General features: G+C 63.1%; 42 protein-coding genes and 4 pseudogenes (1 of these 46 running past the window's edge). 31 read left to right on the top strand and 15 right to left on the bottom strand.

Annotated features, from left to right (window positions below; translation table 11 throughout):
- The 13 genes and pseudogenes from AC3ERS_RS34780 to AC3ERS_RS34720 form a co-directional block, all read left to right on the top strand.
- On the top strand, window positions 1–1,741 hold the 3' portion of the coding sequence (locus AC3ERS_RS34780) for an FAD-dependent monooxygenase (RefSeq protein WP_431972408.1). Its footprint begins 2 nt before the window's first position; the window shows 1,741 of its 1,743 coding nt (coding positions 3–1,743); the start codon is cut by the window's left edge — 1 of its three bases falls inside, at window position 1; its stop codon occupies window positions 1,739–1,741.
- A gap of 207 nt (window positions 1,742–1,948) precedes the next feature.
- A complete protein-coding gene (locus AC3ERS_RS34775; RefSeq protein WP_431972407.1) occupies window positions 1,949–2,392 on the top strand; it encodes a cupin domain-containing protein in 444 nt (147 codons plus the stop codon).
- A gap of 87 nt (window positions 2,393–2,479) precedes the next feature.
- Entirely contained in the window at window positions 2,480–3,625 is a 1,146-nt protein-coding gene (locus AC3ERS_RS34770; protein ID WP_431972406.1) for a cupin domain-containing protein, read from the top strand.
- A gap of 67 nt (window positions 3,626–3,692) precedes the next feature.
- Window positions 3,693–4,655: a fumarylacetoacetate hydrolase family protein gene (locus AC3ERS_RS34765; RefSeq protein WP_431972405.1), complete on the top strand. Its 963-nt coding sequence runs from the start codon at window positions 3,693–3,695 to the stop codon at window positions 4,653–4,655.
- A gap of 43 nt (window positions 4,656–4,698) precedes the next feature.
- The gene (gene hglS, locus AC3ERS_RS34760; RefSeq protein WP_431972404.1) at window positions 4,699–6,084 is read left to right on the top strand and encodes a 2-oxoadipate dioxygenase/decarboxylase HglS; all 1,386 of its coding nucleotides are present in this window, start codon (window positions 4,699–4,701) and stop codon (window positions 6,082–6,084) included.
- 184 nt (window positions 6,085–6,268) lie between these two features.
- Window positions 6,269–7,351 (top strand): alcohol dehydrogenase catalytic domain-containing protein, encoded by a 1,083-nt coding sequence (locus tag AC3ERS_RS34755; RefSeq protein ID WP_431972403.1) that lies wholly within the window; start codon window positions 6,269–6,271, stop codon window positions 7,349–7,351.
- Window positions 7,352–7,489: 138 nt separating this feature from the next.
- Window positions 7,490–9,238 (top strand): FAD-dependent oxidoreductase, encoded by a 1,749-nt coding sequence (locus AC3ERS_RS34750; protein WP_431972402.1) that lies wholly within the window; start codon window positions 7,490–7,492, stop codon window positions 9,236–9,238.
- A 251-nt stretch (window positions 9,239–9,489) separates the two neighbouring features.
- A complete protein-coding gene (locus tag AC3ERS_RS34745) occupies window positions 9,490–9,771 on the top strand; it encodes an antibiotic biosynthesis monooxygenase family protein (RefSeq protein ID WP_431972401.1) in 282 nt (93 codons plus the stop codon).
- Window positions 9,772–10,366: 595 nt separating this feature from the next.
- Window positions 10,367–11,044 carry an enoyl-CoA hydratase/isomerase family protein gene (locus AC3ERS_RS34740; protein ID WP_431972400.1) on the top strand — a complete coding sequence of 226 codons (678 nt, stop codon included), beginning with the start codon at window positions 10,367–10,369 and terminating at the stop codon, window positions 11,042–11,044.
- 233 nt (window positions 11,045–11,277) lie between these two features.
- Window positions 11,278–12,519, top strand: a complete 1,242-nt coding sequence (locus AC3ERS_RS34735) for a CaiB/BaiF CoA transferase family protein (protein ID WP_431972399.1) — start codon at window positions 11,278–11,280, stop codon at window positions 12,517–12,519.
- A gap of 302 nt (window positions 12,520–12,821) precedes the next feature.
- Window positions 12,822–14,060 carry an NAD(P)-dependent malic enzyme gene (locus tag AC3ERS_RS34730; protein WP_431972398.1) on the top strand — a complete coding sequence of 413 codons (1,239 nt, stop codon included), beginning with the start codon at window positions 12,822–12,824 and terminating at the stop codon, window positions 14,058–14,060.
- A gap of 270 nt (window positions 14,061–14,330) precedes the next feature.
- Window positions 14,331–15,646: pseudogene (locus AC3ERS_RS34725) on the top strand (IS701 family transposase).
- Entirely contained in the window at window positions 15,643–16,560 is a 918-nt protein-coding gene (locus tag AC3ERS_RS34720) for an SEC-C metal-binding domain-containing protein (protein ID WP_431972397.1), read from the top strand. Before AC3ERS_RS34725 ends, AC3ERS_RS34720 begins: the two are co-directional and overlap by 4 nt.
- A 140-nt stretch (window positions 16,561–16,700) precedes the next feature.
- On the opposite strand, the gene AC3ERS_RS34715 is transcribed toward AC3ERS_RS34720, so the two are convergent.
- The 4 genes from AC3ERS_RS34715 to AC3ERS_RS34700 all read right to left on the bottom strand — a co-directional run bounded on the left by AC3ERS_RS34715 (window position 16,701) and on the right by AC3ERS_RS34700 (window position 21,152).
- Entirely contained in the window at window positions 16,701–17,438 is a 738-nt protein-coding gene (locus AC3ERS_RS34715; protein ID WP_431972396.1) for an IclR family transcriptional regulator, read from the bottom strand.
- A gap of 1,566 nt (window positions 17,439–19,004) precedes the next feature.
- Window positions 19,005–19,196, bottom strand: a complete 192-nt coding sequence (locus AC3ERS_RS34710; RefSeq protein WP_431972395.1) for a hypothetical protein — start codon at window positions 19,194–19,196, stop codon at window positions 19,005–19,007.
- Between the two features lie 455 nt (window positions 19,197–19,651).
- Window positions 19,652–20,401 carry a DUF8020 domain-containing protein gene (locus tag AC3ERS_RS34705; protein WP_488186879.1) on the bottom strand — a complete coding sequence of 250 codons (750 nt, stop codon included), beginning with the start codon at window positions 20,399–20,401 and terminating at the stop codon, window positions 19,652–19,654.
- Between the two features lie 31 nt (window positions 20,402–20,432).
- Window positions 20,433–21,152, bottom strand: coding sequence for a DUF8020 domain-containing protein (locus tag AC3ERS_RS34700; protein ID WP_431972393.1), 720 nt, complete (start codon window positions 21,150–21,152; stop codon window positions 20,433–20,435).
- A 300-nt stretch (window positions 21,153–21,452) separates the two neighbouring features.
- On the opposite strand from AC3ERS_RS34700, the gene AC3ERS_RS34695 reads away from it, so the two are divergent.
- On the top strand, window positions 21,453–21,998 hold the full coding sequence (locus tag AC3ERS_RS34695; protein ID WP_431972392.1) for a TetR/AcrR family transcriptional regulator: 546 nt from the start codon (window positions 21,453–21,455) through the stop codon (window positions 21,996–21,998).
- 1 nt (window position 21,999) lies between these two features.
- On the opposite strand, the gene AC3ERS_RS34690 is transcribed toward AC3ERS_RS34695, so the two are convergent.
- Window positions 22,000–22,596 carry a TetR/AcrR family transcriptional regulator gene (locus AC3ERS_RS34690; RefSeq protein ID WP_431972391.1) on the bottom strand — a complete coding sequence of 199 codons (597 nt, stop codon included), beginning with the start codon at window positions 22,594–22,596 and terminating at the stop codon, window positions 22,000–22,002.
- Window positions 22,597–22,709: 113 nt separating this feature from the next.
- Between AC3ERS_RS34690 and AC3ERS_RS34685 the strand changes: the two genes are divergently transcribed.
- The 5 genes and pseudogenes from AC3ERS_RS34685 (at window position 22,710) to AC3ERS_RS34665 (ending at window position 31,826) form a co-directional block, all read left to right on the top strand.
- A complete protein-coding gene (locus tag AC3ERS_RS34685; protein ID WP_431972390.1) occupies window positions 22,710–23,906 on the top strand; it encodes an alpha/beta hydrolase family protein in 1,197 nt (398 codons plus the stop codon).
- Window positions 23,903–25,180, top strand: coding sequence for an MFS transporter (locus AC3ERS_RS34680; protein ID WP_431972389.1), 1,278 nt, complete (start codon window positions 23,903–23,905; stop codon window positions 25,178–25,180). The genes AC3ERS_RS34685 and AC3ERS_RS34680 overlap by 4 nt, the downstream gene beginning before the upstream one ends.
- A 325-nt stretch (window positions 25,181–25,505) precedes the next feature.
- A complete protein-coding gene (locus tag AC3ERS_RS34675; RefSeq protein ID WP_431972388.1) occupies window positions 25,506–27,677 on the top strand; it encodes a hypothetical protein in 2,172 nt (723 codons plus the stop codon).
- Window positions 27,676–27,984, top strand: a pseudogene (locus tag AC3ERS_RS34670) (IS110 family transposase); the annotation flags it as partial. The gene AC3ERS_RS34675 and the pseudogene AC3ERS_RS34670, both read left to right, overlap by 2 nt.
- Before the next feature lie 323 nt (window positions 27,985–28,307).
- Window positions 28,308–31,826: an NACHT domain-containing protein gene (locus AC3ERS_RS34665; RefSeq protein WP_488186878.1), complete on the top strand. Its 3,519-nt coding sequence runs from the start codon at window positions 28,308–28,310 to the stop codon at window positions 31,824–31,826.
- 89 nt (window positions 31,827–31,915) lie between these two features.
- On the opposite strand, the pseudogene AC3ERS_RS34660 reads toward AC3ERS_RS34665, so the two are convergent.
- Window positions 31,916–32,026: pseudogene (locus AC3ERS_RS34660) on the bottom strand (transposase); the annotation flags it as partial.
- 70 nt (window positions 32,027–32,096) lie between these two features.
- Entirely contained in the window at window positions 32,097–33,533 is a 1,437-nt protein-coding gene (locus AC3ERS_RS34655; RefSeq protein WP_431972386.1) for a hypothetical protein, read from the bottom strand.
- Window positions 33,534–33,980: 447 nt separating this feature from the next.
- Between AC3ERS_RS34655 and AC3ERS_RS34650 the strand changes: the two are divergent.
- Window positions 33,981–34,800: pseudogene (locus AC3ERS_RS34650) on the top strand (IS110 family transposase); the annotation flags it as partial.
- 169 nt (window positions 34,801–34,969) lie between these two features.
- Here AC3ERS_RS34650 and AC3ERS_RS34645 read toward each other — a convergent pair.
- Window positions 34,970–36,205, bottom strand: a complete 1,236-nt coding sequence (locus AC3ERS_RS34645; protein ID WP_431972385.1) for an IS110 family RNA-guided transposase — start codon at window positions 36,203–36,205, stop codon at window positions 34,970–34,972.
- A gap of 973 nt (window positions 36,206–37,178) precedes the next feature.
- Between AC3ERS_RS34645 and AC3ERS_RS34640 the strand changes: the two genes are divergently transcribed.
- The gene (locus AC3ERS_RS34640; RefSeq protein ID WP_431972384.1) at window positions 37,179–37,733 is read left to right on the top strand and encodes a TetR family transcriptional regulator; all 555 of its coding nucleotides are present in this window, start codon (window positions 37,179–37,181) and stop codon (window positions 37,731–37,733) included.
- A gap of 393 nt (window positions 37,734–38,126) precedes the next feature.
- Here the strand turns inward: AC3ERS_RS34640 and AC3ERS_RS34635 are convergent, their stop codons facing one another.
- The 6 genes from AC3ERS_RS34635 to AC3ERS_RS34610 form a co-directional block, all read right to left on the bottom strand.
- The gene (locus tag AC3ERS_RS34635; protein WP_431972383.1) at window positions 38,127–38,852 is read right to left on the bottom strand and encodes a DUF8020 domain-containing protein; all 726 of its coding nucleotides are present in this window, start codon (window positions 38,850–38,852) and stop codon (window positions 38,127–38,129) included.
- 229 nt (window positions 38,853–39,081) lie between these two features.
- Window positions 39,082–40,239, bottom strand: coding sequence for a thiolase C-terminal domain-containing protein (locus AC3ERS_RS34630; RefSeq protein WP_431972382.1), 1,158 nt, complete (start codon window positions 40,237–40,239; stop codon window positions 39,082–39,084).
- Window positions 40,236–40,646 (bottom strand): Zn-ribbon domain-containing OB-fold protein, encoded by a 411-nt coding sequence (locus tag AC3ERS_RS34625; RefSeq protein WP_431972381.1) that lies wholly within the window; start codon window positions 40,644–40,646, stop codon window positions 40,236–40,238. The genes AC3ERS_RS34630 and AC3ERS_RS34625 overlap by 4 nt, the downstream gene beginning before the upstream one ends.
- Entirely contained in the window at window positions 40,643–41,485 is an 843-nt protein-coding gene (locus AC3ERS_RS34620) for a MaoC family dehydratase (RefSeq protein WP_431972380.1), read from the bottom strand. The genes AC3ERS_RS34625 and AC3ERS_RS34620 overlap by 4 nt, the downstream gene beginning before the upstream one ends.
- A gap of 15 nt (window positions 41,486–41,500) precedes the next feature.
- Window positions 41,501–42,409: an SDR family NAD(P)-dependent oxidoreductase gene (locus tag AC3ERS_RS34615; RefSeq protein ID WP_431972379.1), complete on the bottom strand. Its 909-nt coding sequence runs from the start codon at window positions 42,407–42,409 to the stop codon at window positions 41,501–41,503.
- 2 nt (window positions 42,410–42,411) lie between these two features.
- On the bottom strand, window positions 42,412–44,109 hold the full coding sequence (locus AC3ERS_RS34610; protein ID WP_431972378.1) for an AMP-binding protein: 1,698 nt from the start codon (window positions 44,107–44,109) through the stop codon (window positions 42,412–42,414).
- A gap of 306 nt (window positions 44,110–44,415) precedes the next feature.
- Here AC3ERS_RS34610 and AC3ERS_RS34605 point away from each other — a divergent pair, with 306 nt between their 5' ends.
- The 9 genes from AC3ERS_RS34605 to AC3ERS_RS34565 all read left to right on the top strand — a co-directional run bounded on the left by AC3ERS_RS34605 (window position 44,416) and on the right by AC3ERS_RS34565 (window position 56,211).
- Window positions 44,416–45,687: a cytochrome P450 gene (locus tag AC3ERS_RS34605; protein WP_431972377.1), complete on the top strand. Its 1,272-nt coding sequence runs from the start codon at window positions 44,416–44,418 to the stop codon at window positions 45,685–45,687.
- A 34-nt stretch (window positions 45,688–45,721) separates the two neighbouring features.
- Window positions 45,722–45,907, top strand: coding sequence for a ferredoxin (locus AC3ERS_RS34600; RefSeq protein ID WP_431972376.1), 186 nt, complete (start codon window positions 45,722–45,724; stop codon window positions 45,905–45,907).
- A 4-nt stretch (window positions 45,908–45,911) separates the two neighbouring features.
- Complete coding sequence (locus tag AC3ERS_RS34595) at window positions 45,912–47,159, top strand: NAD(P)/FAD-dependent oxidoreductase (RefSeq protein WP_431972375.1); 1,248 nt, start codon at window positions 45,912–45,914, stop codon at window positions 47,157–47,159.
- A 34-nt stretch (window positions 47,160–47,193) separates the two neighbouring features.
- Complete coding sequence (locus AC3ERS_RS34590) at window positions 47,194–48,285, top strand: NAD(P)-dependent alcohol dehydrogenase (RefSeq protein ID WP_431972374.1); 1,092 nt, start codon at window positions 47,194–47,196, stop codon at window positions 48,283–48,285.
- A 13-nt stretch (window positions 48,286–48,298) separates the two neighbouring features.
- Window positions 48,299–49,735, top strand: a complete 1,437-nt coding sequence (locus tag AC3ERS_RS34585; protein WP_431972373.1) for an aldehyde dehydrogenase family protein — start codon at window positions 48,299–48,301, stop codon at window positions 49,733–49,735.
- 10 nt (window positions 49,736–49,745) lie between these two features.
- Window positions 49,746–50,213: an HtaA domain-containing protein gene (locus AC3ERS_RS34580; protein ID WP_431972372.1), complete on the top strand. Its 468-nt coding sequence runs from the start codon at window positions 49,746–49,748 to the stop codon at window positions 50,211–50,213.
- Window positions 50,214–50,332: 119 nt separating this feature from the next.
- Window positions 50,333–51,787: an MFS transporter gene (locus AC3ERS_RS34575; RefSeq protein WP_431972371.1), complete on the top strand. Its 1,455-nt coding sequence runs from the start codon at window positions 50,333–50,335 to the stop codon at window positions 51,785–51,787.
- A 400-nt stretch (window positions 51,788–52,187) separates the two neighbouring features.
- Window positions 52,188–52,514 carry a Zn-ribbon domain-containing OB-fold protein gene (locus AC3ERS_RS34570; RefSeq protein ID WP_431972370.1) on the top strand — a complete coding sequence of 109 codons (327 nt, stop codon included), beginning with the start codon at window positions 52,188–52,190 and terminating at the stop codon, window positions 52,512–52,514.
- A gap of 415 nt (window positions 52,515–52,929) precedes the next feature.
- Complete coding sequence (locus AC3ERS_RS34565; protein WP_431972369.1) at window positions 52,930–56,211, top strand: protein kinase domain-containing protein; 3,282 nt, start codon at window positions 52,930–52,932, stop codon at window positions 56,209–56,211.
- Window positions 56,212–56,626: 415 nt separating this feature from the next.
- On the opposite strand, the gene AC3ERS_RS34560 is transcribed toward AC3ERS_RS34565, so the two are convergent.
- Window positions 56,627–57,490 carry an IS3 family transposase gene (locus tag AC3ERS_RS34560; RefSeq protein WP_431972368.1) on the bottom strand — a complete coding sequence of 288 codons (864 nt, stop codon included), beginning with the start codon at window positions 57,488–57,490 and terminating at the stop codon, window positions 56,627–56,629.
- Here AC3ERS_RS34560 and AC3ERS_RS34555 point away from each other — a divergent pair.
- On the top strand, window positions 57,459–57,671 hold a 213-nt coding region (locus tag AC3ERS_RS34555; protein ID WP_431972367.1), incomplete at its 3' end, for a transposase. The genes AC3ERS_RS34560 and AC3ERS_RS34555 overlap by 32 nt on opposite strands.

The following is a 57,671-nucleotide window of genomic DNA, read 5'->3' as shown; positions in this document are numbered from 1 at the left end:
GATTGTCATCCGCACCATCAACACCGACGTTCTAGTGGTTGGGTGTGGGCCCACCGGGCTCACTGCAGCGGTGAGCCTCGCTTCCCAGGGGATCTCCACCCTCGCGATCTCCCGGTACCCCGGGACCGCGCACACTCCGCGTGCGCACATTACGAACCTGCGCACTATGGAGGTCTTCCGGGATTTGGGCATCGAATCGCAGATCAAGGAGGTCGGCTACTCCTTGTCGTGGCTGAACAACAACGTGTTGGCCACATCCCTGGCGGGAATGGAGATTGCTCGGTACAAGAGTTACGGAACGTCTTGGGACCGCCTCTCCGACTATGCGGCAGCGAGTCCATGTGACGCCGTCAACTGCCCGCAGCACGTGATGGAACCGGTGCTTCTCGCCGCCGCTCAGGACCGTGGTGCGGATGTGCGTTTCTCCACCGAGCTCGTGGACATCGAGCAGACTCCCGACGAGGTGCGCGCGCGGGTGCGCCGGCGCGACACCGGAACGGAGTACATGGTGCGCGCGCGCTACGTCATCGCTGCGGATGGTGCGCGGTCGACAATTGCCGAAAAGCTCGGCTTCGATTTCGAAGGGCAAGCCGGCTTGCGGGGGATGGCGAACTCCTGGATCGAGGTCGATCTCACCAAGTACGTCGATTACCGCCCCGGAGTTCTGTTCTGGATTGCGCAGCCTGGTCATGAGCAGTGGTTTGGAACCGCCACCTTGACCAACGTGCGGCCCTGGAACGAGTGGATGTTGGTGCACCCTTGGAACTCTGACGGGCTCCCCTCAGAGGCCGAAGTGATCGAGAAGGCTCGGTTGGTGATCGGCGATCCGAAACTCGACATCAAGGTCAAGGCCATTACGCAGTGGCAGGTGAACAACGTCGTGGCCACCGAGTACCGAAAGGGGCGGATCTTCCTGGCTGGTGATGCCGCACACCGGCACCCACCCACCGGCGGCCTCGGCACCAACACCTCTGTGCAGGATGCCTGGAATCTTGCGTGGAAATTGGCCTGGGTGATCACCGGGAAGGCCGGTGAGGGACTGCTCAACAGTTACGAGCCCGAGCGCCAACCGGTCGGCTCGCAGGTCGTGGCTCGGGCGATCAAGAGCTGGCACAACATGGCCGATCTCGTTGCCGCGCTCGGTTTCGCGGAGGGCCAGTCCATGGAAGAAGGCTGGAACGTTCTGTACGAGCTCTACGAGGACTCGGCGAAGGCAACCGAACGCCGCAAGACCTTGGCGAAGGCTCTCGAGCTGCAGAATTATCGGTCGAACGCCCTCGGTGTGGAGCTCGGTTACCGGTACGAATCTTCTTCGGTGGTCGACGACGGCATTCCCTTCCCGGAGCCGCAACGCGATCCCGAATTGCATTATGAGCGAACGACACATCCGGGTGCCTACCTTCCCCATGCATGGGTGGAGCACGAGCAGAAGCAGGTGTCCACGCTCGACCTCGTCGGGCACGGTCGATTCAGCCTCATCGTCGGCATCGGTGGCGAGCCGTGGATACGTGCCGCAGCCGAGGTCGGTGCCGCGCTCGGCATCGAACTGCCCGTGTACTCCATTGGGCTGCGCTGTGAATACGACGACATCGTCGGCGATTGGGTGGCGATCCGAGAGGTGGGCGACCAGGGCGCGATCCTGGTGCGTCCTGACCGCCATATCGCCTGGCGATCGATGGGTTTGCGCGACAAGCCTGCCGAGGAACTCCGTACTGCGCTCGACCATGTTCTGGCGCGCTGAGAGCGATCGGTACAGGGACTCGGGAGAGAGGCTTGTTGGACTTCGTCATATCGCCCGAGTCGCGGAGCGCGACAACCGCTCTGCTCGAACATGTGAACGGAGGAACTCATGATCCGTCGAGTGGTCACCGGCCACCGCGAGGGCAAAGCTGTCGTTGTCAGTGACGGGAAGCCGCCCCGTTCCCACGCATACACGAACATACCTGGCATGCAGTGGTCGTTCGCGTGGGCAACCCTGGCCCAGCCGCACATCACCGCGGAGGCCGAAGCCGAAGCCGTGTCGAGCGAGACCACCCTCATTCCACCGCTCGGTCAGACGCGACTGCTGTTCCTTCAGGTTCCCCCTGATGCCTGGGCCATGAGGAAAGACTTCGATCCGGCTGCTGCAGTAGCCGAAATGATGGAGCAGCAGCCGGACATGGCGGCGACATTCGAAGGCGGTGCCCCGGGATTTCATCGCACGGATTCGATCGACTACGTCATCGTTCTCGACGGCGAGATCGTTCTGGAGTTGGATGATCAGCAGGAAGTGCTCTTGAAAGAGCACGACGTGCTTGTCCAGGCCGGGACACGGCATGCATGGCGAAACAGGAGCGACCGAACAGCAACGATCGCGGTCGTCCTCGTGGGAGCTGAGCGGGACACGAACTAGCTGTCCCCGTGCGGGCATTGCGCTGCCACGCACTCACTGTCGCCCCAGCGGGTCAGCTGAATTGTGAAATTTGAAGGAGTCAATGATATGTCCGAGTTCAAAGATGACGAGAATCGCCGTGTCGATGCGTCTATCGGTGAACTGCGTCCGTCGATCTATGCGGTCATCGAAAGTCCAGCGGATTTCGCGGCGCTGCGGCAGCAGTGGGCGCGCCATGCGGCCGTGCCCGTTATCGCTGAAAATCGGGATGAGGGAATCGATCATTCCTGGGCGGATCTCGATGTCCGAACCATGCTGCGCGGAGAGCAAAGCGAGGGTCGGTTTGCGGCCTACAGCGTCGTCCTCGCACCCGGTGTGGGACTTCCTGCCCACTACTACGAGGACACGCACACGTATCTCGTGGTCGCCGACGGCGAGGTGGAACTCGGTGTCGGCAATGTGGTCGACAGCGTAGGCAAGCACAGCTTGGGGTTCGTGCCGCCACGCACGCGTCAAAGCTTCCGCAACACTTCGGAGCGGCCGGTCGAACTGGTGATCGTCCATTCACCCGCCGGTGCCGAGCGTGCCTTCGAGGCCGCTCACGACCATTGGACCGAGACCGGGGAACAGGACGAATCCAGCTACCACGCGATCCTGTCGCGATTCGGTGTCCGATTCGACGACACGCTTCTGGAGAACGACGGCAAGACGAATTACGAGCTGCCTCCGGTCGAGTTCGAGTTCACGGGACACGGTGATCTGGAGCGGCTCAGGGAAAAATTTCTCGAGCTTCCGGTGCTACCGCGATTAGTGCGCACGACACCCGACGAGTACGACTCCTCGCTGACGGGAGCCACGCGTCGGAAGCAGCTGCTGAACGGTGACACGAGTGGCGGAAACGCCATGCTCAACCTGGTGTCCGGTCCGCCCGGCCTGGGTGCGCCTCCGCATCACCAGCCCACTGAAGAAGAGTTCTTCTTCATCACCGGCGGCCAGTTGGAGCTCACCTGCGCGACAGAGACCAATGCCTTGACTCCGGGCGCCTTCGCGTTTTGTCCGCGCAACTGCACCCACGGCTTCAACAACAAGAGCGATGCCGAGGCGCAGTTCGTCACCCTGAACTCCCCGGCCGGCCACGAACGAACGATGGCCGAAGTACATCGGATGAGGGCGCAGGGTGCCACGAAGGAGGCTCTCCACGATCTGTCGGTTGCCGGAGGGTTCGTTTTCCACTCGATCGAGGCGCTTGGATGAGCACAGCCACCGAGATCGCGAACCCTGGCAAGGCGGGTGCGTTTGGCGCAGCAGGCGGTCGATTCCGATGAAGTTCGTGGTTTACGGCCAGCAAGGCCGATTGGGAGTGATCCAGGGAGATCGTATTCTCGACCTTGCGCTCGCCGCCCACGCTGGCGGCACTGTGGCCGATGATGGCGAAGTCTTCACCTCGCTGCTCACACTGATCGAAGCGGGAGACCGAGGACTCGACCGTGTGCGTCGGTTGCTGGAGCAGTTCGAAGCCACCGACCAGCCTGGGCTGCATACCGACCTCGCGGCGACGCACCTGCATCCTCCGTTCCCAGGACGGCGGTTCGCGTTTGCCGGAGGCAACTACGCTGCCCACGTCGCCAGGGGATACGCCAACCGTGGCCGTCCGATCACCGCAGAAGAGGTCTATTCGAAGACCCGCGAAGGTAAGGCCGGCGGTTTCTGGGTCGTATCACCCCCGGCCGGTCCGCACTCGGACATCCCAGTTCCCAACAGCGCGGACGGGCTGTTCGATTACGAGGGCGAGGTCGCGGTGGTGCTCGGCAAAGGCGGAAAGCGCTTGTCGGCCGACCGGTGGGAGAACAGAGTGTGGGGGACGACGCTGGTCATCGATTGGAGCATCCGCAGCCACACCGAGATCGCGTTCCAGGCGCCTTTCTACGCGCACAAGAACTTCGACAACTCCAAGTCGATCGGGCCGTGGATCACTGTCGACGAAGTAGATCCCAACTGCTGCGAGGTCGAAACACGGGTCAACGGGCAGGTGCGGCAGCGGTTCAACAGCCGCGACATGATCCACTCGTTCGGCGAACTGTTGGAGCAGATCTCCGAAGATCTGACGCTTCTCCCGGGCGACGTACTCAGTGGCGGCACCGGCCCCGGTACCGCGGTGGACAGCACCATCGCCGACCCCGATGGACATTTGCCACTCGACCTCTTCCTCAAAGCAGGGGACATCGTCGAAGTGACTTCCCCGCATCTCGGTTCGCTGCAAGCGCGCATTGTCGCGAGCGCCTGAACAATATTCCCTAATTCGGCGCTCGCGCAGAGAAGAGTGAAAAATGACTGAAAACGACTTCATGTCAGAGCACGACATTCGCACGGCGTTCTTCCAGGCGATGTCGCAGATGTACCGCACCGAGGTACCTCTTTACGGCGACCTGCTGGATATCGTCGACGACGTCAACGGCAAGGTGCTCGCGGGATCTCCCGACCTGGAACTCGATCTGCGCCGCCGGGGTGAACTCGACCGGCTCGGCCAAGAGCGGCACGGGGCTATCCGAGTCGGGACGGCTGCGGAACTGTCGATGATGCGGCGCGTGTTCGCTGTGATGGGCATGCATCCCGTCGGCTACTACGATTTGTCCGTCGCGGGCGTCCCAGTGCACTCGACCGCCTTCCGGCCAGTGAAGTTGGAAGGTCTCAACCGCAACCCGTTTCGTGTCTTCACCTCACTGTTGCGTCTCGAACTGATCGATGACCACGCCCTGCGGGCGGAGGCCACAAAACTGCTTTCACAACGCAAGATCTTCACCGACCGAGCGATCGCGTTGGTTGAGCAGTTCGAACGCGACGGTGGTCTCGACGGCGAATCCGCGACCGAGTTCGTGCGGGAAGTCCTCGAGACGTTCCGATGGCACAGCGACACAGTTGTCGACTCGGAGACATACGAGAAGTTGCACGATGTGCATCGGCTCATCGCCGACGTCGCGTGCTTCAAGGGGCCGCACATCAACCATCTGACGCCGAGAACGCTCGATATCGACGCCGCGCAGGAGGAGATGCAGGCCCGAGGAATCAACGCCAAAGACGTGATCGAGGGTCCTCCTCGCCGCGAAGTTCCGATCCTGCTCCGCCAGACGAGTTTCAAGGCGCTCGAGGAAGAGGTTCGCTTCAATGACGGCGCAAATGGCGTGATGGGCACTCACACGGCCAGATTCGGCGAGATCGAGCAGCGGGGCCTGGCCCTCACTCCGAAGGGGAGGGCTTTGTACGACACATTGCTCGACGCAGCGCGCGGTGAGGAAGGCTCGCAGGCTCACAACTATGAGCAGCGTCTGCAAGAAGTCTTCGCACGCTTTCCGGACGATCTGAACACGCTGCGGCAGGAGGGCCTGGGCTACTTCAACTACAGACTCGCCGACAGTTTCAAGCCGGATCGGATCGGCGTCTCGGATTTGGAGGCATTGATCGCCGGGGGCGTCGTCGAGGCATCGCCGGTGATCTACGAGGACTTCCTCCCTGTCAGCGCTGCCGGCGTTTTCCAGTCGAATTTGGGCGGCACCGAGCAGAGGTCCTACTCGGCTACAGAAGCGCAAGCCGACTTCGAAAAGGCGCTCGGGGCGAACGTGGCGGATCCATTCACGTTGTACGAAGCCATGGAGGCAGCTTCGATGGCTTCGGTTCGCGCGGCGTTGGGTGCGGCAACGGCGTCGGACAAGAGGTGATGTGCGGGACATCGAACCTCACTTCGGCCGCCGCGGACGATGACACTGGAACGCGACGTCCTCGAGCCCACACGGCCCAATCAATACCAAGAAAGAAATGCCGGAACCTGCAACCGACACGGAGCAGTGTCCGGTGCATGTATCAAGGAGGACAACGATGTCGAGGATGATGCGCGCTGCGCGAATGCACAAGGTCGGCGACCCGCTGCAGATCGACGAGGTCGAGGTGCCAACTCCCCGACCCACGGACGTGCTGGTCGAGGTGCGAGCCTGCGGGTTCGTGCCCAACCTGATCAACGTGCTGACCCGCATGCACGACTTCCCCAACCTTTCGCTGCCGAAACTGCCCGCGATCTTTGGTCTCGACGCCGCGGGCGTCGTCGTTGAGAAAGGTGCGCAGGCGCGCGGCATCGAAATCGGCGATCGCGTGTACGTCAACCCCGCGCGGTACTGTGGCGGCTGCCGATACTGCCGGACGGGCAAGTCGCAGCTCTGCCCGGCCTACGCCTTCAACGGCTACATGGGCTTCAGCAAGCACTCGGCCGTGCTGTTCGAAGACTATCCATATGGCGGTTTCTGCGAGTTCATGACCGCTCCGCTGCACAGTCTTGTCAAACTTCCGGACACCGTCTCGTATGAGACGGCGGCGCGCTGGGGGTACCTCGGTACCGGCTACCGGGCGCTTCGTCGTGCCGGAGTCGGACCGGGAAGCACGGTGCTCATCAACGGCATCAGTGGAACCCTCGGGCTGGGCATCGCCCTGTTCGCGCGGGCCTTGGGCGCGCGCCAGATTCTCGGCACCGGGCGCGACCGTACGTTGCTCGAACGGGTCCGGGCGATCGATCCAGCGCGAATCGAGGTCCACTCTGCCTACGACGAAGAGCCGGTAGCAGACTGGGCCCGCAGGCTCACCGGAGGCGAGGGCGTCGGCGCCGTGATCGACGCTCTCTTTACGGGAACCCCGAAGGAGCCCATGCTCGCCGCGATGGCTGCTCTGGCCCGCGGGGGCATCCACGTCAATGTAGGTGGCGTCACGGGAGAGGTTCCGATCGACATGTTCGTGGCCATGTCGAACCTCAATGAATTCGTCGGCAGTCTCTGGTTCTCCACCGCCGAGGGCCAGGAGATGGCCGATATGGCGGCCACCGGTCAAGTCGATTTGTCGGTGTACGAGCACGAGATTTTCAAACTCGCCGACGTGAATGCCGGATTGTCGGTCATCCAGAACAGACACGGCGGGTTCAGCAACTACGTGATCGTTCCCTGACGCCACCGCACAGGTCGATCCGCTCTGTCATCAGCGTTGAACCGGGAGCCAGTGAGTATTGCGCGCTGTCCGGGCCTGGCTGCCCGATTTCGTTTTCGCAGGCGTGACGATCCTGCAGTTTTATCGGAGGTTTGTTTGATGCATACGATTGAAACCGACGTCCTCGTGGTAGGTGCGGGGCCATCTGGGCTCGCAGCAACGACGCTGCTGGCGGCGCATGGGGTGTCCACCATCACCCTCTCGCGGTATTCGGGAACGTCGCCCCAGCCGCGCGCACTGATTACCAACCAGCGGACCGTAGAGGTTTTCCGTGATGTCGGCATCGAGGATCGCGTGCGCGCGGTAAGTATGCCGTTGCCGATGCTGGGAAACAACGTGCTCGCGACGAGTTTCGCCGGTCCAGAGATCTTTCGCTACCGATCCTATGGCACCGGTGATCGAGCTGTTGACTACGCAACTGCGAGTCCGTGTGAGGGGCTCAACGCGCCGCAGCACGTCGTGGAGCCGGTGTTACTGGCGGCCGCTACCGAGCGGGGCGCGGATGTTCGGTTCCTTCATGAACTCGTGCAGATCGAGCAGACGGCGGAGGCCGTCCATGCCCGCGTCTGTGAGCGGGCGACCGGACGGGAGTACGTCATTCGCGCGAAGTACGCGATCGGTGCGGACGGTGGCCGCTCGCGAGTCGCGGAACAGCTCGGGTTCGACTTCGAGGGCGAATCGGGGCTCAAGCACATGCTCAATCTGTGGGTCGAGGTGGATCTCGCCGAGTATGCCGCCCATAGGCCCAGCGTGATCTACATGATTTACCAGCCAGGCGGCGAGTCGTGGGTCGGGTCCGGATCGTTCTTCTGCATCCGCCCTTGGAACGACTGGGTGCTGGTGCGCGAATACGACCCCGCTGATGGCGAACCGGATACCTCCGATACTGCCGTTATCGAGTCCGTCCGCTCGTTGACCGGTCTGCCGAACGCAAAGGTCCGGGTCAAGGGCGTCAGCAAGTGGCACGTCAACCGCATGGTCGCGAACACATACCGCCGAGGACGAGTGTTCCTCGCCGGCGACGCCGCGCACCGGCATCCGCCCGCGGGTGGGCTGGGTAGCAATACCTCGATCCAGGACAGTTTCAATTTGGCCTGGAAGCTTGCTTTCGTATTGTCCGGACGCGCTGGCGAGGGGTTGCTCGACAGCTACGACGAGGAGCGCCAGCCCGTGGGTAAGCAAATCGTGGAGCGGGCGATTCAGGGTCTGAAGAACCAGGGAGCAGCGATCGGGGCGCTCGGCTTGCGGCGTGGGCAGTCGTCCGAAGAGGGCTGGGCGTCGCTGCGTGAGCTCACTTCCGATGCCGACGGTGCCGCTGAGCGACGCGCCGCCCTTGCCGAGGCGGTCGAGTTGCAGCACTACCGGTCGAACGCCCTGGGCGTCGAGCTCGGACAGCGTTACACCTCCTGCGCTGTGGTTGATGACGGCACACCTTTCCCCGCGCCCGAACGGGACCCCGTGCTGCACTATCAACCGACCACTCACCCTGGAGCATGTCTCCCACATGCCTGGGTCGAGCACGATCGTCGCCAGGTCTCGACCATTGATCTCGTCGGGCATGGGCGCTTCAGCTTGATCGTCGGGATCGGAGGCGAGCCATGGGCGGAGGCGGCGGCCAAGATCAGTGCCGAACTCGCTATCGAGCTGCCGATCTACTTCGTGGGGTATCGCTGCGAGTACGACGACGTCGTCGGTGAGTGGGCAGCGGTACGCGAAATCGGTGATCGCGGCGCGTTGCTGGTCCGGCCCGACCGATTCATTGCCTGGCGGTCACACGGGCGCCCGGACTCGCCGGAGGACGCTTTGCGCGGAGCAATCCGGCAGGCGCTGAACCTGACCGCCGACTAGAACGCTGATCCACAGGAGCGCCAAGCGGGACGAATACGGCAAGCGTCGCTCAGGTAAGCCAAGCCGGTCAGCGGTATCGGCAGCACGCCTCGCGCAACCGACTCGGATGGCGCATCGCATGAGTGGGCGATGTCTTGCCAGCAGCATCGAGCTGCCCGTGTATGCATTCCCCGGTGCGTCGAAGGGTCTCGAGAGAAAGGGAGCGTCCAATAGCCATTCCTTCGTATCCTGAAGGCGCGGTCGTCCACACGGTGATCATCGCTTGGAAGGGCGGGGCGGTCGATGACCAGCTCATCGACTACATCACCAGTGAACTGCGCGATGTCGGCGAGAACAGCGATGGAGTTCTCGACTACCGTGTCGGATCTGATCTTGGGGTACGCTTCGATCACGGCGACTATGCTGTGACGGCGATATTTGAGAACCAGGCTTCGTTCGACGCATATGTCGCAAACAGCCGGCATATCGAGATTGTTGAAGAATATCTACTCCCGAATGTTGAGCGTCACATGACAGCGCTGTTCGAAATCTGATGCAAGCAGATTTTCGGAACGGCTGAACTGTCAATTCCTCTGTCAATTCCTGGAACTGCTGGTCGTTCCCCTTGAACGTGTTGTGCAGTGGGTGCTCTCAACGGCTAACTGGTTATGTTCGTTTCGGGACGGAGGCTGAAGCGGACGGCTACCAAGTTTCGGTCCCGGGCTGGCAGTCGTCGACGTGTTCTTTGCGTTATCGGCCCACGGCGATTCCGCATGCAGCTGCCATGTCGATCAGGGTGCACGCGATGTAACTCGGTGCGCTGTGGGTCCGTGACGTTGTCTGTCGAACACGTGGATCCGAGCCGCGGGCGATAGTCGGTCCGTATTATGGACCGCCTATCGGCGAAGCTTTGTTTGCGCGCCATAGAACCTAACTGTCATAGCAGAAGGACTGTTGACTCGATCCCCGAAGAAGCGGTAATGTTCCTCTATATGGTCCACCCGGTCCGTAAGATGGACCGATCTGGAAAGGTTGGCATGTTCTTTCAGGTGAAGTGCCCTATGGCTGCGCCGCTTGCCGCGAACCGGCGGTGCAGTTGATGACGGCGAGCACCGGCATGCTGGGGACGGTGGCGATTTGGCCGGCTCAATGACGGAGGAGGTATTGTCCGAATTTGTAGGGTTCGATGTGAACGGTGGAGTTGCCGTACTGGAGTTGCGTCGCCCGGAGAAACGCAACGCGGTCTCATGGGATATGTGGGAGGCCATTCTCGCACATCTCGCGGTGGCGTCGGGCAGGCCGGAAATTGGCGTACTCGTGGTAAAGGGCAGCGGTGGCGCATTTTGCGCTGGAGCCGACCTGGGCGAGGTCAAGCGGTCCGACGGCACGGCCTCGGCCTCGTTCCACGAACTTGTAGTTCGGTCTCTTTGTGCCATCGCTGAATTTCCGGTGCCAAGCGTGGCGAGTATCGAGGGTGCGTGCATCGGCGGTGGATGCAGCATCGCGCTGGCCTGCGACATTCGGTTCGCACATTCCAACGCATTCTTTGCGATTCCCGCGGTTCGGCACGGAATCGTCTACGACAGGGGCTCAATCGGAAGGCTTGTCGAACTCCTGGGATCCGGCCGTGCGGCACACATGTTGTTCACCGCACAACGCCTGGATGCGGCGCAGGCGGCGCGTATCGGTCTGGTCGATGAATGTAGTAGTGAGCTCGACGAGCTAGTGACAAATTTTACCGATGCAGTACTTCGGGGTGACGCTTCTACGATGGTTGCGACCCGCAAATTGATTCGCAATGCAGCGCAACGAACGGCGGGTCTGTGATCTCGCTGGTGCGGTGGGCATCTTTCCCACGAATTTCGGTGCCATCCCAGACACCTGCCTGGGGCGGGAATCCGGCCCGACTGCAAAACGTGAAGTGAACGGAGTTGCCATGTCTATTCTCGAAAATCGATCGACCCGGAGCGCGACTTCGGGAACGCGGTCGTTTCTCGTGAATCGCGGGAAGGCTATCGCGCGCCTTGACTACTGCGAGATCCGGAACCGGAGGGGTTTTCATGGCTGAGTCGAAATCAGGTTCGGGCCCGCTCAGCGGTATCCGGGTAGTTGATCTCACCAGGGCGCTGGCGGGTCCCTTTTGTACAGCGCTGCTGGGCGACTTAGGTGCAGATGTGATCAAGGTAGAGGGTCTTCCCAATGGCGACGCGACGCGGAATTGGCCCCCCTTCGACGGCTCGCGCAGCCTCTACTACTTGAGCACCAACCGTAACAAGCGTTCGTTGGCATTGGATTTTCGCACCCCGGAGGCCCGGACCATCCTGGCTGACTTGGTCGCGGAGGCCGATGTGCTCGTGGAGAACTTCCGGCCTGGCGTGCTCGCCAAGCTCGGCCTGGATCCTGAGCGGTTGCAGGTCGACCGGCCCGATCTGGTGCTGTCGAGCGTGTCTGGGTTCGGTGAGATCGGTCCACTGCGGAACGACGCCGGTCTCGACCAGGTCGCTCAAGGGATGTCAGGATTGATGTCAGTGACCGGAGCCGGTGAGCACACGCCGATGCGCGTTGGCGTACCTGTCGTCGACATGGCCGCCGGTATGTTCTCCGCGATCGGAATCGTCGCTTCGCTCGTGGGCCGCGCCGTTTCAGGCCGGGCAATTCGGATGAACACATCGCTCCTGGAAAGTGCGATTTCGTTGATGACCTTTCAGGCGCAGCGCTATCTGTCTGTCCAGGAAGTGCCACAACCACAAGGCAACGATCACCCGATCATTTCGCCGTATGGAACCTTCCATGCGGAAGACTCGAGCATCAATGTCGCGATCGGAACGGATGCCCAGTGGTCGGCGCTGTGCGAGATTCTGGGTGCACCCGAACTCACAAGGCGCCCCGAGTACTCGGCTTCGGCCTTGCGAGCCGCCAATCGGAGCGCCTTGTCCGCCGAGCTGAACGAGCTCTTCGGCAAGAAGCCGGCGAATGAGTGGCTGGAGCAGTTGCGTGCCGCCGGGGTTCCGTCAGGCCCCATCTACACCATGGACCAAGTCTTCGATGACCCGCAGGTGCAAGCACTCGGGCTCGTTCAGACAGTGCGGAACGAACACAGCGAGGACCGGTTGCTCCGCGGGCCCCTGTGGGTGGACGGCAGCCCCACTCCGATCAGGAATCACCCGCCCTCGCTGGGGGAACACAGTCGGGAAGTTCTACGAGAACTCGGCTACGAGGACACTGATATCGACAATCTGGTCAGAAAAGGTGTCATCGACCAAGCGCAGGTTATATGCACTCCGACTCCGCACGGCGGCTGAGCAAAGCGGACACTGTATGTCCCGCCTTCCCATGAGAGTGGGCGCTGACCATGGACGCCCGGTCTGCCGTTGTAGCAGCGGCTTGGACCCGCCGAATGTGTCAGGCGCCGACTCACTGCGCCCCCCATGGGCCTGAACTTGCCGACAAATCAGACGGTTTGATGAGGCAATACCGGTACTTGCCGTTCCCCCTTCGTAACTCGGCCTCGGCTGATCTATGTCCATATCGCGCACCGGAGCCAGGATGGCGACCCAGCCTTGCTGTTCCAGAAGTCGCCGCCACAACCGTCAGGAGTTTCAACGTGTCAAGAGTGTCCGAATCTGTAGCTGCTCGAAAAGTCGCACTGACTGACGAGGAGATCTTTGACAGTCACATCGACGGCAAACTGTCCGTCGAGCTGACTGCGCCGCTGGAGAGCCAGCGCGACCTGTCGATCGCTTACACCCCGGGCGTTGCCCAGGTGAGCCGCGCCATCCACGCGGACGAGTCTCTTGCCCGCCGCTACACATGGACCGACCGGCTCGTCGCCGTCGTCTCCGACGGCACCGCCGTCCTCGGCCTCGGGAACAATGGCCCGCGCGCGTCCCTGCCGGTGATGGAAGGTAAGGCTGCCCTGTTCAAGAAGTTCGCGGGGTTGAACTCCATTCCCCTGGTGCTCGACACCACGGATCCGGACGAGATCGTCGAAACGCTCGTCCGGATTCGTCCGAGTTTCGGCGCAGTCAACCTCGAGGACATCTCGGCCCCGCGATGCTTCGAAATCGAGAAGCGTCTCATCGAGGCGCTCGACTGCCCGGTCATGCACGACGATCAACACGGCACCGCCATCGTCGTTCTCGCCGCCCTCAAGGGCGCGGTCACGCTGCAGGGACGCGATCTGTGCGCGTTGCGAGTCGTTATCTCCGGGGCAGGTGCGGCCGGTGTGGCCTGCGCGAATATGCTGCTCGCCGTGGGCATCCGGGACATCACTGTCCTCGACTCGAAAGGAATCGTGTCCCGCGACCGTACCGACCTCGGCCCGAGCAAGATCGATCTGGCCACTCGCACCAATCCGGCGGGCCGATATGGCGGGCCGATCGAGGCTATGCGCGGCGCAGATGTATTCATCGGCGTCTCGGCCGGCACTGTCCCGGAGGAAGTCGTTGCGGAGATGGCGGACAACGCGATTGTCTTCGCGCTGTCGAACCCGGATCCAGAAATCCATCCCGAGGTCGCCGCTCGCCACGCTGCTGTCGTCGCCACCGGCCGCAGTGACTTCCCGAATCAGATCAACAATGTGCTCGCCTTTCCCGGTGTGTTCAAAGGTGCGCTCGACGTGGGCGCTCGCCGCATCACCGAGAGCATGAAGCTCGCGGCCGCGCAGGCAATCTTTTCGGTCGTCGCTGATGAGCTGGCCGCCGATAGGATCGTCCCGAGCCCGCTCGACCCGCGGGTCGCGCCTGCCGTCGCCGCGGCCGTAGCGGCCGTGGCACAGGCCGACGGCATTGCAGACCAGCAGCCCCAGGATCCGCCCAAGAGCAACGGAAATGCGATCCCGTAGTGCCATGGGATTCGGTTGACCCCAACCCCCAAGGCAGCGCCGCTCGCCCAACCTGTCCAGCGCGCTTGGTACGACGGTAGCGCTTTTGCGGATGCCGTAGTGATTAAGTACATTCATCGATTTGATCGGGTTCGAAGACGCGGGATCATCCGTCTGTCCACCGTTGTTTCTAGTACTCCAGCACGACTTCGTGATCGATGGTGGAGTGCTTGGTTGCTCGGGTGGCGGCTGGGGGGTGATTATGTCGTGCTCGTGAGTGGTGCAACGGGTTTGGTGGTGTCGGCTGGTGTTGATGGTGGTCGATGGCAGCGTGAGTTCGAGGATCTGGCCGCGGGTATCGGGGCGCGGTTCGGGCGGGTGGAGACTCGTCGCACGGTGGTGAAGATGCTGGCCGGGATGGTGTCGGAGCTGCCGAGTAAGAACTGTTGGACCTTGGCGGAGCAGGCCGGGGATAACGGTCCGGGCCGGATGCAGCATCTGCTGTCGGCGGCTGTGGTGGATGAGGGCGGGCTGCGAGATGACCTAAGTGATTATGTGATCGAGCATTGGGCGACACCGATGCGACGCTCGTGGTCGACGAAACAGGCGATCTCAAGAAGGGGGTGCACACCGTCGGGGTCCAGCGCCAGTACACCGGCACGGCTGGCAGGATCGAAAACAGCCAGGTCGCGGTGTATCTCACCTACGCCACTCGTGCCGGGCACGCGTTCATCGACCGCGCCTTGTATCTGCCGAAGTCCTGGACAGGTGACCCGGTCCGCTGCATGCAGGCCGGGGTGCCTGCCGACGTGCGGTTCGCCACCAAGCCTGCCCTGGCGAAACGATTGATCATCGGTGCTCTCGATGCCGGTGTCCCCGCACCGTGGGTGACCGGGGATGAGGTCTACGGTGGTGATCCGAAGCTGCGTGGTGAGCTCGAATCTCGCGGTACTGGTTACGTTTTCGCCGTCGCCTGTGACCATCGCGTCACGACCGTGACCGGCCGTGTCCGCGCCGATGTCTTGGCTCGCGCTTTGCCGCGGCGGGCCTGGCAGTCGTTGTCGGCCGGTGATGGCGCCAAAGGGCCCCGCACCTACGACTGGGCCTGGATCGAGATCGGAACCGATGAGAACAACGCCGTGCCCGGGTGCCGGTGGCTGATGATCCGCCGCAACCAGCGCACCGGGGAAATGGCCTACTACCGCTGCTGGAACCAGCAACCGGTCACCTTGGCCCGGCTGGTGAAAGTGGCGGGACGCCGGTGGTCGACGGAGGAGAATTTCCAGACCGCCAAGACACTGACTGGCCTGGACCAGCATCAAGTGCGGGGGTGGCGGTCCTGGCACCGCTGGACGCTGCTGGCAATGCTCGCCCACGCCTTCCTCACTGTCCTGGCTGTCGGCGAGCATGCCCTCGCCGCCGTCTCCTCAGATCGGATCCCGTTCACCCGCAACGAGATCCGTCATCTGTTCGCGGTGCTGGTGGCGCAACCCGTTCGCGTGATGATCGACCGGCTGCACTGGTCGAACTGGCGGCGACGACATCAGTACCGGTCCCGGGTCTGTCACTACCGTCGACGCGGCGCGGCAACTACAGTGCCCGGGTGAACACTCGACCGGCGACTCTGGCTGCCGAACTGGAAGCCGATCTCGACCGCTACCCCGACCAGCGTGGTGAAATCCTGCTCGAAGCCGCCGTGCAATGGTGGCACGCCGCAGACCATGACCGCGCCATCGACCTGCTGCGCCAGGGGATCGATCTGGGTGGTGAGGACGGCGGCAACGCCCGGGTGACGCTGGCGGAAATCCTGTTCGACCTCGACCGCGATGCTGACGCGAACGCCCAGCTGGACGCGTTACGACGAGACCGGATCGATTCCGCTGCTCCGTATCACATGGCCGCCGAACTACTGGAAGAACGCGGTGACCTGCAGCAGGCACTGACCTGGTTCAACATGGCCGTGTCGCGGCTGTCCGACGACGAGACGGCCGAACGCGACACCGAACTGGGGTTCCTCTGCTACGCCAACCACGTCATCGCCGGCCGCCACCGCGTCCGCCGAGCGCTGGAACTACCCCCCGACGACCTCGACGACTCGGTCCAGTCCATGGCTGGCCACGCCGACGAATTCACCCGTGCGGCAACCACACCCAAACCGCCGCGTGAAATGCGAGTGCTGTTCTGGCCCCGCCCGGAAATTCCCCGCGCACACGAAACCTGGCCGCAACTGGTCGAAACCATCGACGCCGACGCCACCATCGCCGAGCGGGAAAAAGCCAACCGTGATCTGGCCGACTCCGGCATCCCCCGCATCACCATGGTGCCCCTCACCGTCGCCAAACTCCTCGACCACACCATCCGCACCGGCGGCGACCCCACCGACTCCGACACCCGCCTGGCCTGCATCAACGAGATCATCGCCGAAGGCCACGCCATCAGCTGGCCACCCCCGCGAAACGCACCGTGCTGGTGCGGATCTACCACCAAATACAAGAAATGCTGCGGCCGACCCACCACATGACCCCATCAACCAGCACCGATTACGAAGTCGTGCTGGAGTACTAGGTGGCTGGCGCTGCCGTCCGATCGCCGCAGCGTTGGCCAACCCTAGCGCCAAACATCAGTGACATGCCGCAGGTTGCGAATACAAGGGACTCAGCGTCACCGGATGCTTGCGGCAATTTCAGCAGCCGCAGCCGCGACCTTACGACCGTACGTTTCGCACACATCCGGTGACATTCGAGAAGCTGCCCCCGAAATGCTCAGCGCCGCGATCGGGCGACCGCCCAGTTGGCGAATGCAGGCTGCGACGGAGATGATACCGTCCGTCATCTCTTGCTCGGAGATGGCATAGCCGCGTTCTCGAATGGTTGCGAGCTCAGCCCGGAGCTGGTCGGGATCGGTAATCGTATGAGGCGTGAGCGACATCAGCTCCCTGTCGAGGTATTCATCGATCTCGGACGCCGTGAGGTAAGCGAGTACGGATTTCCCAGTCGAAGCGGCATGCAGCGGAGATCGGGTGCCGATCGGCTGAACCAGTCGCAACGCATGTTTGCTCTCCCGTCGCTCCACCAGTCGCATCGTGTCTGTCTCAGGCACGGCCAGGTGGATTGTCTCGAGCGTCTCGCTGTTGAGCCGTTCAAGGACTGGGGGAGCCACCTCGCGAAGGCGACCCAAATCATCGATCTTCTCGCTGAGAACACGCACCCGCTCCCCGAGCACCCAGCGGGTGGCTTCACGTCCGTCGGAACGGATCCAGCCGAGCTCGGCGAGAGTGGCGAGGCTGCGTTGCACGGTGCTCTTGGGTAGACCGAGTTGGCGCGCGAGCTCACTGAGGCCGATTGGCTGCTTGTCCGCGACGGCGTCGAGGATCTGGAATGTCGTTCGCACGCTCCTCACTGCGCGCTCCTTCGTATCGTTCGGGATAGTCGGTCCGTATTGTAGACCAGTATGGCACACCGTTAGGCTGGCGAAATTTGTCGGCCGGTCCGGAGTAGCGCGACTCCCTAGGGATTCCGGCCGCGGCCGCAGTAGATGCTTTGATAGCTGCGCCCTCTATATGAGCGAAACGAGCCGCATTGCGGACCGACCAGCGTGTTGCGCGCGGCTCATCAACCTTCGAAGTCGTCTACCAAGGTTTACCTCGGGTCAAGGCAGTTGCCGCGTATCGACGTGGAGACGCAGCCGTCCGCGGCGGTGACCTGCAGGCGGGGCAATCGAGATCGCGGCTGTGCAGGCCGGACGGCTCGTGGGTCTACGCGGTCTGATGACGCCGTCAGCGGACGGTAACGCGCCACTGTGGCGGTGTGATCCAATCTCCACCGAATGTCAAAGTTTGGCAATGGTGCCGAGACGGTGAAGTCACGCGTTGTAATCCGCCGCGAGCACGGCAGTCAGCCGAGGCCACGGCGCGAGCAGTGCGGAAGTTCGAGGAGCTATGCCCGCAACGTCCCAGCGGTGGCGCGCAGGTCGATCAGCAGACGGCTAACCGCTGACTAGGATACAGCGCGCGAACGTCCTCAGGGCAGCGCCGGACCTCCGAGCCCGGCGAGAATCTCAACAACCCGCGCGCTTGATGGCGTTCGTGAAGTACTGCAGCGCGCCGGACCTCCGGGGTCCGGCGAGAATCTCAATGCAGTGCGTGCGCGAGAGGACGGCCGCGGTCAATCATCTGCGCGACCTCGACGACCGCGGCGTCCTGGCCGCCCCGTCGATTCCCTGGTTGCGATCGTCCTCGCCTGCCTCTTCTCCGGGAAGGAGTGACTGCACGTACCGACTCACGGCCAACGCAACGCCGCGGCCGTGAGCGCGGGGCCCATGTGCTCAAGGAGAAGCCGTTTACCACCGCCTGCTCGAAGCCCTCGAGCTGGCGCGGCTATGTCGAGAGTCAGGCATCCATCTAATGGTCACGCTACAAAATGCGGCGCTGGCTGGCGCCCGTAAGTACCCAGCCGAGAGGGCTGGTTGATGGTGCCGGTGGCAGTCGGTTCGCGTGAGTGTTCCGATTGGAGGTCGCGAGAGCTGTCAATTCCCCTATACGCAGGGTTGGACGCGGCTACTGTGACGGCATCTAGCGAGAAGCGCCCTGACCTGCGCATTCGGATGTCCTGAGTGGAGCCGCGACGTTCCATCTCATTGATGGATCTTTCCGTGGTTGTCCTGGTTGAACCAAGCGTCAGGGGTATCTATGCAGCGCGTGCAGGGCTCGCGGAAGTTGGCTGTGGCGGCAGGGGAGTGGGAAGTTTCTGCGGAGCGACGGACAGCAGCCGTTGCGTTGTCGGATGAAATGCGCCCTGCTGGGCCTGTAACAGCCGAGGCCGGGAGCTGGGGCTGTGTAATCGTCAACGGCAGCCATATAGAGGTGCTCTTACAAAATTTGGGAATGGTTCTATGTGCATCTGACAATGTCTTTGCCGAGCGCGATCGGCCGGTAGGCCGGGCCGGTACGCCGAAACCCGGTCTGTCTCACTGGGATTCGCGTTGCGCCCGCAACTCCTGCAAGGCCAGGTCGTCGCGATCATCGATATCGACCTCGGTCAGCTCCCATGTCGGGGCGTCGGCCAACCGCCCGGGATCCTCGACGACCACGGTCTCGGCGAAGGTCTCGACGATGTCGCGCGCCGACCGCGCGTGCACCCACCACCACAACCCACCCATGCCGTAGTTGAGCGTGGCGCCGGGAAATCAGGATGCTCCCGGCATCGTCGCATCTGCGAGCACCTCGGTCGCCCGGTCGTGGAATCGGATGTCGTAGAAGTCGGCGACCGCGCCCCAGAGGGCCAGCGACCATACGGTTTTCGACTTCGGCCGGGCGCTCGCTGATCAGAACCAGATCCTTGATCACCCCTCGCCCGTCCGGCTGGCGCACGCGTTTGGGGTGGCGCATCACCCGCCCGCTGCGCAGCTGCCGGGTGAGTCCTCGGTCGATCGCCTTGCGGCGACGAGGATCGAATAGCGACAAGTCTGAACTGGTTGCCGAACCAGCAGCGCGTCCCTTCACCGACCACGATCGCCGACCAGCCGCGGGTGTGGCTTTTCAGGTCCGCCAGCAGGCACGCGGCTTGGCGGTGCAGGAGAAAGGGGCCCGCACCGCCATCCATGCAACACGCTCGCTATCTGGCCGATCCAGCCTTCAGCCCGGCCGACGATCCGCTCGGTAGGCGCAGGTGTGCGTCGGGAACGCCGCCACCTCGCGGATCAAGCACACCGTCCTGGTTCGCATAGGGGCTCTGGCCGGGCGGAGCCTGCACCGTCGTGAGGTATTTCCACAGGCCGTCGACCAGGACCGCGCCACCGCCCACCAAGGTGCCGACCAGTCCGCCGGCTCCGGCGAACGCGGCGATCGCGGCGGGGGTCGTGGCCAGACAACCCGGGCCAACGATGAGACAGGAACCGAGACCGATCGCGGCGCCGATCAGTGCGCCCAGCACGGTGCCGATCACGGTGCCGATCAGCGGACCGCGAATCATGTTGTCGGCCAACTCATTCAAGGCTAGTTGCTCCTCCATCGGGGAGGCGACGGGACGTGGTCCGTCCGAGCGAATATCGGTGAGGTCGGGGGTGAGGGTCAGCGTGCGCCCGTCGGCGGAAATGCGCTCGTGGATCATCGCACGGTGCCCGTCCAGCTCAATGGTGAGCGGCAGCGTCGATACCAATCGCCCGTCACTGGCGTGAACGGCGACGGTCTGCCGGTCCGGCGCGAGTGTGAATGCGGCGCTGTCCAGGGTGGCGATCACGGATTCGCCGACGACCGCGGCGCGGTATCCGACCGGCGCTGGCGCTTCGGCCGCGCTGGGCGCCGCCGCGGCAACGACCGCACAGGCCGTCGCGAGAACTGCCGAAGTTGTTGTGCGGTACTTCATTCCGATTCCACTTCCAGCTCGGGGATCGCGATCAACGGACGGCGGGCGCTGGTGTCGGGGCAACGCCAGGCTTGGCGGACAGGTGCTCGGCGTACTTGCTCTCTCCCGGAGCGGTTCCGAGAATCGTGACGTATTCGTAGAGCGCGTACGCGGCGGTGGGCCCACCACCGAGAACGAGGCCGGTGAGGCCGCCGACCGCGCCGACGAGGGTGACAATCGGGAGCACCGCGATCACGCAGCCGACGCTGAGCACCACGCAGGAGGCCCCCGCGACAGCGAATCCGACGCCGACCCCGATGACGGCTCCGATGGCGGTACCGATCAGACTGCCGATCGACGTCCCGATGCTCACCGCGTTGATGAGATCGTTCATCGCCAACTGGTTTTCGAGGGGGGAGGCGACCGGACGCACGGCGTCCGCACGCAGGCCGCTCGTCTCGGGGGTAAGGGTGAGGGTGCGCCCATCAGCGGAGATATGGTGCTGGAGCGGCAGGCGCTGCCCGTCGACAGTGAAGGTCAAGGGCAAAGAGGTGAGAGACTGTCCGCTGATGTCGCGGATGCTGAGGGATTGTGAGTCAGCGGCGACGGTGAAAACACCGCGGTCGAGCGTGGTGACGACGGCATTCCCGGACAATGCCGCGTGATATCGCACAGGTTCGGGCGTTTCGGGCGCCGCATCGGCCGGTGTGGCGGCCACCTCGACGATGAACACAGCGAGCAGTGCGGTGATGACTGGCCTACGAGTTCTCATAATTCCTCCTCTGATGCCCCGATTCCGCGGTGAAAGCCGGAAGGGGATGACCGAACGCCCGGATCGGGTTGTGCGGTGGCATGGTGTTGCCCGCCGGGGGTCCAATCCCTTGCGGCGATGATGGTTTCGTGGTTGGCCTGAGCGGGATTCGGCCAAGGGAGCCACTTAACGCATTTGAAAATGCGTTAGCGAAGTTTGAGCGGCCGCTGGCCGGATGTCAAGCTTTTCGTCGTGACACAACATGAAGCCCGGGCGGCCAAGGCGAGACAGGGAGGACGTAGCGCCCGTGTAGTGGAGGCGGTGCGCAAAGCGACACTGGAACTGTTGATTCAGCGCGGCTACCACGGTTTCGAGATCCCCGACGCAGCCCACAACGCCGGAGTCCATCCGACGACCATCTATCGGCGCTGGCAGGGGAAGCAGGACCTCGTCGCCGACGCGATGCTCGCACACATGGAGCAACAGATCCACGTCCCGGATACCGGCTCCTTGCGCGGCGACCTGACCGAATTGCTGCACGAGGTCACGGCCGTGCTCGCTCAGCCGCCACTGCTCGCGTTGCTCCGGGTTCAGGTCGCGATCGCCGACTCCGTCGAGGGCGTCGACGCCGCACGCCGCCGATTCTGGGCGACCCGCTTTCGATCCTCGGCCGCGCTCGTCGAACAAGCGATGTCCCGCGGCGAACTCCCCGCTCAGACCGATGCGCAGGAGTTGGCCGAGTTCGCGATTGCTCCGATCTACCTGCGCGTTCTCGTCACCGGCGGTTTGGTCGACGAGGCATTCATCCGCTCCTGCGTCGAGCGAGCACTCCGCGCCTTCGGCGCCGCGATCGAGGCGGACGAATGAATTACGCGGCGGCGGCGAGAGCGGCGAGCGTGGCGTTGGTCAGGCGGGCGATGTAGCCGTCGTCCACCGGCCCGCGGCTGATCAGCAGCCGGAAGAACAGCGGAGCTCCGAGAAGGTCCATCCCCAGCTCGAAGTCGAGCTGAGTGGGCAATTCTCCGCGGTCGATGCCGCGTTGGAGGAGTTGCGCGGCCGCCGCGCGGCGGGGCGCCGCCACTGCCGCGCGTAACGCGTCGGCCAGGTCGCGATTGCGGGCCGCTTCGGCGAACAGGTCGGGAACGATCCGGCTCACCAGCTGATGAGTCAGGGCGCCGACGACGTCGCGGATGAATGCCTCGACGTCACCACGCAGCGATCCGGTGTCGATGTCGGCGGGACTGTGCGCACGCACGGCGGTGGATATCAGATCGATCAGCATCGCATCCTTGGAGGGCCACCGCCGGTACAGCGCCGCCTTACCGACACCGGCGCGGCGAGTCACCGCCTCCATCGACATCCGCGCGTACCCGATTTCGGCGAGTTCGTCCAGGGCAGCACGAGTGATCGTTTCGGTCACGGTTTCCCGAAGGGCTGCCGCTCCCGCGGCTCGGCGGCTGGTCATTCGATACCCCTCAAAAGAACGGAACGGTTGCGTTCCGATGCTATCAGGGCTACGCTCGCAAACCTGAACGCAACGGAACGGTTCCGTTCCGTGTTTGCCTGCATGGAGGGACAATGAAGTTTCTGTTCGACGACGAGTCGTTCTCGTTCGAAGCCTTGCGGACTGCCGGACACGGCGCCTACGGCGGGGCCGAGCTCGGCGAAGTGCTGGCCACCTGCCAGAACATCCCCGAGGGCGACGAAGAGGCGTGGTGCCGGGAATGGTCGGCCACTGCCGAGCGCGTTCATCGGATCGCCTGGACCGCTCTCGCCGCCGGCCGCCGAGTCAGCGCCAGGGAAGCTCTCCTGCGTGCGTCGAACTACTACCGAAACGCGGACTTCTACCGCAGGCTCGACCCGGACAACGACGCCGAATCGGCCCGCCTGGCTCGGCTGTCACGGCAGACATTCGCCGAAGCCGCCGAGCTGTTCGACGTTCCGCCGATCCCGCAGGCCATCCCTTACGAGGGCGGCGAACTGCCCGGATACCTGTTCCGCGTGGATGATTCGGACAAGGCTCGGCCCACGGTCATCCTGCACGGTGGCTTCGACTCGACTCTCGAAGAGCTGTACTTCTTCGCGGCCGAAGGTGCCCTGCGGCGCGGCTACAACGTGCTGGGGTTCGAGGGGCCCGGCCAGGCCTCGGCCCGGCGGGAGTCGGGGCTGGTGTTCCGACCCGACTGGGAACACGTGGTGACTCCAGTTCTCGACCACGCACTGACGTTGCCCGGAGTCGATCGGGACCGTCTTGTCCTGTTCGGCACCAGTCTCGGCGGATACCTCGCGGCCCGCGCGGCCGCCTTCGAGCACCGCTTCGCAGCTTGCGTGCTGCACGACGGCGTTTACAGCTTCCATGACGCCTACCGCAGTGTGATGCCACCGTTCCTGTACGACTGGATCCTCGACAAGCGTGATGACCTCGCGAACCCGGTCCTCGAACTGATGATGATGTCGACCCAAAGCCGATGGGCGGTGCGCAACGGCATGTGGACGTTCGGGGCCGCGTCCCCCGCCGAATACATCCGAATCACCCGGCCGTTCACCGTGGACGGCATCGCCGACAAGATCACCTGCCCCACCCTCGTCCTCGACGCGGAGAACGACCAGTTCTTCCGCGGCCAGCCTCGGCAGGTCTACGACGCGCTCCGGTGCGAGAAGGAACTGATGGTGTTCGCGTCCGCCGACGGTGGCGGCGAGCATTGTCACGAGGGTGCGACGTTGCTGTTCAACCAGCGAACCTTCGACTGGCTCGACACCCGTCTGAGCCTGTGAGCGCCACACGCCGGGCCAACCGCGTGCTGGCCCTACTGATGCTGTTCATGATGATCAACTTCGCCGACAAGGCCGTGCTCGGCCTCACCGCCGACCCGATCATGAACGAACTCGGACTCTCCGCGACCGGATTCGGGATGGTGGCGGCAGGCTTCTACCTGCTGTTCAGCGCATCGGCGGTGCTGGTCGGATTCCTCGGCAACCGGGTGCCGGTACGCCTGTTGCTCGCCATCTTGGTGTTCATCTGGTCCGTCGCGCAGCTCCCGATCCTTGTTCCCGGGACCGGATTCGCGATCCTGCTCGGCACTCGCGTCCTGCTCGGCGCCGGTGAAGGTCCTGGATTCCCGCTGGCCAACCACACTGCCTTCACCTGGTTTCCAGAGCAGCGGCGGGCACTGCCATCGGCGGTGATCACCGCTGGCGGTGCGCTCGGCGCGGTGCTCGGTGGTCCGTTGATCATCGTGACCATCAGCGCGTTGGGCTGGCGCGCGGCCTTCGGCCTGCTCGGCATCCTGGGCCTACTGTGGTTGTCGGCGTGGCTGCGCTGGGGCAATACCGGCCCCTATCATGTTGGTGGCAACGCTGATTCGAGTACTCAGAAGGAAGTGCCGTTTCTCCGAATCGTGGCCACCGGAACCTGGCTCGGTGGGACGTTCGCGACCTTCACTGTCATGTGGTCCCTCGCGCTTGGGCTCGCCTGGCTGCCGCTGTACTTGGCGGACGAGGTCGGATTCAGCGAGGCCGCGGTCGGCGGCTTGATCGGACTGCCGAGTGTGGTCGCCATCGCCCTTGTACTGACCGTCGGTGTCATCGCACAGCGGGCCGCCCGGCGCGGCGCCTCCCGTCGGCTCGCCCATGGTGTGCTCGGCGGCGCCGTCGCCGCACTGGCCGGCATCTGCATGCTGGCAGTAACCAGGCTGGACGTGGCACCGCTGGTCCTGCTCGTCGTCGTGATCGCCTTCTCGGCGGGCAACGCACAAACACCGCTGGTCAACGCCGCGATCGCCGACATCTGCCCGGACCGACAGCGCAGCGCGGCACTCGGAACCTCCTACGCGGTAGCCGCAGTGGCCAGCCTGCTGGCACCCTACGTCACCGGCAGACTCATCGACGCCGCACCGAGCCCCTCGGTCGGCTTCGCGATGGCATTCGATCTGGCTGGATTGTTGCTGGTGGCCGGCGCAGCCGTGTCGATGCTCGCGATCAGACCGGATCGAGACCAGTTGCGGACCGACCCCGCTGAGACCGAGATCGGCGTAATCGGCCGCGTGTAGGACGGGCTTACGCAGGCCGTTGGTTTCGACGAGCATGCCCTGCATGATTCGTGTGCACGGCGACTCGGTGTAGCGATCCCAGTACGTCGGTCCTCGTCTGGCAAGGCTGTCCGACGAGGGCCGCATGGACTGCCAGGAGACTCGGTGAAACCCGGCGCCAGCAACATCGACGAAGAGTCACGCCGAACACCAGTCGACCACGATGTGCAGCACGAGAGCCCGAAAATCAAGCGTTATCAGCGGTTTACGTAAGATCCGCCCGATCTTTGCCGCCCCGGGCGCGACACGCAGACAAACGCGCTGCGCGGTGTCATGCTCGGAAATCGTGACGAGCGGGTTGGAAGGCGCTGCGGTGAAAGCCGTTGCGGGACTGGCGAAGCCAGTTGGTGGCTGGCTGTTGCGGCGGGTACGACCGGACATCTCGCGGTCGGCGCTGGCGGGGCATGCCGACGGTTTGGCAGAGGCGGTCCAGCGGCGGGAAACGGTGCTGCGTGATCAGCTGAGGGCGGGGCCGGGCACGGTGATGGATCTGGAATTCCGGATCGCGTCACGGCGGCGTTCGGGCGATGACGCTCGTTGTGTGCTGGCGAATATCGGTACCTACTACCGGGAGAAGGTGACGCAGCGTCGGCTGGTGGTTTTGGGTGCGGCGGGGGCGGGCAAGACAGTGTCGGCGATCCATCTGGTCCTCGATCAGTTGCGTGATCGGGCGCTGTTGTCGGATTCGCTGCGCGCGGCCGCGCCGGTGCCTGTTCGCGTCAATGCCTCGGGATGGGATGGCAGCGAATCGTTCTCGGGCTGGTTGGCGACGAGACTGTGCCTCGATTTCGCCCTGCACGCGCGTGTGGCGCGAGCCCTGATCGACAGTGGCCGGATCCTGCCGGTGCTGGACGGCTTGGACGAGATGGATCCTCTCGATGGCGCATCGATACGTGCGCGGACCGTGTTGGATCGGTTGAACGAAACCCCTTGGCGCAACCGTGGTCTCGTCGTCCTGTGCCGCACTCCGGTGTTCGCCAGGATCACCGGTCTGCGTGGCGATGCCGGTCTGCACGGTGCGACCACGGTGACGGTGCAAACGCTGACCACGACCGATATCTACTGCTATCTCGATGATTACCGTGACCAGCTCGGAGTTGCCGAACAGGCGTGGGGGTCGGTGACCGCGCGGCTCGAGCAGGATCCGGACGGACCGCTGGCCACCGCGTTGCGCACACCGTGGCTGCTCGGACTGGCCGCGCCCGCTCTACATGGCGGCGGCCGTGACACCGCCGACGCGCTGGCCGCGTGTTCCACCGTCACGGCGGTGTGTGATCTGTTGTTCGCCAGCATGATTCCGGCGGCGATCGCCGCGACTGAACGCACCGCGGCGACCCGCGCCTACACCGAACGCGCTGTCGATATCTGGCTGCACAACCTCGCCGAGCACCTCCAGGCACAGCGGATTCGGGGACGTGGCGGCACCGATATCACCCTCGACCGTATCTGGGAACTGGCCGGTGTGCGGCCGACCCGATCACTGACGCTATCTGCGTTCGTCCTGGGAGGCGGGCTCTTCTACAGCACGGCGACCGGATTGTTGTCCGGCGCCTATCTCATCGGCGAGACAGCGATACTGACCTGGCTGTGGCTGTGGCTGGGGTTGTGGTTCGGATTCTGGTCTGTCCTGACACGGTTCTTTCCGAAACTCGCCGCGCCACCGCGTCTGGCTTGGCGTATCCCGGGCAGATCCCGAGGCCGCAGAACCCTGCAAGGCATGCTGGTCGCCGGGGCGATCATCGCGTTCGCGCTCACGCTGACGACCTGGATGTGGTACTTCCAGCCGCGCGGCCCCTCCGGCGCGATCGCTATTGCGGGCTGGTCGATTTCGCTGTGCCTACTACCTCTCGGGGTGGCGATCGCGGTCATGAAGGCACTGGGCACGACCAGCGAAGACCGGTTCGCACTCGGCGTGGACGAACAGCGGGTGATCCGCGACGTCCGAACCGCCGCCATCGTCGTCGGACTCACGGTCCTGCTCACGGTCGGCATCCTGACCGGCCTTAGATTCCTGCTTCGTAGCTGGCTCGTTCTTCGGCTATACGGAATCCCCGATCACCTGTCCGGAGCTCAGCTCGCCCGAACCATGCTGCCCCAGTTCGAGCAAGGGCTCGATGTCGGACTACTCCTCGGATTGATGCTGGGAACGACCGCTGGCACTACGATCGGTCTCACGGCAGGCCGGTACGCGATCGCGTCGGTGCTGTTCCGTGTGACCGGTACCTTCGCGCCACGGCCCGCTCCGTTCCTGAACTGGGCACGCAATACCGGCCTGCTGCGCGTCACCGGTATCTCCTACCAGTTCCGCCACGACACCTACCAGCAGTGGTTGGCGCTACGACCCGCCGGCCGCCCCGACCCGATACGCCGCCGTGCGCCCGGCCTCGCCGCCGTGCTGGTTCCGGTCGTGGTCGTAGTGACCACCATCGCGCTGACCGTTGTCGCCAGTCCCCGCTGACGCGCATATCATCGCCGACGCCGCCCGCGCCATGCCGCATACGCTGGACCGGGTCGACACCGGCGACGAACCCCTCACCGAGCTCGGCGTCCTGGTCGGCTTCGACGACGACCTGGCCGACGAAGCCACTCGCACCAACAACCGCATCCGTGGCCTGCTGTCCAGCTCCACCCAGCTCTCGAACGCGCCTCGGGGCCCCGGATCTCACATCCTGCGGTTCTGGAGATCTTGTCCCGGTGCGGCGGCCCCAGCAGGGATCCGAGCCGCGAGCAAACGCAATCGCAAACTCACCACGATCGCCACCAAGCAAGAAGTAGCGCTGTGGTTGCCGGTGGACGGGACGCGTCGGGGCCGGATCAGCGGCTGACTCGAACATTCGGAGGTCAGCAGTATCCGCATGCACTTCTCTATCCGAACGATCGCGAGAGCGGGGAACAGTCGAGAACCGTAATGGTGGAGCCGTGTGTGACGGCTCTGGCCATCCTCTCTCGCAGATGCGGGCGAGGCTACATCGCGATCTTTAGAATTCATGGGGTGGTGGTCGGTAGCGCAAGGGCGGGGCATGGGAGTGTCGCGGGCGCATCCGGCGACGCGGGCACGGAGTACCGGCGCGGCGTCGTAGCATATGCCGTGGCCTACGGTCTGGCGGGAGTGTCCCTGCCAGGAGTCGAACTCGGACCTGCGCACGCCCGCGTGGCGTCGGTGTCGCTGGAGACCGACGATGCGGTCGATGACATCAGGATCGATTTCGAATCGGGCCATCGGGCATACCTCCAGGCCAAGCGATCCCTGGAGGCTGGCGCTTCGCTGAAGAAGGCTGTTGCCCAGTGGATTCCGGCGGTCAAGGCGGGGCTCTGCCCTGAAATGGACCGACTGGTGATCGTCACGGGAACACTCAATGGCCCGACGAGGAATTTACAGGGCGTTCTGAACCGTAACCGGACAACTCATCCGGGGCCTCCCACCGAAGGCGAAGCGAAGATCCTCTCGACTGTCCACGATCTCTTGGACGAGTTGAGCGACGCCGAGCGGGAACTGGTCCTGAAGTGCGCGGTGATCTGGGAACTACAGGTAGAGGAACAGGCCGAGCCTGGGGCACAATTGGCCATGGCCCACTTGCGGGCTGTCGTCGCCGACAAGAGACCCGACGCGACGCGCACGGCGTGGGAATCCCTGATGAACATCTCGGGTCGCATCGCTCGGTTGCGGGGTGGCCACGACCTCGCCGGTTGGTCGGAGGGGTTGCGAGGTACGGGCGTTGAGCTTGCGAGCACCGGAGATACGCCCGCAGCAGTACTCGAAACACGGCGACTGGCACTGAAACGGTACTGCGATCGCCTGATCCGGCAAGGTACGGAGATCGACCTGCGAATGCTGGGCGCCGAGTTGCCCAACCTCCTTCTGGCAGAAGCCGACGCGGACGTCACCGTCACCACGGAGCAGGACGACAATCACTTCGGATCCGATCTGATCGGGGCCTTCCTGCGACGCGGCCGTGTCGTTCTGACCGGCTTGCCCGGCGGTGGAAAAACTACCGCGCTCAAACATGTGGCGGCCCAGTTGGCGCAAGATCCGACAGACATCCTTCCTGTACGCGCCTCGCTTCGAGAAATCAATACCGCAGCCCACCAGACGGGTTTTCGGGAACGATTGGTCGCCGCGGCTGTTCGCGACGAAAGAGTCGGGGACCAGGAAATTCTCACCCAGGAGATCAATCGACGCCTCGATGGGGAAGGTGGCATCGCTTTGCTCCTCGACGCGTTGGACGAGACCTATAATCAGCGCGGAAAGGTGATCAGTGAGTTGTACGACCTGGTTGCTGATCTTCCCGACGGTGTCTGCATCCTCGTTACGACTCGTGACGTCGCCTACGGCCAAGCCGCCACTCTCGGCTGGCCAGCTCTGCGCTTGCGGCCACCGTCGAAAGCACTGGATGCGGTGACCGCGGTCTTGGAAGCAGCCGCGAAACAGAAGATGCCGGTGGCGGCGAACCGATCCGAGTGGGTCTCCGAACGCGTGGAATGGGTGCAAGCAGCGCTGGCGCAGGATGAGCTACTGCACGAGACACCGCTCATCCCGACACTGTTGGCACTGCTGGCTGCCCAGCGGTCACCCGATCTACTTCCCAAAAACCGCGCGAAGATCCTGGAAGCCGTGGTGAAGGATATGGTCGCCACCCGAGAAACAGCACGCGTCGCCGACCTTGCCTTCGGGCCTCTGGAAGGCGATGACTTGCCGACAGCAACTATGGAGGCGTTCACCAGCGAAGCCGCCGCAATCCTGAACAGCCAGGGCCGGGCCGACAAAAAGGCGGTGATGGATGCAGTCGCTGCCGCGCTCGGCCCGAGCTGGGGCTTGCCACCGGCACGAGCAAACATCGCCGCGGCGGCAGCCGTGCGGCTCTTCGACGAAACCGGAATCTTCGTCGCCTCCGGTGCCGATGAGACCGTGGCGCCCCGGATCGCGCTCTTCGCCGAGATCGGAGACGCGATGCGGGTCGTGTCGTGTCCGAACGAGGTTCCACAATGGGTCGAGGCCCGTGTTGCCAGTGAGCAGTTCGAACCGCTCGTGCTGGCATGCACCCTGAACAGCGCTGTCGCACGCGTCGTCTACGACACGTTACGAGCAGACACAGCCGATGTGCGTGTGGCGAAGGTTCTCGCCCAAGCGTCCAGCGAAGGGGCCACGCTGGACGACGACATCGTTCGAGGGGTCTGCCAGCGCTTGATCGCGCACATCGCCGAGGGAACCTCCTTCGGCTGGAGCAGCTGGAAAGTGCTGCTGTCGCTGCCGATCCCGAGCGAGCTCCGTGCGTCTGCGGAAGCCGCGGCAGCGCAGTACGGGACCGAGCACAACACCGTTGCCCGCGCGTCGCTGGAGTTCCATTTCTACCCGAATCCCACGGTCCTGACCGACCAGCAGGTAGAACTGCTGAAAGAAGTACTCGCCATCCCCTCGCTGCCGGATATCCGGCCACCGGCCGCAAAAAGACTCATCGATGTCATCACCTGGTCTGTCGATCAGACACTCATTGCCACACAGGAGCGGGCGGCGCGACTCCTGTTGGATCACGACGTGCACACCGCACCGCTGATCGCGGCGTGTGCCGCTGCGGCGCCCAGCGGCCTTCAAGATTCGCTCGTGCGACTGCTCACCGAACGAGGACTCAGCGCCGAGGTCCAGCCGATTCTCGAAGATCACGCACGCGGGCTCGCGAGGTTTGAATCGTGGCTCTCCGGTCGTGACAACTCCGTATACGGGGACTTCCTGAGCCTTGTTGCTGACCACGAAAAGACCGAGCTGTCGACGATCCAAGCGATTCGTCTCGACGAGCTGGCGGATTTCATCGAAACCCTGGATCTGAACGACGGCGGAGCCGAGCGGTACATCTATAGGCGGCCCGATGCCATGCTTCGACAACTGATCGGGCTGACAGTATCGCTGTACGGGTTCGATCACGCTGTACTCGCCGCTGAGGCTGAGATTGCGTTGGCTCGAATGAAGCGCTTCGGTGGCAATGCCCCCTACTTCGCGCTGTTCGACAACGCGCAGGAACGCTCGGAAACAGACTGGTCCGCGGTCAGCGATCCCGACGCGGCGCTGTTGCTGCTGTTGGCCATGCTCACCCTGGGGATCCGCCAAGCACGTTTCGCGGCGAAGTCATTGTGGCGGACTCCCGTTGCTCATGCGGCGGAGCTACTGCGGGAGCAGGTATCCGCACTGACAGCGCGGCCGGGTCACCAAAGACTTGCCGCTTCGGCGTTGGCATCGCTGGAGTCAATACCCGAGCCGGAGTGCTGGGTGCGAAGTGACAACCCCGTGCTGCGTGTTGTTGCGGCGCTGACGATCAACCCGATGAGCGGAGACGAATCCAGTGGTCAGATCCGCGAACTGTTGGACGATCTCGATGGCCATGTGCAGGAAGCAGTGATCAAGCACATAGTCTCGGCTCAGCCATCGGACCTGATGACGCTGCTGAAACGCGTAGTGGACAGACAGAATCCAGGATGGATGTGTTTGAATTGCCGGACTGCCAATCCGCCATCGAGTTCAACAAGGTGCTCCAAGGATGACTGTTCCACGGTAGGCCCAAATCCCGGCGAGCTCGCGAGCAAGCACTTGGCGACCAAGAACCTCGGCCGGTGCTGACACGCCGTCAGCGGGCAGCATTCCACTGGATATCGGTGGGTTCCTTCGTACGACAATGCGGAACTATTTCGACGGCTCTATTGTGCAGGGCAGGCTTCGGAGATCCCGAAATCCTTGGCGACCTGCTTGATCGAAGTGTTGCCCTTGCGGGCGACGGCGACGACATCGCGGCGGAACTCCTCCGGATACGGCTTCGGCATGGTGGACATCCTTCCATCGAGGACGAAGTCCGCACAGATCAGGAATCAACCAAACCGGGGGCAGTCCATTTCAAGCCGACAGCCAGTCGCGCCGAAATCGTTCGCGGTCCGAAACCGGACTATGCGACCACACCCAACTCATCACGCCAATCGCCATTGCGGTGGTGTGCTCGGAGAGGTTGGAGACAGCCGTGAGCAGGTCATCGAAGCTGTGCGTCTCTACTATCGGTGCCCCGCCGCCACGAGGTGGAAGGTGCTGTATGCGAACGACTTCGCCGTGGATTTGATAGTCATAGTGCGCGGACGCATGTCGGATTATCGGGTGAATGTCCTCGGCCAACTCCGGGTACTCGGCAGCCAGACCATTGCGCACAGCGCCAAACCCGCTGTTACCCGTGGCGGTGCTGTCGAGTGCGTTGATAGTGCCTCCTGCCACTTTCAGCGCTGCCAACACGAGACTTCCGTACGCGCGATACGGACCCTCTACAGCCTTCGCTCCGATGTCGAGTACCTCATCGATCCATCCTGGTCGCTTGCGGTCGTGCGTACTCAATATGTGAGTCATCCGCTGGTGCTGGTCGATGAGCTTTCGCCATGCCGCCGAGCTTGTCGCCAGCAGGAAGTCGAAGTCGCCGATCCATTGCGGCTGCGCAGCAGACGCGGCGTCGAACGCGGCATGGACTGCCGCTACTCGACGTGACCGCCGCTGTTGGTCGTGCATCCCTCTCGCGATCATGACGAGTGGGATCAAAGGGCGGAGCATTACCGGGTCGCGCCTGGCAATGTCGGCCAGTTCGGGAAACATCGACCCGAGTGATGACCCGCTCAGCACGGTGACCGCGTCGAGATCGACCGGTGCCATCAGGTTGGCCGCCGCGATCGTTACCTCGCAGGCGGAATCCAGTATCTCCTGGCTGTCTAGCATCCGCTTGCGGGCAATGCCCGCAGTCGGAGCGGTCAGTGTGGTCAAGAACCCCACCGCCGCGGCTCCGAAGAGCATTACGCCGCGTATCAGGGCGCGATGTGTTGACAGCAGCACCGGCGGGGCTGGATTCGACTTGAGATCCACTGCGAAATCGAGCATCTCGTTGCTGAGTTCCAGCAGGCTCGACCAGGCAATCCTTGTGTCTGCGGCAGTAGGATCATCGAAGTCACCTTCTCCCATACGTTTCGGAAGGCGATCGGCCCACTCCAGTATGGTTTCAAATGCTGTCGGCAACCACTGTCGAAATTCTTCGGCGGGCATCCGGTTCCCGCGATCCGCAGTCTCCAGATTCTGCGCGAACTCGAGCCGTTCTTGCAGGCGAACCAGATCCGCTCCGTAGTGCTGCGTGCGAAGCTCTGCCCTGCGATCAACCAGCTGCAGCTCCGATCCACATTCCGAGCATTGATCGGCGCGGCCTTCCGCGACACCGAAAACCTTGCCGCAGTCCGCGCAGCCAAAGACGGTGAAGCTCAGGCGAAACCCTTTGTCGGTCTTGGGTTGTCCGCCAGGCACCAGTTCCACGGAGCGGCAGATAGCACAGTTGCTCAGCTCGTCGGCAGAAAGCTCAGCGCCACACGCCGTGCACAGTTGCATCTGGCCCGCCCTCTCGAATAGCCGATCACACGGGCCCCAAAAGTTCGTACTACTGCCGCGGAAGCCCTGCCGTCGGTCGCAATCAAGCCACACCAAGCCGGTGGCCGTCAAACAAGTTCCGGGCCAATATGGCTTGGCTACCGTGCCCGTTACCTTCTTCGTAGCTCCTGAACGGGGCTACGGTCGCCAGGCCCGGTATGACTTGTTGCCCCTGTCTCACGCATGATCCGGGGGGTGGTGTCGCCGCGGTCTGGTGGCGTCGATGGACCGCTGATGGGGACAGGGCCGCTGGTAGGTCTCTTCGTACGTGGGTGCCGGGCGTCGACGCTGGATCGGCGGCCGTCCGGATAGTGCCGATGCGATGAGAGATGGCAAGTGACACAGGCCTACGCCGTGTTCTGCGGCATTGATGTGGGTAAAGGCGAGCACCACGCGGTCGGTCTCGACCCGAGTGGCAAACGGTTGTTCGACAAGGCGCTACCCAACGACGAGTCCCGGCTGCGGGCGGTGTTCGACCAGCTCGCAGCTCGGGGGCCGTTGCTGATCGTGGTCGATCAGCCCAACACCATCGGTGCGCTGCCGGTCACCGTTGCCCGTGCCTGCGGCCACGATGTGGCTTATCTGCCCGGCCTGTCGATGCGTCGCATCGCCGATCTCTATCCGGGTCAAGCCAAGACCGATGCCCGCGACGCGCGCATCATCGCCGACGCGGCCCGCACCATGCCGCACACGCTGCGCCGGGTCGATGTCGGCGATGAAACCCTCACCGAGCTCGGTGTTCTCGTCGGATTCGATGACGATCTCGCCGGAGAAGCGACCCGCACCAGCAACCGGATCCGCGGCCTGCTGACCAGCGTTCATCCCGCTCTCGAACGCGTTCTGGCGCCGCGCGTCGCGCACCCGGCGGTCCTGGAAATCCTCTCGCGTTGCGGCGGACCCGCGGGAATCCGCGCCGCGGGCAGGCGCAAACTCACCGCCATCGCGACCAAGCATGCGCCCCGCATGGGCGCCCGCTTGGTCGAGGAGATCCTGGCCGCTGCCCGCGCAAACGGTCACCGTTCCCGGGACGAAGGCCGCACAGACCGTGCTGCCGAAACTGGCCGACTCGCTGAAAGCGGTTCTGCTGCAGCGCAAACAGATCGCCGAGGATATCGAGAGGATGTTCGACGATCACCCTCTTGCCAAGGTCCTGACCTAATAACACCCGAACGAACCCCGCGGCGGACCGCGGAATGCCTGACACCAACCTGGCCCTCGCCCGAGTTGTCTACCCTCCTATACGCAGCTTCGAATGCGGCTCATGTGACGGCATCGGGCAAGAATCGCCTCTGACGCGAAGATTCGTCTCGTGGCGGGCTTGTGAGTCAGGTGAGGTGGTCGAGGGTTACGTGGTAGCCGAGGGCTTGGAGTTGGTGTATTGCACGGGTTTTGGATCGGTCGGGGTGTAGTCGGTTGAAGTAGTCGCCGCCCGGGTCGTGGTAGGGCGTGCCGGTGGTGCCCATGTGCCAGATCGCGGTGAGCATGGAGTGCTGGATTGCCACGTTGGCTTTCTGAGGCCCGCGTCGGGAGGTGATCCGCCGGTAGCGGGCTCCGAGATAGGTTCCCGGGTTCTGCGCACACGCCATCGCGGCGGCTCCGAGTGCTCCTTGTAGGTAAGGGTTCCCGGGCCGGGTCCGGGTTGATTTGACCCGTCCGGCGGATTCGTTGCTGCCGGGGCAGGTGCCGGCCCAGGAGGCGAGGTGCCCGGCGGTGGGGAACCTGGTCATGTCGGCGCCGGTCTCGGCGACGATCACATCGGCGGTGATCGGCCCGATTCCGGGGATGTCACAGATCAGTTCCCGGAACCGGCGAAAGGGTTCCATCATCACCTCGATCCGTTCGGTGAGTTCGGCGATCGCGGTGGTGTGCTGGTCGATCAGGTTCAGGTGCACCCGAGCCAGGAAGGCGTGGTGGTCGGTGAACCGGCCCGACAATGCCTCGGTCAGAGCCGGGATCTTCGACCGCAACCGGCGTTTGGCCAGCTCGGCCAGTACGGCGGGGTCGCGTTGCCCGGCGATCAGGGCCTCGAGCATCCCCCGCCCGGACACCCCGAGGATGTCGGAGGCCACCGAGGACAGCTTGATTCCGGCGTCCTCGAGCAGCTTTTCCATGCGCTGGACCTCACGGCTGCGTTCGCGTGTGACCGCGGTGCGGGCTCTGGTCAGGTCCCGCAGTTGCCGGATCGGTTCAGGTGGCACGAACGACCCCCGAACCAGGCCATGGGCACCGAGCTGGGCCAGCCACGTCGCATCCGAGACGTCGGTCTTGCGGCCCGGCAGGTTCTTCACATGACGCGCGTTGACCAGCAACACTTCGAACCCGGCGTCTTCGAGCAGATAGTAGAACGGTTTCCAATAGTCACTGGTCGCCTCCAGCACCACGCAACTGACCTGCTGGGCGACCAGATGCTCACGCAGAGCGAGGATTTGGCCGGTCATAGACCCCCACGTCGTCACGGTCTCGACAGTTTTGCGGCGACCCGCACCGGCGACCCGGACACAGACCTTGGCGTCTCGCTTCGAAATATCCACCCCAGCGCACCGGGTGTGAACGATCTCCATCCCTGCCACCTCTATTTCCGTCGACGGACCATTCGGCGTCCGCCGCGGGGAGGGCAGGGAGATACAGGAGTCTGACGCTCGGGCTCGAAGGCACCAATCCACGGTTCCCGTGGAAGCCCTCCACCACCATGCTGACCTACAGGCTCACCGGCACTACAGAGGATTCGGGGTCGACCGCGACGAACCCTCCAAGCCTCGCCGGTCACCAACCCCGGCGACCAGAGGACAAACGCAACGCCTGCACATCTTCGCGCACCACGGTGCGCCACAGGCGCAGCACTGCTGACCTGCGTATTCGGACGTCCTGAGCGGAGTTGCGACGTCGCATTTCATTGGTGGATCTTTCCGTGGTTCACCTGGTCGAACCAAGCGTCAGGGGTACTTGTGTAGCGCGTGCACGGCTCGCGGAATTTGGCTGTCGCGGTAGGGGAGTGGGAGGTTTGTGCGGCTCGACGGACAGCAGCCGTTCTGTTGTCGGATGAATGCGCCCTGCTGGCCATTGCCGCTTCTCGGGGCACCACTGCTGTCGGGTGATGACAAAGCACTTGGCCCGCGTCAAGTGGTAGGTGGTCATCGGTGGCACTCTCACCCCAACGATGTCGACTGGCTGCATGTGGTCGAGTGTCGAAGTTGTTGCGCGTCAGCGTGTCCGTGTCCGTTCGCGCCGTCCCGGCGCGAGTTCTTGGCCGACGTGTCGGCGCGAATGCTGAGCGTACGGCCTTCGGAGCACGGACGTGGGCAGGCGTAGCTTGGAAAAGCTCTTTGCTGCAGAGTGTCGCGAACGGGGCAGCTGCCGTCTGGAGGTGCCGGCCGTCTGGTAGATGCAATCATTCGCCGTCGCGGGAACGTGTTATGATCGCGAGGAATAGCAGGTTACGGCGTTGATTGGGGGAAGGTGATGAGACGAACGGAGCAGTTGAAAGAACCCGTGTCTGTTCATTTTTCGCGCACTGTCCGAGTAATCAACGCAGTCATGAAACTTGCGGCCGAAGGGGGATATGATGCTGTTCAGATGCGTGAGATCGCTCGACTGTCCGAAATGTCGCTGCACACGTTGTATCGATATTATCCATCGAAGGATGACATAATCCTGATTGCGTCGACGGCGGAAGTGGAGAGGTTGCGCTTGGACGTTATTTCTCGTCCGCCTTCTGGGAAGACTCCGGGCGATCGTGCTGCGACCGCGCTGATGCGCGCTTTTCGGGTGTTGCACGACAACCGCGGATTTGCGCATGCTGTGGCGACGTGTTACCACGTGCCCGCGGCGTTCAATCCAGAGTTCGATGACGAAGCAACGCAGGGACCAGATTTCGGCAAGTTCGAGGAGGTTGTTGCGTTAGCGACGTGGGGGCCGGATCACCTGATTACGCGCGAACAGCAGATGGCCCTGCGAGCGTTGAGCTCGGTGTTTGTTACTGCACTGATCAGCTGGTTGAACGGGACGCTCGGTCAGAAGGCTATTGGTGAGCAGTTCTCGTTTGCCGCACATCGGTTGATCGATCTTCCCGCCGAGGATCGTACGGCGTAACGACGGCTCTCTGCACCGCAAGCCGGTGCAAGCGTGCGTCGGTTGGAGTGCCATCACCTGCGCCGACCCTCCGGCAAGGAAGTCGAGAGCGTCCCGCGGCAATCGCCGGACCGTCTGCTTCTGCTCCTCGGATGTACTTGAGGACCGTGTCTCGGCGTCGCGCTCTTATTGCGGGCTACCACCGCTGTAAGCGGTCCTTGCAACTTTTCCTGCCGGGCGAGTCGTGCCCGGCTGTGCTAATCCGTTCCGTCACCGCCGCGGCGTCGGTTACCTCGCAGGTTCGCGGGGTGACGTGAGCAAAGCCGCCTACCGACCGAGTTGTGAACCGTTGCGGGCCGACCGCGACCTCGAGCGATGGGCCGTTGACGATCCGGGCCGAAAGCGCGCCGACTGCTATCTCGGTGGGTCGAAGGGTGCATTGACGGTGCTGAAGTACTGTATTGCCGCCGCAATGGCCACGGGGGCGCCGACAAAGATGGCGCCGACGAGTGTGCCTATGGGTGCAAACAGGGCCGCACCTGTGAGGCAGCCGATCGCTGCGCCTGGGATGGCGCCCGCGGCAAGGAAGGCGAATCCGCCTGTTGCGCCGAGCGTTCCGCCTGCGAGGCAGCCGACTGTGCCAGCGCCGATTGCGCCGATGATGACGCCGACGGCAGCTCCCGTCGAAATGGTGCTGGTCAGACGTGCCCAGGCCGCCACTTCGCGGTCGTATGGCGTCTTCCACGGCGCATAGTCCTCGAACGGCAGTGCAACCGGCGACGGTAGCGCGGGGTAGAAGCGAGCCTGGGAAACATCGGGAGTCAATGTGGCAGTGTTGCCTTCGATCGTGGCACTGATCGGTAGTGCAATCTCGTCCAGGTGCAATTTCAACGGTATTCCGCCGACGATGCGACCGTCGGCGGCCTTGATCTGGAATTGTCCGTCTATGACCGCCAAAGTGCCGGCATCGGTTGTAACGATGGCAGAGCTACCGTTGTTGTGGGCCGTGTAGTTGATAGTGTCTGCGCTGGCGCCGATTGCTGGGGTCTCGGGCGCCGGAGTTCCGTATGCTGTCTGTGTAGAAACAATTATCCCGACAGCTACCATTGCTGATGTGGCGGCCAATTTTGTGATTTTCACTTGTGTGTTTCCCTATTTTCGCATCGATCGGTGAACGATCGAGACCGGGTACAGCTGGTTGAACGGGACGCTCGGCCAGAAGGCTATTGATGAGCAGTTTTTGCCGCACATCGGTTGGCAATCTCCCCGCCGAGCACTGTCCACGGGTAACGACGGATCTGCGCCGCAAGCCGGTGTAAGCGCCTCGCCTCCGAGGATCACTCACACCGACTCGATGCTCGCTATGGGGCTAAAAGGTTCGCTGGTTGGACAGTACGAGAGCGGCAGCGGCGCAGAAGAACATCCCCACGCCCTGAACGAAACTCGTTGTAACGCCGGGCACCTGCGCTTCGGCTTGGCCTCTCAGTTGGCGAACCGCTTCCTGGATCGCGAACATTCCGTACATGCCGGTGTGGGTGTACGCCATGCCACCGCCGTTGGTGTTCATCGGCAAACTACCGCCCGGCTTGGTGTGTCCTTCCTGAATGAAGGCGGCCGACTCGCCGCGGCCGACGAAGCCGAGATCTTCCAGTCCATAGAGCGGAACGTGGGCAAACGCGTCGTAGATCATGAGGTGGTCGACGTCGCGGTGACTGATCCCCGCGCTCCGGAATGCTGCGGCGGACGAGTTTCGGAAGGCCTGGAAGGAACCGGGGTCCGGCATCTGCGAGATGAGCGGTGAGTCCATGGCCTCTCCCGAACCGTGCAGATAGACCACTTTGTCGCTCGCTTCGATGTCGGCGGCTCGTTGCGCTGACATCATTACCAGAGCGCCTCCGCCATCGGTGACGACACAGCACATGTCTCGGGTGAAGGGGTAGGTGATCATCGGCGCCGCCATCACCCCATCGATGTCGATTGGCGTTCGCCTGGCTGCCCTGCTGTTCATTGCAGCCCATTCGCGTTGAGCCACGACCGGTTCTGCGAGTGCCTCAACCGTCATGCCCCGGTCATGGAGGAACCGCAGTGCGGGAAGGGTGAACGTCGAGTGCGGTGCCAACGCGCCGAAGGGCAGTTCGAACTGGCCTTGCAACGAGGACGGTGCCCTGGTCCAAGCCGGGGCGCCTACTCGGGATCGGCCGGATTCGCCGTGCGTGATGAGCACCACCTCTGCAGCGCCAGCGCTGATGGCGGCGGCTGCGTGGCGCACTTGCACCAGCGGAGTGCAGCCGCCCACCATCGTGCCGTCGAACCAGCGCGGTGTGAGCCCTAGGTAGTGGGACACATCCTCGACCGAGGGCAGGGTGGAGGCGATGCCGTCGACGTCGTCAGGGTGCAGGCCGGCATCGGCGAGAGCGTTCAGCGCGGCTTCGGCATGCAGTTCGATTGCGGACATGTCGGGAACTGTGCCGATTCGTGTTGTCTCGGCCGCACCGACGATAGCGATTTCGCCGTTGTGCATGGTCATACGCTCGCAATCTCGATCGGACCGAAAACTGGCAGCTTGAATGAACCAAGTTGGCGAAACCGCACACTCAGCCGCATGTCGAGTTTCAACTGATCTGGGGTGGGCTGGATTTCCACGATATTCGTCATGAGGACCGGGCCCTCGTCGAGCCGGACCAACGCGATCACTGGCGACAGAACTTCGACCCCGGGTGTTGGTCGCATGGTAATGACATAGGATTCGAGAGTCGCGTGTCCGCACGCCTCAACCCACTCCACCGGCTCGTCGGGCTTCGCCGGATTGAACGAGCGCGGATAGAAGTAGTACGTTCCAGACTCTTTGCCGCGTTGAATCATGAGCTTTTCCTGCTGTACCCCAGCCCAGTACGGCGCAGTCTGTGGTGTCGGTTCCGGAAGGAAGCAGGTCATGCCCCACGCTCCTCGAAGACGCCACGGTCGAGTACCACATGACCGCTCACCACGGTCTGGAACACCTTGCGCCCGCCCGTTTGTTCCCAGATCCGTACTTCGAGTTCGTCGCCCGGGTACACCGGCCTGCGGAACTGAGCCTCGAACATCCCGAATCGCGAAACGTCGTCGCCGATCGTCCGCAACAGCGCACGGCCGGTGAATCCATATGTGCACAAGCCGTGCAGGATTGGTCTATCGAAACCTGCCGTCTTCGCAAACTCGGGGTCGGAGTGCAGGGGGTTGCGGTCGCCACTGAGTCGGTACAGCAGACCCTGGTCGGGTCGGGTCGTGAATCGTTCGATGAAGTCGGGAGCGGTATCAGGTGCCATCCAGTCATCGGGTTTTCCCCGGTCTCCACCGAAGCCACCTTCACCACGAATGAAGATCGTTGAGCGCGTACGTGCCAGGGTCCGTGAGCGGTCCGCAGACTCGATATCGGACTCCATGACGACCATCGCGTGTTCCCCCTTGTCCTGAATCTCGAGGACACAACCGGTGACGTGAGCGTGGCCTTCGACGGGGAGATCGGCGAGTAGCTGCACAGACTGGGCGGCGTGCAGCACCCTTGACAACGGGAAGTCTCCCAGCGGAATACCCGGTCCGATGAGCAGTACCGGAAAGGTCGGCAGCATCGCTTGGTCGATGCCGATCGAGTTCTCGGTGCTGAACTGCAGGTCTCGATAGGGGTCATCGATGCCCACCCCGATGCCGAGGGAGTAGAGCAGCGCGTCTTTGCTCGTCCATCTACGTTCGACCGCCTCGAAACGGCGGCCTACGACATCCAGATTGAGTGTCATGCTTTGCTCCCGGCGCTATCCGGCCTGGCTGGTGAACATGTTGGTGGGCAGTCCGTCGGCGAGCGGTCGGAACTCCTGCTCGAGTCGGTGGGCAAGTTCCTCCGACGTCCACTTCGATGCGGATTCGACCGCCGCGATCTCCTCGGGATTGTTGTAAAGACCGACCCGCTGTCCCTGCGCGAAGAGAACCCTTCCGCTGAGCCAATCCGAACGCTCGCCGGCCAGGTAGCCAACCAGCGGCGCGATGTCCTCCGGGGCCATCTGACTCAACTCGGGGGCCGCAAGCATCTTCTCGTCCGGGACGGTCGCGACAAGTCGAGTCATCGCGGCGGGTGCGATCGCGTTGGCTGTCACCCCATAGCGAGCCAACCCTTGAGCAAGGGAGTAGGTCAGTCCTACGATTCCCATCTTCGCTGCGGCGTAGTTGGGTTGCCCTGGAGAACCGTGGAGGCCAGAACCCGACGTGAAGTTGATGATGCGATAGTGGCCGTCCGGGTTACGTTGTTCCCGGAAGTACGCTGCGGCGGGCCGGACAGTGCTGTAGTGACCCTTCAAGTGCACGCGGATTACGGCGTCCCAATCGGCTTCGGACAAATTGAAGATCATCCGGTCCCGCAGGATACCTGCGACGTTGACGACGATATCGAGCTTGCCGAACTGCTCTACGGCCGTGTTGATCAATCGTTGTCCCGTCGCGACGTCTGCGACGTCTGCGTCGTCGTACACTGCTCGGCCTCCGTTTGCGACGACCTCAGCGGCGATCTCCGACGCTGGACCGCTTGCATATCCAGATCCATCCGTACCGGAGCCCAGGTCATTGATCACCAACGCGGCGCCTTCGGCCGCGAGCAATCGCACGACTGCTGCGCCGATCCCGCGCCCGCCTCCGGTGATCACGGCAACCTTGCCGTCGAGTGATCCCATGTTCATTCGTTCCTTCCATTGGTCGCCGAGTCCTCGGCGGTTTGCTGTGTGGTCGAGGCGACTGCGTCGGACTGGTGAGCGACAAGTTCCCGCAGCTGGTGACGCGGAACTTTGCCAGCGGCCGATCGCGGAAAATCCGCGACAAAGATGTAGTCGCGAGGTCGTTTGAATCCCGCGAGCCGACTGCGTACGTGCTGGTCCAGCTCCGCGCGGAGGTTTTCGTTGCCGTCGAATCCGGGTGCTGTCTGGACGACCGCGACCACCCGCTGGCCCCAATCGCGGTCTGGCACACCGACAACTCCGGTATCAGCAACGGCGGGATGCTCGATCAGCGCGCCCTCGACCTCCGCCGGGTAGACGTTCACGCCGCCGGTCAGGATCAAGTCGCCGCGGCGATCCAGTAGGTACAGGTAGCCCTCGTCGTCGAGATACCCGAGGTCTCCCGCGGTGGTGTAGTCACCCCATTGCGCAGCCGCTGTTTTGGCTGAATCCCCAAGGTATTCGAATGGGCTGGCTCTGAAGTAGATAGTGCCTTCCACCCCGCGCAGAGCGCGATCTCCATCCGGCGCTCGGGGTGCAACGACACCAGGCTTCGGTCGCCCGACCGTACCCGGGTGCTCGAGCCACTCTTGCGTGGAGCACGAAGACACGAAGCCCTCCGTGGAGCCGAGATACTCCCATACGATCGGCCCGAACCAATCGATGATTGCGCGCTTGGTCGCAGGGGGGCACGGGGCGCCGGCATGGATCAGGCTACGCATACTCGAGATATCGCAACTGCCTCGAAGATCGGCCGGTAGCCCGAGAAGCCTATGGAAATGCGTAGGGACCATATGTGACGACGTGATCGCAGTTTCGCCGATCGTTCGAAGCACAGTTTCGGCATCGAAGCTCGGCAGAACGTACAGGGTGTGTCCCGCATGCAGTAGGTTCAGCGAAATCCCGCCAGGCGCAGCGTGATACACCGGCGAGCAGACCAGATGGCGGCCGGGGCCTTCCGGTACCCCTACTGTCGACAGCAATGAACTGACCGTGTCGAGCGAACTCTCGGGCGCCACATCGGATATCGGCCGCCTGACACCCTTCGGACGTCCAGTGGTGCCTGAGGTATACAGCATCAGAGCGCCAAGCGATCGCGTGGCGGGCGGTTCGTCTGTATGGAAGCGGGAAAAGGCTTCATACGTGCACCAGTTGGCCGGCGCAGCACCGATTGCCACTGGGTGCGGCACGACGTCCTCTATCCGGCCGATGATCTTGCCGGCCAGCTCTGCGTGCGCTACGAGGACGGACGCTTGGCAATCGCGCACGATGTACTCGACCTCCGGCGCGGCAAGGTGGGTGTTGATCGGAACGAAGTACAAACCACCTTGCAAGCAAGCGAGTGCGATCTCGTAGTACTCGACTCCGTTGAACAGCAGACCCGCAACGACGTCTCCTCGGCGCAGGCCCAGATCGACGAACTTGTTGGTGAGCTGATGGACCCTGCTGATCAGCTCACCAAAGGTTGTTGTGCGGCCTTCCGCCACGATCGCGGGCCTGCTGGGATCATGCTGGCCCAGAAGCCAGGCCCCAACCAATGGCGTATCCGGCGGCTGTGGACGCTCGTCGAACTCGCGGTCGACCAAGGGAGACATAGAAAGTCCTCGTTTTGGGGGAAGATAAAGATCGTTGCGAAGTGCGCGTTGTTCCAGCGTCTGCAACGTCGGCATCATAACCCGTTCTGATCCGTATCCGCAACGGTCGACTTCGGGTCACGCAGCCGCGGACTACGACGTGACATCTGAGGTGGCGTCGATCCGAGGGCGGAAGCCGAGTGTCCTGCAGAAATCTGATGTCAGAACACGTTCTGACCTGCTCCGGCGGTCGTATCGAGGTTAGGGGTTGACAAGAGGCTGTGCACTGACTCACACTCGGATCAGAACGCGTTCTGATGGCTTCTAATCCGAAAGGCCCAAGAGTCGTTCCCCCTGCCCTTTCTTAAGTTGCCAGACAGCAGGAAATCGAGCATGAAAATATTTCGAAACAATCATTCAGCCACCACCGATAAAGACATATCCAGCCTCTCTTTCTGGGCGCGCCCTTTCGCGGAGCGGGATGAAACCTTCGCCTGGCTGCGTCGCAACGCGCCCGTCAGCTGGCATCCATCCGTGGAGTCGCCGTTCGTATCGCCGGAAGTACACGGCGAGGCCGGGTTCTGGGCAGTGGTGCTCGCGGACGACATCGAGTTCGTGAGCCAGAACCACGAACTGTTCAGCAATGAGATCGGTGGGGTGGGCTTGGATCCCGTTGCGCCTGGGGCGCCCGAGTACAAGACCTTCTTGACGTTCGATCCACCGAAGCACACGCACTATCGCAAGGCTTTGGCTGCCGCGTTCACTCCCAAGGCGGTCCGGCGACTCGATGAGATGATCCGCAAGCGGGCCCACCAGATTGTGAGCAACGTCGTCGGCGCGGGAGAGATCGACCTCGTCGAAGAGGTGTCGTCGAAGCTTCCGATGCTGACCATAGCCGACATGGTTGGCGTGCCTGAGTCTCTGGTCGAGACGTTTGCGAACGCCGGCAATACTCTGCTCAGTCTCGACGGCGAGACCGAACTCCCGAACGGCGTATCTGCTGTCGAGTTCATGCATATGCAGCTGAGCATCTTGCAGCAGATCGGCGTGGACCTCGTCGAGTTCCGGCGCGAGCATCCCGCCGACGACATCGTATCCGCGTTGGCGCAGTACGAGTGGGACGGCAGGCGACTCAACGCAGACGAGATCGGCTCGGTGATGGTCCTGTTGAGCGTCGCGGGTAACGACACGACCAAGCAAACGACCACCGCGACGGTCTACGCTCTGGACCGAAACCCCGCTCAGCGGCGATGGCTTGCCGCGGACTTCGAGTCCCGGATCCCGACGGCAATCGAAGAATTTATCCGTCATGCGTCGCCGGTTATGCAATTTGCGCGAACCGCAACGCAGGACCTGGAGTTGGGCGGACAGCAGATCGCCGCCGGCGACAAGGTGTGCGTCTTCTATTGTTCTGGAAATCGCGACGAAAGCCGATTCATCGACCCACATAGATTCGACCTCGCGAGGGAGGCGAATAGGCATATCGGTTTCGGCGGTGGCGGAATCCATTATTGTTTGGGCAATGGCGTCGCAAAGGCGCAATTGCGTGCCCTTTTCAGCGAGATCTTCACACTCCTTCCCAACCTGTCAGTGGTCGGCGAGCCGAAGCCTCTCGGGGGCACTTTCATCAACGGCATACGCCACCTGCACGTCCACACGAACTGAACGGGCACGAGTAACAGAAAGAAGGAACCAGTTCATGAAGATCAGTGTGGACCGATCGCGCTGCACCGGCATCGGCATCTGCGAGTCGATCGCACCGGAGGTTTTCGAGGTCGACGACGACGGGACGCTACGACTGTTGTCTGACGGTCCTATCGATGCACGAGTCGAGCGCGCCGTGCACAGCTGTCCGGCGTTGGCGCTGTCCCTGGTTGAGGACTGAATCGATGGATCATCAATCACACGAGGCGGGCCTCGTTGTCGTCGGTGCCTCGCTGGCGGGATTGCGTGCAGTGGAAGCGGCTCGGAGACACGGCTACGGCGGGCCGATCACGTTGATCGGAGCGGAACCGCATCTTCCGTATGACCGACCGCCACTGTCCAAGGAATTCTTGACTGGCGCCCCGCAGGGGACGTTCTTTCGAACCCGAGAGGAGATTTCAGGCGACCTCGAGGTTCGACTGCTGCTCGGTACGCCGGCAACGCGGCTGGACCCCGCGACACGCACCGTACATCTGGCGAACGATGCCATTCGCTACAACCGACTGATCATCGCCACCGGCGCCCGTCCGCGCACGCTGCCTCAGATACCGGAGTTTGCCACCCGCCCCGTAGTCGAGCTTCGAACTCTCGACGACGCCGTCCGGCTCAACAAAAGGTTGGCGGACGCACGTCACGTCGTCGTCCTCGGCGGCGGCTTCATCGGCTCGGAGGTCGCGTCGTCTGCTCGCCTTCGCGGATCGGATGTGACGATCGTCGATACTGCTCCAGTACCGCTTGTTCGCGCGGTCGGTTCGGTCGTGGGCCAGGCACTGACCAACCTGCACCACCGAAATGGCACCGAGGTGATCGTCGCCACCAAGGTGACCTCGATTGAATTGGACGGCGAGACCGCGCGGGTGTCTCTGTCCAATGATCGTGTGCTCAACGCCGACCTCGTCGTAGTCGGCGTCGGGGCCGCGCCTGAAACCGTGTGGCTCGAAAGATCCGGGCTTGTTCGCGACGATCGAGATCACGCAATCGTATGCGACGAATTCCTGGAAACGTCTGTACACGGCGTCTATGCGGCAGGCGATGTCGCTTCCTGGTACAACGTCCAGTACGGCATCACTATGCGGTCCGAGAATTGGACCAACGCGGCCGAGCAAGGGGCGCGTGCCGCGGAGAACGCCTTGTTCCCAGACCTTCGCGAGCCATTTCTCAGCGTGCCCTACTACTGGAGCGACTGGTACGGAAACCGAATCCAGTTTGCCGGAATTCCCATGGGGACAGTCGAATTCGTATCCGGGAGTCCCGCATCCGATCGATTTGCTGCACTGTTCCATGATGGGGGTCACGTCGTGGGCGCAGCCACACTGAACGAGCGGCGCCTGATCATGAAGTTCCGCAGAGTCATCGAGCAGCGCGGCACTCGCGCGGACGCACTGACCTACCTGCCGACCAAAGATAAGCAGTCATCAGTCGCGCCCTGCTGAGACCGCATCGAACGAAAAACAAGGACTCAATCCCATGAAAACTACTGCAGCAGTGTTGCGCTCACCGACCGCGCCTTTCACACTCGAACAAGTCGAGCTCAGCGGCGTCGGTCCCAACGAACTTCTTGTCGAGGTCGCGGGAGTCGGCATGTGCCACACTGATCTTCTGGCGAAAGTCCCTGAGTTCGGGGCGAATTTGACGCCGCTGATTCTCGGACACGAAGGCAGCGGTGTTGTGCTCGAGGTCGGCGCCTCCGTGACGAATGTCAGCGTTGGCGATCATGTCGTGCTCAGCTTCGCCTCCTGTGGGCAATGCGATCAGTGTGTACGAGGCGTCCCTGCGTACTGTCGTCATTTCGAGGTCTTGAACGTGACCGGTCGGCGCGCCGATGGGTCGGTGGACGCGCGCTCGGTTGAGGGAGATTCGATCGGCAACCGCTGGTTTGGGCAGTCTTCCTTCGCGCGACACGCGATTGTGGCCGAACGCGATGTCGTCGTTGTCGATAAGAGCCTGCCGCTGGAACTGCTGGCCCCACTGGGATGTGGCCTGCAGACCGGCGCCGGCGTCGTGTTGAATGTGATGCGTTTGTCCGCGGGGCAGTCCATCGCCGTGTTCGGCGCGGGAGCGGTCGGATTGGCTGCCGTGATGGCGGCGAAAGCCGCAGGTGCCAGCGACATTGTGGCGATCGACTTGCACGACAGCCGTCTCGATCTCGCCAAGGAGCTCGGCGCGACTCACACGGTTCGCGGTGATTCGCCGGACTTGGTCGAACTTGTGCGTAATGGCACCAGTGGCGTCGACTTTTCCTGCGACACAACCGGTGTGGCCAACGTCGTCTCGGCATCGGTCGAAGTCCTCGACATCCCGGGAACTGCGGTGCTGGTCGGCGCTGCGCAGGACGATCTTCGGATCGCGCCAGCGATGCTCGTCGGCCGGACTGTCACCTATGCGATCGAAGGTGCCGCGGTTCCGAGATTGTTCCTGCCACGGCTGATTGATCTCTGGCAGCGCGGATTATTTCCTTTCGACAAGCTGATCCGGACCTATCCGCTCTCCGATATCGCTCTGGCGGAGTCTGATTCGCTGTCAGGAGCAACAGTCAAGCCCGTTCTTCTCCCACGCTGAAGTGGAGCTCACTATGAAATATTCCGGTAGGACAATCGCCGACTTTGCGTTGACAGTAGACGGACGGGACCACCCGACCAGCCGCACATTCGACGTCATCAATCCCGCGACTGGTCAGCTACTGACCACGGCGCCCGCGTTGGATCCCTCCGAACTCGATGTCGTTTTCGGCGCCGCGCAACAGGCGTTCGAACAGTGGAAACAGGACGATGCGTATCGCCGGCAACGGTTACTGGAAGCTGCAGACGCCATCGATGCGGCAGCCGAAGATCTTGTCGGCATTCTGACCGCCGAACAGGGCAAGCCGCTCGATAAATCGCAGATTGAGATTTCCAGCGCCTCAATGTATTTGAGGTACTACGCAGACCTGGACTTGCCGCGAGAAGTGATCAAGGACGACCACGAGGGATACGAGGAAATTCTGCACCGCCCCCTCGGCGTAGTCGCTGCCATTGCACCGTGGAACTTCCCGATCACGTTGGCGATGTGGAAGATCGCTCCCGCCCTGCGCGCGGGCAATACCATGGTGCTGAAGCCCTCGCCGTACACGCCGCTGTCCACCCTCGCGTTGGGAAGCGTGCTGCGGGACATCCTGCCCCCGGGCGTCCTCAATGTCATCAGCGGACCGGATCCGCTGGGGGCACAGATGGTTGGCCACCCGGTTCCGCGAAAGGTCAGCTTCACTGGTTCGACTGCCACCGGAAAGAAGGTGGCGGCGGCCGCCGCCGACGACCTCAAGCGTCTGACGCTAGAACTCGGCGGCAACGACCCCGCGATCGTGCTGGACGATATCGACATTGGCAAGGTTGCCGAACAACTGTTCTGGAGCGCGTTCGAAAACACGGGTCAGATCTGCCTTGCGGTGAAGCGCGTTTACGCGCACGAAAGTGTGCACGCGGAGTTGGTGGACGCGCTCGCCGAAATTGCCCAGTCCGTCAAAGTCGATGACGGAACAGTCGCTGGGGCACAACTCGGACCGATCAACAACGCGCCGCAGCTCGATCGCGTGACATCGCTCGTCGAGGACGCGCGCCAACGTGGTGCCCGAATCGTCGCGGGCGGCGGGTCGTTGGATCGACCAGGCTACTTCTTTGCGCCGACGATCATCGATCGAGTCGAAGACGGTGTCCGTATTGTCGACGAGGAACAGTTCGGACCGGTCCTTCCGGTTGTTGCCTTCCGCGACGAACTCGACGCGGTCCGGCGCGCCAACGACTCCACCTATGGTCTCACGGCGTCTGTATGGTCCGGTGATCCAAACCGCGCGGCGCGGATAGGGCTCGAGCTCGACACAGGCCAGGTGTCGATCAACAGTCACGGCCGCGGTGTACGTCCGCATCTGCCGTTCGGTGGTCGCAAGTGGAGTGGAATCGGCACGGAGAACGGTATTTGGGGCCTGCGAGGATTCACCGAGATGCAGGTGATCACGGGACCTCGGCGAGTGTCATGACGTCTCGCTGATGTACGCCTCACTGACCTGGGCCGTCAAGGAATCACTCCACACGTACATCCGGGAGGTGGGTGGGGCAGTGATTCCTCTCCAACCTGCACAGGTGGAGACGGGTACGGCAACATTCCCCTGCGAGGCAGCTGAGTCGAATGCTGGCCGCACGATACTGAAATTCATGGGCGGCATTCGATTCATCGCCCACCAGGGCCTGCTTGATGTCACGGTTCGTGAACCCTGGCTGGACATATCGTATTCCCAGAATTCGTTCACGATCAGCGTGACAGGGAACGGCGTGCAGTCGTCGGACTCGGGGGACCGGATCACCATCGGACGGGGTGAACTGCCATCACACTTCGCTGCATCCGGCGAGAGCAGCGACATCGAGGTACTTCTCACGGCTGAGGGTGCCACGATCTTCCGTTACTACCCCTCGGGTATTCGCCTTGCGCCGCTGCAGTTGCAGCGGCCACCAAAGTGAGTTATTGACTCGCGCAAAGCAATTCGTGGATATGTTGCCGACACCAACCGATACGGCATTATGCGGCACCGGCCGCGTCTCGCTACGGCAGTGCCACGTCGGCACAGATAGGGGATCAGATGGCCCTCGCGGTGCCCGCGACCAAGCCGAATCGAATACTCGCTGTTCTTTGTGCAGCATGCATTCTGTCGGCAATCATGTTGACGCTGATAACGCCACTCGTCGGACAGCTACCGCGACTACTGAATACCACGACATCGAACGCTGCGTGGGTGGTGACGGCGACCCTGCTCTCGTCGGCGGTCAGTACGCCCATCGCCGGTCGGCTCGGCGACATCTGTGGCAAGCGCCGCGTGCTTCTGATCTGCCTGGTGCCGATCGCCGTCGGCTCAGTTGTTTGCGCGCTGAGCGCCTCGGTTGTCCCGATGATCGTTGGCCGTGGTCTCCAAGGGATGGGTCTTGGTGTCATACCACTGAGCATCAGCATTCTCCGAGACGTCCTTCCGGACGACCGATTGGGATTCGGAATCGCATCTGCCAGTGCAGCGATGGGGGTCGGCGTTGCGCTGGGTCTGCCGATCTCGGCCGCTGTTGCTGAATACGGGAGCTGGCACTACATGTTCTGGGGAGCGGGTGTACTGACTGCTGTGGTCGCTGTGATCGTCGCGATCGGGGTCCCTGCCGACGGAGGCCAAGGCACGAAGCATGGCTTCGACCTTGTCGGAGCGCTCGGGCTGGGCGGTGCTGTGGTATGCCTACTTCTCGGAATATCCAAAGGTCCGTCTTGGGGCTGGAACAGCGGAGCTGTCCTGGGATTGTTCGCAGCAACAGTGGCTTTGCTGGTGCTGTGGGGATTGTGGGAGCTTCGCTGTTCCGACCCGATCGTTGACTTGCGCGTCACACGGAAGCCGCCGGTGCTGCTGACCAACGTCGCCGGCATACTGCTGGGATTCGCGATGTACGTGCAACTGTTGGTTGTGCCGCAAATATTGCAACTGCCAGCGAGCACGGGATACGGATTGGAGCAGTCCCTTCTGTCAGTCGGAATCCTGCTGGCACCAGCCGGTTTGATGACCCTGGCGATGTCGCCCATCGTGCCTCGAATGTCAGCTGCATACAGTCCGAAGACCACTCTTGTCACCGGCAGTCTGATTCTCGCCGCAGGATACGCCTCCTACCTAGCCCTATCCGACTCGATTTTGGGCCTGCTCATGGTTACATCTCTGTGCGGCGCGGGTTCCGGTCTGGCCTACGGGGTGCTGGGCGCCCTGATCATGGAGGCGGTACCACGGTCGCAGACCGCGGCGGCCACCAGCTTGAACACACTCATGCGTACCGCCGGGTCGGCGATCGCCTCCGCATCGACGGCCGTCTTGCTCTCAGAGATGGTTGTCCAGTTCGGCGGCCAAGATCTGCCGTCTGAGAACGGTTTTCGCACCGCCATGCTGGTCGGCTGCGCAGGAGCTCTTGCCGCGGCAGCGGTCGCCGCGGCCATCCCCAGTGGTCGTCGAAAATCGACGGCAACGGTGACGGGGTCGAAGTCGTCGGATGAGTTGGTATCAGCGCGTGTGTAACCTCGACCTGAGGTCACCCAGGAGCCATCCGATAGTCGTCGGCTCAAACGCCGCGAATACGATGAGCGTCGCGCACCTGGTGTCATCACTGGCTTGGCCAACGAAATCTTCACCGCCGATGCCACTTCGAAGAGACACAGAGTGCGTCGGCACTCTGTTGTCATTCTGCCCGCACGGTGCGGCCGCTTGGTGGCAGCGATCCACCGAGCTCACCCGCGACCGATTCGATCAACATCGATACCGGTCAAATCTGCACACGACGTGTGGTTGTCCAAACAACACGGGTGTGAGCAGAATCAACTGCTAATGCTCGTTACGAGCGAGCCGACGAGGGGGCCGCTTCGGCCAAAGATAGGTATGTACCCTGGTTGTTCGGCCATCGCCCCAACACCTCGGACCGATGATGCTGAAGCGAATCCATCAACACGGTTCCGCGGAGGCGTCCATGTCCACACTAAATCCGCAACACAGGGACAGCGGCAGCGATGACAGTACCCGGTGCGAGGAAGATACATTGATGATCCGGTTTTGCGCGGAGTGCGACAGATTGTTTTCGCCGCTGACCGCGGGGTGCTTCTCTTGCGCATCCGAGGACCTCGAGTGGGTGCCTTCCTCCGGCGCTGGCTCGATCGTTTCGTGGCGGGTGGTGGAGCGCGCCGGGGATGGTACGCGCGGTGAGCCGACACCGTTGACGATCGCTATCGTCGAACTCGACGAGGGTCCCTGAGTCTACACATCCATCGAGGGGGACGTCCCAGTGGACTCGAGTCCTCCCGTGCGTGTGCAGTTGCAGCCACGTCCCCGCCAGGACCGGTTTCCGGTCTTCGTAGTCAGTGGTGACTCGCGAAATGCAGTTCGCATGTCCCCAAGCGCTGGATACGAGTGATCGGTACAGCATACGAACCGCGCACTGTGATGATTACGACCGATACGGCACGTCGTGAGTGTCGAAATCGGCCGCGGTTCCGTCCGATACGGCGGAAGGTTCCTCCTTTCGGCTGCTCGAATCCGTGTCGCCAAGCGATCCTCAACCGTCCTCACGACAAAAACGCTCGCTGTTCCGGGGATACGATGACGATTGACGAAGCGTTGACGCAACGCTACCCGTCGCAGGGAATGCACTGTCCGAAGGTTTATAGCCGATGAGCGAGGACGATCCTTTCCAGACAGCCCGCGAGATCCCCACGGGGGTCACCGCGGAACTGAGCGCGGTGGGGTTCGAGGACGCGGAAGAGATCGGGCGGGGCGGTTTCGGGGTGGTCTATCGCTGCACGCAGCCGGAGCTGAATCGAACGGTCGCTGTGAAGATCCTCAGCGCCGAGCTGAACGCAGAGAATCAAGCGCGGTTCTTCCGGGAGCAGCAGGCGATGGGCCGGCTGACCGGGCATCCGAACATCGTCACGGTGCTGCAAGCGGGTGCGACCGCGAGTGGACGGCCGTATCTGGTGATGCCGTATCACCCGTTGGATTCCCTGGACGCGCGGATCCGCGGGCAGGGTCCGCTGCCTGCGGAGACCGTGTTGTGGATCGGGGTGAAGATCGCCGGGGCGCTGGAGAGCGCGCATCGCCTCGGCATCCTGCATAGGGATGTGAAGCCGGGCAATATCCTGCTTACCGATTACGGTGAGCCCGCGCTGACGGATTTCGGTATCGCGCGGATTGCGGGTGCCTTCAAGACGGACACGGGCACGGTGACCGGGTCGCCGGCGTTCACGGCCCCGGAAGTGCTCGAGGGTCAGGCTCCGACTGAGGCCACGGATGTCTATGGGCTGGGTGCCACGCTGTTCTGTGCGCTGACCGGGCATGCGGCGTTCGAGCGGCGCAGCGGGGAGAACGTGGTGACCCAGTTTTTGCGGATCGCTTCTCAACCGGTGCCGGATCTGCGTGCGAGTGGCGTCGCCGAGGACGTGTCGGGGTTGGTTGCTGCGGCGATGAGCCGCGATCCGGGCGAGCGGCCGTCGGCGGCGGCGTTGGGGGAGGCGATCCAGCAGGCGCAGCGCCGCCACGGGTTCACGGTCGATGAGATGGCGTTGCACACCGAATCGGGCCGTGAGCGCCGGGACCGCAAGCCGGCTACGCCGCCAGGGTGGTGTCCGCCGGTGACGACGACTCCACGGGGTGTCGGGACTTTGCCGCCGGAGTTGACCAGTTTCGTCGACCGCCGCACCGAGCTGGCGGAGGTGAAGAATCTGCTGACCTCGGCCCGATTGGTGACATTGACCGGGATCGGCGGGGTCGGCAAGACACGGCTGGCGCTGCGAGCGGCGGCGAGCACACGCCGGGAACTCGCCGACAGGGTGCGGCTGGTCGAGCTGGCCGACGTCTCCGACCCTGCGCTGCTGGTCAACGCGGTCGCGGCGGCGCTGGGGTTGCGCGATGATCCGGCGCGGCCGTTGCCGGAGGTGGTGGTCGAGTTCCTGTCGACTCGGGAGTCGCTGCTGGTGTTGGACAATTGCGAGCAATTGGTGGCGGCGGTGGCGGAACTGGTCGAGACCTGGATGCGGGACTGTCCGAACTTGCGAATCCTGGTCACCACGCGCGAACCGCTGGACATCGCCGGAGAGGTCGTACTGCAGGTGCCGCCGCTGAAGGTCCCGGATCCGGACCGCGAGCCGTCGCTGCGGGGACTGGCCCGATACGACGCGGTCACCCTGTTCGCCGACCGCGCAAGTGCGGTGGTGCCGGGCCTCGAACTCTCCGACGACAGCAAGGCAACCGTGGCCCTGATCTGTGCCCGGCTGGACGGATTACCGCTGGCGATCGAGCTGGCGGCAGGACGGATGCGCACGATGTCGCCCGAGCAGATCCTGCAGCGGCTCGACGATCGGTATGCGCTGTTGACCCGCGCCAGCCGCACCGCGCCCAGCCGGCAGCAGACTCTGCGATGGTGTGTCGACTGGAGCTACGAGTTGTGTACTCCGGCCGAGCAGCGGCTGTGGGCGCGGCTGTCGGTATTCGCCGGCGGTTTCGAACTCGATGCCGCGGAAGAGGTGTGCGGCGCCGACCTGGCCGCAGACAGTCCGCTCGATGTGCTGTCCTCGCTGGTGGACAAGTCGATACTCATCCGGGACGGGTCGAATGGTCCGGTGCGGTTCCAGATGCTCGAGACCGTGCGCGACTATGGCAGGCAGAAACTGGGGGAGTCCGGCGAGGAGCAGCAGCTACGGCGTCGGCACCGGGATTGGTACCAGCGGTTGGCGTTGGCCGCGGAGGCCGAATGGATGAGTGACCGGCAGCCCTACTGGACCGCCAGGCTCGAGCGTGAACAACCCAACTTGCGCGAGGCGCTCGAATGCAGCTTGGCCGAAGACACCGAGCAGGCGGCCGAAGCAGGTCTACAAACCGCCGCAGCGCTATTCGTGTTCTGGACGTTCCGGGGTCTGTATGGCGAAGGTCGCCACTGGATCGAGCGCCTTCTCGATCACCCTGCTGGGCAATCGATTCCAGACCGTGTCAGGGCGCTCCACGCAGGCTCCATTATGGCTGCGATGCAGGGCGATTTGCTGGCGGCAAACGCCCTCGTCGAGGAGGGACGCGTGCTCGCTGAGCAGGCTCCCACCCCGATGACCGAGGCGCTGATCGCCCACGCCGAGGGCATCGCGGCGCTCTGTCGTGGTGAACTCGCTCTGGCGTCCTCATCGGTCGAACTCGCCGTCGAGATGCTCAGCTCGAACCGTCAAGGATTCCTTTACGCTTCTGCTTTGTCCGCACTCGGTATGGTGTACGAGCGGGCCGGTGATACGGATCAGGAGATCGAATGTTATCGGCAGCTGATTTCGATCACCGAAGCGTGCGGCGAATCGCTCTTCCGGTCGTCCGCACTGTGGGGTCTGGGCAGTGCGGTCTGGCAGCAAGGTGAACGATCCTCGGCGATCGAGCTGCTCCACAATTCACTGCGGATAAACCGGCGGCTCCGTAGCCCGCTCGTGGCCGCGTTCGGTCTCGAAGTGTTGTCTTGGGTTGCCTGCGCCGATGGTGACGCCGAGCGCTCAGCTGTACTGATAGGCGCCGCGGAGGAACTACAGCGGTCCATGGCCAACCCTGCGGCGATCCTTCCGATGTCGCATAATCACGACGAATGCGTCCGGACGACGCGCTTCGCCCTCGGGCCACGCGGATTCGATATGGCCGTTCTCAAAGGCCGAGCGCTGGGTATGGACGAAGCTGTGGCCTATGCACTGGGCGAGCAACCCACCGAAACCACGCCGACATCGGGTCCAGACGCGGCTCTGACCAAGCGCGAGCGTCAAGTCGCAGATCTCGTCGCCCAAGGCCTCACCAACAAGCAGATCGCCGCCAAACTTGTGATCTCCCAACGCACAGCCCAAGGCCACGTCGAACACATCCTCACCAAACTCGGATTCACCTCCCGTGCGCAGATTGCGGCCTGGATCGCAGAAGACGTTGCACGACAAAGTCGTTGACCGTGACGATCTCTGCCGGATATCAACGCCATCTATCAACCGCTGTGGAGAGATCGCTGCGTTCGGGCACATCAAGTGCTCCCTCCAGGTGCCCAGCCGAGAACACCATGGTCGCGGGAGATGTCAACGCCCCTATACGCAGGTTGGGATGCGGCCGATGTGACGGTCTCGGGCCAGAATCGACGGTGACCTGCGCATTCGGACGTGCTGGGCGGGGCCGTGCCGTTGCTTCTCATTGATGGATCTTTCCGTGGTTCTCCTGGTTGAACCAAGCGTCAGGTGTACTTGTGTAGCACGTGCACGGTTCGCGGAAGTTGGCTGTGGCGGCGGGGAGTGGGAAGTTTCTTTGGGTCGACTGACAGCGGCCGTTCTGTAGTCGGATGCGTGAGGTTCACCCCGAATGGTGGACAGGGTTTCAAGCAGCCTTGGCTGCGTCTGTCAGGGATTGCTCGTAGCGTACGGGGCCGAGCATCCCGCGGGCGGAGTGCCGCCGATCATGGTTGTATCTTCGGATCCAATTGTCAACCGAAGCAACGAGTTCAGCCTTTGTAGCGTAGACGTGTCGGTAGTACGATTCGTGTTTGTAGGTCGACCAGAATGATTCGGCGGGGCTGTTGTCCCAACAGATTCCGGTATCGCCCATCGACTGTTTCAGCCCGTGACGGTGGCAGGCTTGCACCGTCGATCCCGCGGTGAACTCGCCCCCGCGATCGGAGTGCAGCACGGTCCCGGCCACCGGATGCCCGCGCACTGCTACGGCTTGGTCGATCGCCTGGCACACCACGTCGGAACCGATGTGATCGGCTATGACGTGGGCGAGCACGCGGCGGGAATGCCCGTCCCAGATCGCACACAAGTACATGTCGCCTTCGCCGCAGGTCAGATACGTGAAATCGGTCGTCCAGACCGCATCCAGGCGCCCCTGGTCGAAGTCACGGCGCACCAGATCCGGCGGGAACGACGCCGCCGGATCGACCAAGGTCGTTCTCACCTTGAAGGTGCGTGGACTGATGCCTTCGATCCCGATCCGCGCCATGATCGCCGCGACGGTCTTGGCACTGACCACCTCGCCCCGTTCGCGGAGTTCGGCGGTGATTCGCGGAGAACTGTAAGTACCGTCGGAGGCGGCGTGCACGTTCAAGATCTTCACCGTCAGATCGGCACGACGCTGCTGACGTGGCGTCGAAACCGTTGCCGCCCTAGCTTCACATGCATGTAGTAGCCCGACGCCGACACGCCGAGCAGGCGTGCCATCCGTCGGATCGATCAACGACTGCACCGTGTTCACCCGGGTGCTGGCCGGTATCCGGATGCCACGACCCGGGCGGGGACGACCCTGGACCCGGCCGCGTCGTGTGCTGGCCGACAAGGGTTACTCCTCGAAAGAGATCCGGGGATACCTGCGTCGGCGCGGGATCGCCGCGACGATTCCCGAGCGCTCCGATCAGCAGGCCCACCGC

The sequence above is a fragment of the Nocardia sp. bgisy134 genome (assembly GCF_057708325.1).
Note: the sequence above shows the minus strand (reverse complement) of the source record. Positions and strands in the feature narration are given on the sequence as shown.

Bases quoted from the DNA above. Each gene is read 5' to 3' on its own strand.
- AC3ERS_RS34685 (WP_431972390.1), top strand. From the start codon at position 22,710: ATGAAGTTTCTGTTCGACGACGAGTCGTTCTCGTTCGAAGCCTTGCGG.
- AC3ERS_RS34700 (WP_431972393.1), bottom strand. From the start codon at position 21,152: ATGAGAACTCGTAGGCCAGTCATCACCGCACTGCTCGCTGTGTTCATC.
- AC3ERS_RS34705 (WP_488186879.1), bottom strand. From the start codon at position 20,401: ATGAAGTACCGCACAACAACTTCGGCAGTTCTCGCGACGGCCTGTGCG.
- AC3ERS_RS34615 (WP_431972379.1), bottom strand. From the start codon at position 42,409: ATGGGATCACTCGACGGCAAGGTTGCCGTGATCACCGGAGGCGGGCGC.
- AC3ERS_RS34585 (WP_431972373.1), top strand. From the start codon at position 48,299: ATGAAATATTCCGGTAGGACAATCGCCGACTTTGCGTTGACAGTAGAC.
- AC3ERS_RS34580 (WP_431972372.1), top strand. From the start codon at position 49,746: ATGTACGCCTCACTGACCTGGGCCGTCAAGGAATCACTCCACACGTAC.
- AC3ERS_RS34740 (WP_431972400.1), top strand. From the start codon at position 10,367: ATGACGGAGGAGGTATTGTCCGAATTTGTAGGGTTCGATGTGAACGGT.
- hglS (WP_431972404.1), top strand. From the start codon at position 4,699: ATGACTGAAAACGACTTCATGTCAGAGCACGACATTCGCACGGCGTTC.
- AC3ERS_RS34565 (WP_431972369.1), top strand. From the start codon at position 52,930: ATGAGCGAGGACGATCCTTTCCAGACAGCCCGCGAGATCCCCACGGGG.
- AC3ERS_RS34605 (WP_431972377.1), top strand. From the start codon at position 44,416: ATGAAAATATTTCGAAACAATCATTCAGCCACCACCGATAAAGACATA.
- AC3ERS_RS34575 (WP_431972371.1), top strand. From the start codon at position 50,333: ATGGCCCTCGCGGTGCCCGCGACCAAGCCGAATCGAATACTCGCTGTT.
- AC3ERS_RS34625 (WP_431972381.1), bottom strand. From the start codon at position 40,646: ATGACCTGCTTCCTTCCGGAACCGACACCACAGACTGCGCCGTACTGG.
- AC3ERS_RS34640 (WP_431972384.1), top strand. From the start codon at position 37,179: ATGAAACTTGCGGCCGAAGGGGGATATGATGCTGTTCAGATGCGTGAG.
- AC3ERS_RS34710 (WP_431972395.1), bottom strand. From the start codon at position 19,196: ATGGGTGGGTTGTGGTGGTGGGTGCACGCGCGGTCGGCGCGCGACATC.
- AC3ERS_RS34770 (WP_431972406.1), top strand. From the start codon at position 2,480: ATGTCCGAGTTCAAAGATGACGAGAATCGCCGTGTCGATGCGTCTATC.
- AC3ERS_RS34630 (WP_431972382.1), bottom strand. From the start codon at position 40,239: ATGACCATGCACAACGGCGAAATCGCTATCGTCGGTGCGGCCGAGACA.
- AC3ERS_RS34570 (WP_431972370.1), top strand. From the start codon at position 52,188: ATGATGCTGAAGCGAATCCATCAACACGGTTCCGCGGAGGCGTCCATG.
- AC3ERS_RS34755 (WP_431972403.1), top strand. From the start codon at position 6,269: ATGCACAAGGTCGGCGACCCGCTGCAGATCGACGAGGTCGAGGTGCCA.
- AC3ERS_RS34690 (WP_431972391.1), bottom strand. From the start codon at position 22,596: ATGACCAGCCGCCGAGCCGCGGGAGCGGCAGCCCTTCGGGAAACCGTG.
- AC3ERS_RS34735 (WP_431972399.1), top strand. From the start codon at position 11,278: ATGGCTGAGTCGAAATCAGGTTCGGGCCCGCTCAGCGGTATCCGGGTA.
- AC3ERS_RS34765 (WP_431972405.1), top strand. From the start codon at position 3,693: ATGAAGTTCGTGGTTTACGGCCAGCAAGGCCGATTGGGAGTGATCCAG.
- AC3ERS_RS34595 (WP_431972375.1), top strand. From the start codon at position 45,912: ATGGATCATCAATCACACGAGGCGGGCCTCGTTGTCGTCGGTGCCTCG.
- AC3ERS_RS34645 (WP_431972385.1), bottom strand. From the start codon at position 36,205: ATGGAGATCGTTCACACCCGGTGCGCTGGGGTGGATATTTCGAAGCGA.
- AC3ERS_RS34590 (WP_431972374.1), top strand. From the start codon at position 47,194: ATGAAAACTACTGCAGCAGTGTTGCGCTCACCGACCGCGCCTTTCACA.
- AC3ERS_RS34600 (WP_431972376.1), top strand. From the start codon at position 45,722: ATGAAGATCAGTGTGGACCGATCGCGCTGCACCGGCATCGGCATCTGC.
- AC3ERS_RS34620 (WP_431972380.1), bottom strand. From the start codon at position 41,485: ATGACACTCAATCTGGATGTCGTAGGCCGCCGTTTCGAGGCGGTCGAA.
- AC3ERS_RS34775 (WP_431972407.1), top strand. From the start codon at position 1,949: ATGCAGTGGTCGTTCGCGTGGGCAACCCTGGCCCAGCCGCACATCACC.
- AC3ERS_RS34750 (WP_431972402.1), top strand. From the start codon at position 7,490: ATGCATACGATTGAAACCGACGTCCTCGTGGTAGGTGCGGGGCCATCT.